The sequence below is a fragment of the Streptomyces sp. DH37 genome (assembly GCF_029813835.1).
Classification (GTDB): domain Bacteria; phylum Actinomycetota; class Actinomycetes; order Streptomycetales; family Streptomycetaceae; genus Streptomyces.
The window spans coordinates 55,484-109,866 of the sequence record NZ_JARVKV010000007.1 but is presented as its reverse complement, the minus strand read 5'-3'; the positions used below and the strand labels follow the sequence as shown (position 1 = coordinate 109,866).

The following is a 54,383-nucleotide window of genomic DNA, read 5'->3' as shown; positions in this document are numbered from 1 at the left end:
CGCGCCGCCCGTGCGGCGGCGGGACGGCCGCGGCGCGGAATAGGGGGCGGGCGGGGCGGGGTTGGCCGGTCATGGACACCAGGGGCACGGGGGCCGCAACCCCGGACGTACTGCGCTACACCGCCTTCTCATCCGACCCGGACGGCGGCAACCCGGCCGGAGTCGTCCTCGACGCGAGCGGCCTCGACGAGGCGCGGATGCTCGCGGTCGCCGCCGAGGTCGGCTACTCGGAGACGGCCTTCCTCACTCCCCCGCCCCCGGGTCTGGACGCCGCGCCGGGCCGCGGCTTCACCGTCCGCTACTTCAGCCCGGAGGCCGAGGTGCCCTTCTGCGGCCACGCCACGGTGGCCGCGGCGGTCGCGCTCGCCGAGCGGGACGGGCCGGGGGAGCTGGTGTTCGCCACCCCGGCCGGGACCGTCCCCGTCACGGTCGCCGGGAGCGCCGGCGCGCTGCGCGCCACGCTGACCGGCGTCGAGCCGTACGTGGCGGAGATCGGCGGCGAGGACCTGGCCGAGGCGCTGGCCGCGCTCGGCTGGCACGCCGGCGAACTGGACCCGGAACTGCCCGCCCGCATCGCCTTCGCCGGCGCCCGGCACCTGGTGCTCGCCGCCGCGACCCGCGAGCGGCTGGCCGCGCTGGACTACGACTTCGGGCGGCTGAAGGCGCTCATGCTCCGGCTGGACCTGACCACCCTCCAACTGGTGTGGCGGGAGCCGCAGTCGCGGGCCGCGCCGGGGACCGTGCCGGGGACGGTCTTCCACGTCCGCGACCCGTTCCCGGTCGGGGGCGTGGTGGAGGATCCCGCCACGGGGGCGGCCGCGGCGGCGTTCGGCGGGTATCTTCGCGCCCTGGGCCTGATCACCGCGCCGGCGGTCCTCACCCTCCACCAAGGGCACGACATGGGCCGGCCCGGACTGCTGGAGGTCGAGCTGCGCCCGGACGACCCGCGCGTGCGGGTGTCGGGGGCGGCGGCCCGCATCGGGTGAGCCGCGGGAAGGGACGGGACATGAGCGGAACGGGCGGACCGGGTGGACCGGCCGGCATACCGGGGGCGCAGGGGGCGCAGGGCGCGAACTTCGGCGCGTACCAGAGCGAGATCTACCTGAACGGCCTGGGCGGGCAGCTCCCTCCGTTCACCACCGACCTCACCGCCCTGGAGGCCTCGGCCCGCGAGCGGCTGGCGGACGGCCCGTTCCACTACGTGGCCGGGGCGGCCGGGTCCGGCGCGACGGACCGCGCCAACCGGGAGGCGTTCGGCCGGTGGCGGATCGTCCCGCGCATGCTGCGCGACGCGACCGTGCGCGACCTGCGCACCACCGTGCTGGGCACCGCGATGCCCGCCCCCGTCCTGCTCGCGCCCGTGGGCGTGCAGTCGATCGTCCACCCGGAGGGCGAGCTGGCCACCGCGCGGGCCGCGTCCGCCCTGGGCGTGCCCATGGTGCTGTCCACCGCCTCCTCCCACACCCTCGAGGAGGTGGCGGAGGCGAGCGGCGACGGACCGCGCTGGTACCAGCTGTACTGGCCGAACGAGGACGACGTCTGCGTCAGCATCCTGGAGCGGGCCAGGGCGGCGGGCTTCACCACGCTGGTGGTCACCCTCGACACCTGGACCCTGGCCTGGCGCCCGCACGACCTGGACCTGTCCTACCTGCCGTTCATCCGGGGCGTCGGCACGGCGATCCCCTTCTCCGACCCGGCCTTCCGCGCGGGGCTGGAGAAGTCCCCGGAGGAGGACCCGATCTCGGCGGTGCTGCGCTGGGTGCCGATGTTCACCGGCACCGACAGGTCCTGGGACCGGCTGCCGTTCCTGCGCGAGCACTGGGACGGCCCCGTGGTCCTCAAGGGCATCCAGCACCCGGACGACGCCCGGCGCGCGGTGGCGGCGGGCATGGACGGCATCGTGGTGTCCAACCACGGCGGTCGCCAGGTGGACGGCGCGGTGGCCTCCCTGGACATGCTGCCGGAGATCGCCGAGGCGGTGGGCGACGAGATCGAGGTGCTGTTCGACTCGGGGGTGCGCACCGGCGCGGACGTGGTCAAGGCGCTGGCGCTGGGCGCGCGGGCGGTGCTGGTCGGCCGCCCGTTCGCGTACGGCCTGGCGCACGGCGGCGAGGAGGGCGTGCGGCACGTGCTGCGGAGCCTGCTCGCCGACCTGGACCTGACGCTGGGGCTGTCGGGGCACCGCTCCCCGGCGGAGCTGTCGCCGGAGGTGCTGCGGCGGCAGCCCTGAACGCCGCTTCGGACGCCCCCTGAACGCAACCCTGAACGCAGCTCCGGACGCCGCTTCGGACGCCGCTTCGGACGGGCCGCCCGCCCCCGCGCCTCACCCGGCGAGGGCGGCGGGCAGTTCCTCCAGGGAGCGGATGACGCGGACCCCGTCGGCGGGAGCCCCCTCCCGCGTGCCTCCCCAGCCGGTGTCCCCGCGGTCCAGCCAGTACGCGCGCAGGCCCGCGTCGCGGGCGCCCACCGCGTCGACGGCGTGGTCGTTGCCGACGTAGGCCACCTCGTGCGGCTCGAGGCCCAGCAGGGCGCAGCCCGCCAGGAAGATGCCCGGCGCGGGCTTGGCCTCCCCGTGCTCCTCCGAGCAGACCAGCGCGTCCCCGAAGTACGCCAGCAGGCCGAGGGCCGCCAGCTTCTCGCGCTGGTGCGGCAGGGAGGAGTTGGAGACGACGCCGAGGCGGTAGCGGGGCGCGAACCCGGCCAGGACGGCCGAGGCGCCGTCCACGGCCCTGCGGGCGGCGTCCCGGTGGGCCGTGTACCCGGCGAACCAGGCGCCGGCCTCCTCGTCGGACATGCCGTCCGCCCCCGGCCGCCCGACGCGGGCCAGGAACCGGCGCACCCGGGCGCGGCGGTGTTCGGCGAAGGTGATCTCGCCCGCGGTGTAGCGGGCGTACTCGGCCCGGGTGATCTCCCGCCAGAGCGCGACCGCGGCGGAGGGCTCTGCGAAGCGCTCCAGCAGACCCCCGGCGGCGAGGTGGGCCAGCAGTCCGGCCTCGTCCGAGCCCGAGTAGTCGAACAGCGTGTCGTCGACGTCGAACAGCACCCCGCGAACGGCCACCATGCCGCGCCTCCCCGCCCTCGCGCCCGGACGCCCCGGCGACCGCCCGACCTCGCTGTGCCGCGAGCATGACACGCACCGTCACACCGGCCAAGGGCGTCCTTCGGTCACTCCCCCGCGTACTCGCCGGGCCCCTCGGACCGCTCCGCCTCCTCCGCGGCGTCCGATTCGGCCCTGGTGCGGTGCACGGTGCCGTGGGCGTGCTCGGGCGGGGCGTAGAGGGAGTACAGCTTCAGCGGCTCGTCGCCGGTGTTGACCACGTTGTGCCAGGTCCCGGCCGGGACGAGGACGACCCAGTCGTCGACGACCTCGCGGTCGAAGGACATCCGGTCCTCCTCCGGCCCCATCAGCACCCGCGCCCGCCCGGCCTCCACCCGCAGGAACTGGTCGCGGTCGATGTGCATCTCCAGCCCGATCTCGCCGCCCGGCTCGACGCTCATCACCGTCAGCTGGAGGTTGGTACCGGTCCACAAGGTGGTGCGGAAGCGGTCGTTGGTCAGGGTCGCCTGCTCGATGTCCAGTGCGTGGGGGCGCGGCCCGTGGTCCCTGAACGCCTCGGAGCTCATGGCGGTATTCCTTCCGTCGCGTACCGGCATTATCCGCGGCGATCCGCTTCCGGGCGGGGACGCCGGTCCGGTGCGCGTACGGCGGCGGCACGTGCCGCGCGGCCGGTCAGGCCATCGGTTCCTTCGGCCCACCGGCCTCCGGGACGATCCCCCGCCGGACCGGGTGGAGGCGACCTCGACGACCATCGGCACGCCGCTCGGGTCCGACCACTCGCCGCGCCCGGCGAAGTACCGCTTCGGGGCCGGCACCCCGTCGGGGCGGGCCCGGCCGCTGCCGCACTCCCCGACGACGAGCCCCGGCTCGGGATGGAGATGCGCAGTTCGGGGCGCTGTGCCGTACAGCGCTCCGGCAGCCACATGACGATCTCTCCGTGGTCCCCGTCCGGCACCGGCTTGACCCTCGGCCCTCCACGGTAGGGGCGCCGTCCGCCCCGTGCGCACGGTGGCGGCGCTCCCGCCGGGGAAGGCCGGGGAGGCCCGGCGCTCACCCGAAAGGGTCATCGGGCCGGTGGACGGGCGGCGGCGGGCGCGGTTCACGCCCTCTTCGCCAGTTCCCCGACGAGGGCCAGGGAGTCGGCCGGGGAGAGGGCCTGGGCGCGCAGGGCGGTGTAGCGCTGCTCCAGCGCCCGGACGGCGGCGGAGCCGGTGACGAGGCGGCCGTCGGCCCGGACCACCGCCGTCCGGCCGTCCTCCGGTTCCAGCAGGGCGAACGGGCCCTCCGTCCCGGCGTGGTCCTCCAGCGCGGTGGGCATCACCTGCACCTCCACCTGCCGGCGCTGCCCCACCTCCCACAGATGGGCGAGCTGCCCCCGCAGCACCTCCCAGCCCCCGTACGGCCGGTGCAGCACGCTCTCCTCCAGCACGCAGCTCAGCAGCGGCACCGGCGGCCGGGCCGCGTGCGCGGCCAGCCTCTCCTCGATCGTCTCCTCCGGCAGCAGAGGGCGCGCCATCCGCAGCACGGCGCGGGCGTACCCGGCCGTCCGCAGCGGCTCGGGCACGGTCATCGTCGCGTAGCCGTGCCAGGCCGCCACCGTCTCCGGCACCACCCGCCCGGCACCTCCCAGCCGGACGTGGGCCATCAGGTCCACGGCCGCGCCCAGCACGCCTCCGGCCTTCAGCACGCTGTCGGCGGCGGTCAGGAACTCCGGCTGCGGCACCCGTCTCCCCTGCTCCAGCGCGGCCACCGTCGCCGGGCTGTAGCCGACGCTCCTGCCCAGCTCCGGCCGCTCCAGCCGCGCCCGCGTCCGCAGCAGCCGGATCTGCCGCCCCACGCACCGCAGCACCTCCGCGCCGCTGACCTCCCCGGTCACCGCCACCGTCCTGCCTTCCGTCATCGCCTCTCCTCCCTCCCGTCCGCCGTGTGCGGCAGCCGGCCGGGTACGGAGCCGGGTCCGGGCGCGGGCCGGGCGTCGTCCAGGACACCGGTGGGCGGCGCGTCGGAGGCGGCCGGGACGGCCCACGTCGCGCAGGCCACGGCCCCGAGGCCCAGCACGTTCGCGGCGGCGAGGACGGCCCCGGCCGCGAGACCGTCCGGCTCCGGCAGGCGGAGGGACCGGACGGCCCGGACGGCCCGGAGCACACGGCGGCGGACGTTCACCCGGCCACCTCCCGGAGCGCGTCCGGCGCGGTGGTCCACTCCACGCCGCCCCCGACCGGAGCCAGCCACGCCACCGGCGGGCCGCTCCCCGGCCGGAGCGCCGGCCCCGTCCACGCCCGGCAGCCGTCCGGCTCGGGGCAGACCGCCCGCAGGATCCCGGTGCGGCCGGTGGCGGTGTCCAGCACGGTCCGCCCCAGCAGCGGGTGCTCCCGGTGCCCCAGCCCGGTCTCCCGCCCGGCCGCCCTCACGGCGCGCTCCTCAGGTCGCCGACCTCGGCCCACCGGCGCGGCTCACGCCCGCCCTCGCGTCGCGGCAGGGCCCGCGCCGGGCGGCCCGTGCCGACGTCCAGGACACGTACGCCGGTCGCCGGCCGGGGGAACGCGCCGGAGGGCGCGGGGTCGTCCGTGGTCATGGTCATCGTCGCTGTCATCGCCTCGTTCCGGGTCGTGGGGCCGGTCGTCGTCGAGGGCGGTCGGCTCCTCGCCGTCCGGCGCTTCCGTCCCAGTCAACGGCCGGCCGTCACCGTGGGTAAGGAAAAGCCGGAGCCCTGCGGATCACCCCCAACCGGAAATTTCGCTCACTCGGTCCTACCGAACGAGTTCGAGTGGCTACGGTGAGCGAGTGCAGAGGAACCAGAGCCTCAGAAGTCGCATGCTCGAAGCGGGCCTCACCCAGGCCGAGTTGGCCGAGGCCGTGAACACCTGCCTGCGCTCCCGCGGCCACGAGGGGACCGTCAGCGACCGGACGGTGCGCAACTGGCTGACCGGAAAGACGGTTTGGCCCCACCCCCGGCAGAGGCAGGCTCTAGAAGCGGTGTTCGGTTGCGCCGTCGAGGAGTTGGGCTTCACGGCTCCGGCGGGCAGGCACGGCGCCGCGCCCCCACCGGAGCAGGAGGAGCCCGTGCGACGCCGTCACTTCCTCACCGCCACCACCGGAACGACCGCGGGGGCCGTCCCCCTGGTCGCCGCCGCCAGGCCGTCGTCCGTCGGCACCTCCGACGTGATCCGGCTCCGCGAAGGGCTGGAGGCCCTCACCGCTCTGGACCACACCCGAGGCGGGCACGAGAGCCTGGAACGCGCGGCACTGTCCGGCGCCGGTCGGGCACTGGACTTGCAGAAGCGCGCGGCCTCCCAGCGCATCCGGCAGCGCCTGTTCGGTGTGGCGGCCGACTACACGGTCACCGCCGCCTGGTCCATGATCGATTCCCAGCGTTCCGGCCACGCGCACCAACACTTGGACAGGGCCCTGTATATGGCCCGGATGGCACAGGACTCCGCCACGGAGCTGTGCGTGTGGAATGCCTACGCGATGCTGGCCCGTGAGCGCCGGGACTACACACAGGCAGTCGATGCCGCGCAGGCCGCGCAAGCCACCAACGCCGCACGCCGTGACCCGCTGTTCGCCTCGCTCGCCCACGCCCGTGCCGCGATCGGCCATTCCTGCCTCGGCGACCGCCAGGCAGCCCTGCGCTCCCTCGGCTACGCCTGGGAAGTTCTCGGCAAGGCGTCTTCGGTGGAATCCCGGCCGAGCTGGGTCGCCTTCTACGGCCCCGCGGAACTGAACTCACTCACCTCAATCGTCCACAACCGCTTGGGCGACCCGGCAAAGGCCGAGGCCGCCTCGCACCGGGCCCTGTCCGTCTTTCCCGGCCGACTCCGCCGCAACCGAGCCATGGCCACGCTGCGGCTCGCCATGGCCCAGCTCCACCAGCGCGACATCGAGCAGGCCTGCGCGACCACCGAGACCGCGTTCCAGTTGATGGAAGGCACTCCCCTCCCCGGCAGGATGCGCTCCCGCCTCGGCGACTTCCACCGCGACCTGATCACCATCGCCCCCGACTCCGCCGTCGCGCGGGAGTGGGGCGACCGTCACCGCAGCGAATGGACCCTCGCATGACGATCGCCACCGGCCTGGACCTGCGCCACTACGCCCATGAGGACCTGCCGGACATCCGGCAGACCCTCCTGGACGTACACGCCGACGCCTACGCGGACCGGCTGGACGACCCGTTCGTCCAGCGCTTCCCCTGGTTCGTGGACCACTGGGGCGGGAACCCCGGTTTCTCCTGCGTGATCGGCTTCGACGGCGACGAGCCGGTGGGCTTCGCCTACGGCGCGCCGGCCACCCCCGGCCGCGAGTGGTGGCGGGAGTACCTGGCCCAGGCCCCCGAGGCGTCCCGCACCTTCGCCGTCTCGGAGCTGATGGTGCGCCCGCGCTGGCGCAAGACCGGCGCCTCCCGACTCCTGCACCACGGGCTGCTGGCGAAGCACGACGAGGACCTGGCCGTCCTGCTGGTGGACGTCGCACACCCCAAGGTGCAGGCGCTGTACGAGTCCTGGGGCTACCGGAAGGTCGGCGAGCGGCAGCCCTTCGCCGACTCCCCGCTCTTCGCGGTGATGCTCGCCGAGCTGCCGCTGCCCGACTGATCACCACGTGCAGCGCAGACCCGGGCGGCGGATCCGTCGCCCGGTGTGCCGGGGCCGGACACGACACCGCCCACGGCGGGACGTTCCGCGCTGCGGAGCCGCACCGCACACCGTGAGACCCGGCCGGACACCGCGTCCGGCACACACCGGAGACGAGGCAGGCCATATGGACAATCCCCCACCCACGAGGGTCGCCGTGGTCGGCGGCACGCGCGGCATCGGCGCTGCGATCACTTCCACGTTCGTGACCGCCGGGGCGGACGTCCTCCTGATCGGGCGCAGCGTTCCGGAGCACGTGCTGGAGACCTTCCGGGGAGCCGGGCGCCGTGCCGGACAGACCGTGGAGGGGCTGGCTCTCGACGTCACCGAGCGCGACTTCGCGCATCGGCTGGCCGAGTCCGCCCGGACATCGCTCGGCGGCCTGGACGTGTTGTGCCTCAACGCCGGCGTCTTCCCCAACAGGCCGCTGGCGGACATGACGCACGCCGACGTACGCGAGGTCTTCGCCACCAACGTGGAGAGCCAGATACTCGCCGTCGCGGCGTGCGTGCCGCTGCTGCGGGAGTCGAGACGCGGCCGGATCGTGCTGACGTCCTCGATCACGGGCCCGCTCACGGGTTTTCCGGGCTGGAGCCACTACGGCGCGAGCAAAGCCGCGCAGCTGGGCTTCATGCGTACGGCCGCGCTGGAACTCGCCCCGTACGGCATCACCGTGAACGCGGTGGCTCCCGGCAACGTGATGACCGAGGGGCTTGAGGAGCTGGGGGAGACCTACCTCGCCCAGATGGCCGCGACCGTCCCCCTGGGCCGCCTCGCCCGGCCGCAGGAGATCGCCGACGTGGTGGAGTTCTTCGCCGACGAACGGGCGTCGTTCATCACGGGACAGGTCGTCACCGTCGACGGCGGCCAGACCCTGCCCGAGTCACCGGAAGCGGTGCTGCCGGCCGGTACGGACGCCCCGTCCTGACCCGCGGCACCGCGGCTCGGCCGCCCCGCCGAACGGCGGCAGACGAGCCGCGCTGTACGCCGGGTTCTGTCTCCGGCGGGCCTCGCGGCCCGCCGGGAGGCGGCCATCCATCTGGGACCGGTGTCACCACCGGCCTCGTGCGGTCTACCCGCGGACTCGGGCGGGCCGCCCTCGATCGTCCGCGCAGGGCCGCCGTCACCGTTCGGCGGCGACCCCTCTTGACCTTGCTCCGGGTGGGGTTTACCGAGCCGCCCAGGTCACCCTGGGCGCTGGTGGTCTCTTACACCACCGTTTCACCCTTACCGGGGGCGGTGAGGCCCCCGGCGGTCTGTTTTCTGTGGCACTTTCCCGCGGGTCACCCCGGGTGGGCGTTACCCACCACCCTGCCCTGTGGAGCCCGGACGTTCCTCGACGTTCACCCCGGAGGGATCCCGCCGCGACCGCCCGCACGACTCGTCTGCCGTACCGGCCATGCTATCCCGCCGCCGTGTGCGGTGCGGACGCGCGGGCCGCGCTTGACCCTGCCGCGACGTCAACGTGTTGACTTCGGGGCATGAGGATCGGCGAGCTGGCCGCGCTGGCGGGCGTCACCACCCGCACCGTGCGGCACTACCACCATCTGGGGCTGCTGCCCGAGCCCGCGCGGCGGGCGAACGGCTACCGGGAGTACGGGCTGCGCGACGCGGTCGCGCTGGCGCGGGTGCGGCGGCTGACCGGGCTGGGGCTGGGCCTGGAGGAGGTGCGCGACGTCCTGACCGCCGGTGAGCCGGACGCCGGGCGCGAGCTGCGCGAGGTGCTGGAGGAGCTGGACGCCGACCTGGCCCGGCAGGAGGAGGCGCTGCGCGAGCGGCGGGCCCGGGTGCGCGGGCTGCTGGAGCTGGCCGGGCGCGGCGAGCTGCCCGCCGAGGGGCCGGTCTCCCCCGAACTGGCCGCGCTCTTCGGCGAGATGGCCCGCGCCACCTCCCGGCTGCCGGGCCCGGAGCCGGCGACGGCGGTGAGGGAGCGGGAGCTGCTGGCCCTGATGGACGCGGCGCCGGACGGGGGCGGCCGGGAGGTGGTCGCGGCGCTCGGCTCCCTGGGCGGCGATCCGGCGGCGATGGACCGGATGTACGAGGTGTACGCCCTGTTCGACGAGCTGGCGGAGGCGGACGTGGACGACCCGAGGGTGGCGCGGGCGGCCCGTGCGGTGGCGGACGGCGTACCGGAGGAGGCGGCGGAGATGCTCCGGGAGCAGGCGGGCGCCTCGTCCGGCGGGGCCGGGGGCTTCGAGGAGGCTCTCGGGAGGGGGTTCGAGGGGGACGGCGGTCTCGCCGGCGCGCTCTTCGCCGATCTCGCCCCGGCGCAGGCGGAGGCGCTGCGGCAGGCGATGCGGCTGTTGGTGGTGCGGGCGGAGGACGCCCGGTGAGGCGGGCGGCGCGGTGGGGGGCCGCGGTGGTGCTCCCGGCCGAGGCGGCGCTGGTGGTGTGCCTGGTGGCGGGGGTGCGGATTCCGTGGCCGGTGCTCGCGGCGGCGGAGGCGGCGGTCGGGTGCGTGCTCGCGGCCGAGGCGGCGGTGCTGGTGCGCGCCTGGCGGAGGGCCCGGCGCGGAGGGCTGAGCGGCCGGGACGCGGCGGGCGAGGCCGTACGGGCGGCCGTGCCCGTGCCGGTGCGGCGGCTGCTGGCGCACGAGGCCCGGGTGATGGCGAGCCTGGTGCGGTGGGCGGCGCGGCGCCCCCACGGGGTGGGCGCCGGCGGCACGGCGGTGCCGTACGCGGGCGGGCAGGCGGCGATGGCGTACGGGCTGCTGTTCGTGGCCGTGGTGGAGACGGCGGTGATGGCGGTGCTGCTGGCCGACTGGCCGGTGGCGCACGCGGCGGCGCTGGTGCTGGACGTGTGGGGCGTGCTGCTGGTGCTGGGGTTCCACGCCTCCTGCGTGGTGCGTCCGCACGTGGTGGGCGCGGACGGCTCGCTGCGGGTGCGCTACGGCGCGCTGGTGGACGTGGCGGTGCCCGCGGGGTCGGTGACGGCCGTCCGCGTCGAGCACCGCTTCCCCCGGGGGAGGCCGGTGGAGGTCGCCGGCGGCGTGCTGGACCTGGCCGTCGGCGGCCGGACCACGGTGACGGTGGAGCTGGACGCGCCGGTGGAGGTCGTCCGCCCGCTCGGCGGCCGGGAGCGGGCCCGGGTGCTGCGTCTGTACGCCGACGATCCGCGGGCGGCGGTGGCCGCGCTGCGGGAGGGGCTGGGGAGCCGGGGCGCGGCCTGCTGACGCACCGGGCCCGGGCCGGTTCCGCGGGGCCCGGACCCGGCGTCCGTCAGGACCCGCGTCAGGACTTCCCCCCGTCGCCGAACGTCTCCTCGCGGGTGGACTTCCCGGTGCTGCGGTCCTCCACCTCGCCGCCGGACTCGGCGGGGTCGGCCCCGATGGCCTCGCGGGCGGCCTCGCCGCCGGTGCTGCGGTCACCAAGGTCCGCGCCGGAGCGCGGCATGTTCCCGGTGCCCTGGACGTTCCCCTTCCCCTTCCTCGGGGCGTCCGTCCCCCGGGAGGTCTCCTCGCCGGCCCGTCCCCCGGCGGCGGCCGGGTCGACGCGGCCCTTCGCGGTCTCCCCCGACAGGTGGCGGTTGCGCTCCCGGGCGATCTCCGCCAGGTCCTGGTCGTGGTGCTTGTCCTGCTCGGCCATGGTGTTCCCGCTTCCCCGGCCGTCCGGGGCCGCCCGGACGGCCGTATGAGCCGGTCCCTGCCACCTGGAGTCCGCATACGGGCTTTTCGCCCGTAACGGGCAGGGCTTTCCGCGGGCGGGTGCCCGCCCCGCGGACCCGTATGCCTCCTCGTCCGCTCCCCGTGCGGCGCCCACCGGGCGGCGCGGCCTGCGCGGCTTGCGCGACCTGCGTGGCCGCTACATCGACCGCGTCTCGCCGCTGCGGTCGGCGTACGCCTCGACCGTACGGCCGTCCAGGGCCGCCAGGACGCGCCGGTGCAGGTCGTGGACCCGCTCGGCGTCCGCCGGGCCGACGGAGGAATCCATGGTGTCCCGGACCAGGTCCGCCGCCTGCCGCACCTCCGCCGCGTTCCGGTCGTCGCCGTGCACGGCCGTCGCCAGGTCCCGCAGCAGGCGCAGCAGGGCCGCCAGCACGGTGGGCTCCCCAGCGGAGAAGCGCCGCAGCTGCCCGCAGGCCAGGTCGAGGTAGTACCGCAGGTCCCGGTCGGGGACGACCGCCCGCCCGACGCCGTCCCCGTCCTCGTGGAGGGTCGGCCCCAGACGGCGCCCGGCGAGCCTCACCAGCAGGTCGGCCATGTGGCCCACGGCGGTGGACGCGGTCACGGGGTCGTTGATCCCCGGGGACATCGCCTTGACCGCGATGTCCTCCAGTTGTCGGAAGCCGAAGGCCACGTCCTGCTCGAGGGTCCGCTCGTAGCCGAGCCGCACGGCGTCGTCGACCGCGGCGGCCGTGCCGTCGGCGTACGGGTCGGGCGGGTCCGCGGAGGGGTCGCGCGCCCACACGGTGGCGATCGGGTTCCCGGCGACGAGCAGGTCGCCGGGGCGGATGCTCAGCCGGACGACGGTGTCGCTCCGGCGCGCGCACGCCACCAGCGCCCCGACGTCGACCAGCCGCACGAACCCGCTGCTGCGCCCGTACACCGTCGCGCCGCGCGCCTCGTCCAGGTCCAGCTCGTCCGGGGAGCGCGGACGCGGGTCGTCGCGGGCGGGGTAGAACATCCTGATCGCGTCGCCGGTCTCGTCGTGGACGTCGAGCATCATGGAGTCCACCCGCAGTTTGCGGACGATGTGGCTGAGGAAGCCCAGCACGGCCGCCAGGGACGCGACGCCGAGCGCCGACGCCAGGAGCAGCGCGACGACGGGCAGCGCCTCGTCGGAGTTCATGAAGGCCAGGGTCGTCAGCGCGAACACCAGGGTCGTGAGCAGCACCGTCAGGACGGCCTTGAGCACCCGGTCGTGGGCGTAGCGCCGCAGCAGCCGCGGGGAGAACTGCTGGGAGGCCAGTTGCAGCGTCACCACGGTGACGCTGAAGGCCAGGGTCGCCACCGTGACCGACGAGGTGGCCACCACCTGGAGCATCGTGGAGGCCGAGGAGTGGTCGCCCGGCCACAGGGCGGCCGGCCCGGTCCCGGAGCGGGGCCGGACGCGCTCCAGGAGCATCGCGGCGACGAGGGCGATCCCGCCCCCCGCGGTGGGCCACGTCCACAGCGGCGAGCGGGAGGTCTCCGCCCGGGGGCTCCGGTTGCGCTGGAGGAGCTTCACGCCCGGCCGGGTACCGCGCCCGCGGCGGCCGATGCCTCACGCGGCGGCCGGAAGGGGCCGGCCCGGCGGGACGGCATACCCTGCTGGTGCGCCGGGCGGAAGCGCACGCTCCGCCGGGTCGCGGGATCCGCAAGCGAGGAGGACCACCGTGCTCGTACTGCTGCCACCGTCCGAGGGCAAGGCCGCCGGGGCGTCCGGCCCCGCGCTGGACCCGGGGGCGCTGTCGCTGCCGGGGCTGGCGGCGGCGCGGGAGGCGGTGCTGGCGGAGCTGGTGGAACTCTGCTCGGCCGACGAGGACAAGGCGCGCGAGGTGCTCGGGCTGAGCGAGGGGCTGCGCGGCGAGGTGGCGAGGAACGCCGCGCTGCGGGAGGCCCCGACGCGTCCGGCGGGCGAGGTCTACACCGGAGTGCTCTACGACGCGCTGGACCTGGCCACCCTGGACGCGGCGGCGCGGGAGCGGGCCGAGCGGTGGCTGCTGGTGTTCTCGGGGCTGTGGGGCGCGGTGCGGATCGGCGACCGCATCCCCTCCTACCGCTGCTCGGGCGGGGTGAGGCTGCCGGGGCTGGGCCCCCTGGGCCGGTACTGGCGGGAGCCGCTGGGGTCGGTGCTGCCCGAGGCGGCCGGCGACGGGCTGGTGCTGGACCTGCGGTCGGCGGCGTACGGGGCGATGTGGAAGCCGGGCGGAGAGCTCGCCGGGCGGACGGCGACGGTGCGGGTGCTGCAGTCGAAGGTCGTCGGCGGCGTGGAGAAGCGGTCGGTGGTCAGCCACTTCAACAAGGCCACCAAGGGCCGGATCGTCCGCGCGCTGCTGCGGGAGGGCACGGAACCGGACGGTCCGGCGGAGCTGGCGGAGGTGCTGCGCGGCCTGGGGTACGCGGTGGAGGTGGAGCCCCCGGCGAAGGGCGGGACGCCGTGGCGGCTGGACGTGGTGGTCACCGAGCTGTGAGCCGGGCCGGGCCGATCCGGGCCGATCCCGGCCGCTTCGCGCCACTCCGGGCCGCCCCGGTCCGCGAGCCCGGCGGATTGCACGGTGCGCAACGGCCGTTGCGGCAGGTGAGCGGGGTGGGCAGGATGGCCGCCATGACAGCCGCGCCCGTACCGCCCGTACCGCCCGCACCGCCCGCACCCGTGCCGTCCGTGCTCGCCCTGGGCCCGGTACTGCCGGTCGTCGTCCTCGACGACGACCGGGACCACGGCCCCGGGGCCGCCGTGCCCCTGGCGCGGGCGCTGGTGGCGGGCGGGCTGTCCGCGGTCGAGATCACCCTGCGGACGGAGGGCGCGGTGGAGGCCGTCCGCCGGATCACGGCGGAGGTGCCCGGGGCCGTGGTCGGCGCGGGCACGGTGCTCACCCCGGAGCAGGCGGCGGCGGCACGGGACGCCGGCGCCCGCTTCCTGGTCAGCCCGGGGTGCACGGACCGGCTGCTGGCGGCGGCGCGGGAGGTGGGCGTGCCCCTCCTGCCGGGGGTCTCGACCGCCTCGGAGGCCATGGCGCTGCTGGAGCGCGGCGTGACGGAGATGAAGTTCTTCCCGGCCCGCGCGGCGGGCGGCCCGGCGTACCTGGAGGCGCTGGCCTCGCCGCTGCCCCGGGCCCGCTTCTGCCCGACGGGCGGCATCGGCCCGGACTCGGCGGCGGACTACCTCGCGCTGCCCAACGTCGCCTGCGTGGGCGGCAGTTGGATGCTGCCGCCGGACGCGGTGCGGGCGCGGGACTGGGACCGGATCGAGCGCCTGGCCCGCGAGGCCGCCCGGCTGGGCGCCGCGGCGGTCGCGGGCACGGACGCGGGTGTCAGCGCAGGTGGGCCGTGTCGTTGAGCAGGCGCAGCGAGGCGTTGCCGTCCGCGTAGTACGCCACGGCCGACAGGGAGGCGGCCGACAGCTCCATGCGGAACAGCGCCTCGGGCGGTGCGCCCAGCGCCGTGCACGCCAGCACCTTGACCGGTGTGACGTGGGTGACCAGCAGCACGGTCCGGCCGGCGTACCGGGCCAGGATCCGGTCGCGGGCGGCCTCGACGCGGCGGATGACGGAGGCGAAGGACTCGCCGCCGGTGGGCGCGGCCTCGGACGAGGCGAGCCAGGCGTCCAGGTCGTCCGGGTGGCGCTCGCGCACCTCGGCGAAGGTCAGCCCCTCCCAGGCGCCGAAGTCGGCCTCGCGCAGGTCCTCGTCGATCTCGAACCCCAGGCCGAGCCGGTCGGCCACCACCCGTGCGGTCTGGCGGCAGCGCGTGAGCGGCGAGCTGACCACGTCCTGGACGGTGCCGCGCGCCGCGAGCGCGGCGGCCGCCGCCTCGGCCTGGCGCAGTCCGGCGGCCGACAGCTCCGGGTCGGTGCCGCCGCTGCCGGAGAACCGCTTGGACGGGGTGAGCGGGGTCTCGCCGTGGCGCAGCAGGACGAGGGTGGTGGGGGTGCCCATGTCGGCGGCGCCCCAGCCCATGGGGGGCGTGCCCAGGGCGGTGCCCAGGGCGCTGCCCGGAGCCGTGGGATCCGTCGTGCCCTCGAGCCGGGCCCGGTCCGCCTCGCGGGACCCGTAGGCGCCGCCGCGCCGCGACTGGCGCACGGCGGCCCGGGCCGCCGCCCTGGCGTCCACCGCGTGGGCGGTCCGGGCCGGGGATTCGCCGGGCGCCCCGGGGGCGGCCCCGGCCTCGTCCCGGGCGGCGAGTTCCGCGGTCGAGTCGGACGGCCGCCACGCCTCGCCGCGGCGGCCCGCGTCCATGGCCTCGTTCGCCAGCCGGTCGGCGTGCCGGTTCTCCTCGCGCGGGATCCACTGGTAGGTGACCGCGTCCGGCGGGAAGACGGACCCGGCCTCCAGCGCCAGGGGCCGCATGTCGGGATGCTTGATCTTCCAGCGGCCCGACATCTGCTCGACGACGAGCTTGGAGTCCATCCGGACGCGCACCGCGGCCTCCGGGTCGAGCGCGCGGGCCGCGCGCAGCCCGGCGATCAGGCCCCGGTACTCGGCGACGTTGTTGGTGGCGGTGCCGATGTACTCGGCCGCCTCCGACAGCGTCTGCCCGGTCTCGGCGTCGCGGACCACCGCGCCGTAGCCGGCCGGGCCCGGGTTGCCGCGGGAACCGCCGTCGGCCTCCACGACGAAGGTCCTGCGGGCCCCCGGCCGGTGCTGCGTCACAGTCCCGACTCGGGGGTGCGGACCAGGATCCGGCGGCAGTTCTCGCAGCGCACCACCGCGTCGGCCGGGGCCTGGCGGATCTCGTTCAGCTCGGTGATGTTCAGCTCCAGGCGGCAGCCCTCGCAGCGCCGCTGGAAGAGGCGGGCCGCGCCGACGCCGCCCTGCTGCTCGCGCAGCTTGTCGTAGAGCTTGATCAGGTCGGCCGGGATCGAGGAGGCCACGATCTGGCGCTCCTTGGTGACCGCGGCGGCCTCGGCGTCGATCTCCGCCAGCACCGCGTCGCGCCGCGCCACCGCGTCGTCGATCCTGGCCTGGACGGAGTCGGTCCGCTGGGCCAGCTCGGCCGAGCGCTCCTGGGCGGACTCGCGGCGCTCCATGATCTCCAGCACGATGTCCTCCAGGTCGCTCTGGCGCCGGGAGAGGGAGGCGATCTCCCGCTGGAGGTTCTCCAGGTCCTTCGGCGAGGTGACCGCGCCGGAGTCCAGGCGCTGCTGGTCGCGCGCGGCGCGCTTGCGCACCTGGTCGACGTCCTGCTCCGCCTTGGTCTGCTCGCGGGCGGTGTCGCTCTCCTCGGTCCGGGCGGCGACCAGCAGGTCGCGCACCTGGGAGAGGTCGGCGTTCAGTCCCTCGATCTCGGCGTGCTCCGGCAGGTTCCTGCGCCGGTGGGCGAGCTGGGTGAGCCGGACGTCGAGGGCCTGGAGGTCGAGGAGGCGGATCTGGTCGGCGGGCTCGGCGTTCAGTTGGGGGCTCCTGTGATGGTGGTGGGGGCGCCCTCCGCGGGGGCGGACGCCGCGTGGACGGTCCAGGGGTCGGTGACCGTGCGGGAGACGTGGACGCGCAGTCCCCAGCCGTGCCGCTCGGACACCGCGTCGAGCTGGGCGGCGGCCTGCTCGCACCAGGGCCACTCGGTGGCCCAGTGCGCGGCGTCCACCAGCGCCGGTCCCCCGTCGAGGGCTCCGCGCTGCACGGCCTCGGAGGCCGGGTGGTGGCGCAGGTCGGCGGTGACGTACGCGTCGGCGCCGGCCGCCCGCACCCGGTCGAGGAGGCTGTCGCCGGAGCCGCCGCAGACCGCGACGGTGCGGACCGGGCGGTCGGGGTCGCCCGCCGCCCGTACGCCCTGCGCGGTGGCGGGCAGCCGCGCGGCCACCCGCTCGGCGAAGCGGGCCAGCGGCTCGGGGGCGTCCAGCTCGCAGATCCGGCCCAGGCCGCGGCGGCCGGACGGATCGGCGGGGTCGGGCGCCAGCGGGCCGGTGATCCGCAGGCCGAGGGCCTCGGCGAGGGCGTCGGAGACGCCGGGGTCGGCGCGGTCGGCGTTGGTGTGCGCGACGTGCAGGGCGACGCCGGCCCGGATCAGGTCGTGCACGACGCGGCCCTTGAAGGTGCCGGCCGAGACCGTGGTGGTGCCGCGCAGGTAGAGGGGGTGGTGGGTCAGCAGCAGCCCGGCGCCGAGCCGCACCGCCTCCTCGGCGGTCTCCCGCACCGGGTCGACGGCGATCAGCACCCGGCTCACCTCGGCGCCGGGGTCTCCGCAGACCGTTCCGACGGCGTCCCACTGCTCGGCCCGCTCGGGGGGCCACAGTTCGTCGAGCGCGGCGATGACATCGGAGAGTGCGGGCACGGGTGAGAGGTTACCTGCCGTGCGGCCCCGCGCGCCGGGCCGCTCGGCCGGCCGTCCGCCGCCCGGCCGGGCGACCCGCCCTCCGCCCGGACACAGCACATCGGGCGCCGCTTCCCCGGGCGAACCCGCCTCCCGTCCCCCGTACGTGTGAAGGCACCCAACTCGGGCCGCCCGGAGGGGAGTACGAAAACTAGCGTCGTCACCGGAGGTGATGGCTCGATGACAGTCAGTGCCGTCGACGCCGCCCGGGGTGAGGGCGGAGGAACGGTGTACTCCGGCTCCGGCTTCACGATCGCCGCGGACGGCTCCTACGCGGCCCGGCTCGCGCCGGCCGGGGGAGGACGGGGCTGGACCCCGGAGCGCTGGACGCTGGACGGCCCGGAGCCGTACGCGGTCCCGCTGCCGGGGCCCCGGCCGGAGGGTCCGGGCACCGAGGTGCTGCCGCTGCCCGACGGCCGGGTGCTGATCTGCCGCGAGGCCGCCGGCCGCCACCACCTCGCGCTGCTCTACCCCACCGGCCCGTGCACCGGCGAGCTCCCGCTGGGCTCGGTGGGGGGCGGGCGCCTGCGGCTGCTGCCGCCCGCCCCGCGCGGCCCGCTGGTCCACGCGCTCGCGCCGGGCGAGCACAGCACGACGGTGTGGCTGGTGCACGGCGGCTCCTACGGCCCGGAGCCGGTCGCCGAGGTGCCCGGCCGCTGCTCGGGGGGCGCCTGGCTGGACCGCGAGGGGCGGCTGCTGGCGCTGGACCGCACCGACGCGGCGGGCGGCACCAAGACCGTCGCCGTCGACCTGGAGCGCGGCGGCGAGGTCTCCCCGCTGCTGCAGATCACCGACGACAGCGACGACCGGCTGCTGCTGGCCGATCCCGACAGCGGGCTGCTGCTCCTGCGCTCCGACGCGCCGGGCGAGACGCGGCTGGGCTGGGGCGTGCTCGGCAGCCACCGGCCCGTGCGCTTCCCCGACGCGCTGTGCCCGCCGGGCGTCGCGCTGACCCCGTTCGCCATCCAGCCCGGCCAGGCCCTCACCCCGGAGGGCTGCGCGGTGGCGCTGCGCGCGGACGGGCCGAACGGCACATGGGTGGCGGTGTGGCGGCCCGCCCAGCGGCGGCTGCGGCATCTGCCCGCCCCGGTGGGGTGGGTGCGCGGCGCGGGCCTGTGGACGGCGGACGGCGAGCTGAGGCTGCCGTACACCGGCGGCCAGACGCCGTGCGGGCTGGCCCGGATCACCCCCTCGCCCGCGGAGCCCGAGCCGCTGCCCCGGCAGCGCGCGGAGCGCGCCGCGGCGGAGGCCGGGGCTCCGCGGGCGGGCGGCGGGGCGGGGGCCGGCGGTCCGCTCGCGGTCCGGGCGGCGGCGTTCACCCCGGTGCCGCTCCAGCAGGCGCCGCTGGCCCGGACCGGGACGGAGCGAAGATCGTAGAACTACTACGATCTGGTCGGGTACGGAGGAAGACACCTCGATCCACGGAGTATTTCCGCGATGTCCCACACCCAGACCGAGACGAGCAGCGAGACGAGCGCCGAGACCGGCGAGCACCACGGCCGGCACCGCGGCCCGGCCGCCGTCGGCGAGGAGGCCCGCGTGCCCGCGCAGGGCCGCCACCGCCGCCCCGCACAGGGGGAGCGGCGGGAGGGCTGAGGCCCGCCCCGCTCCGGCCGCCCCTCCGGCCCCGGACGCCGTGACCTCCCACGGCGGCCGGGGCCTCTCCGCGCCCGGGCCGTACGCGGCTGCGTGCTCGGGGCCTCCGGGGGCTTCGGGGCTTCGGGGGCTCCGGGCTTCGGGCGGCATGCGGGCCGTGCGCGCCCGCGCCGGCGGTCCCACCCGCCTCACCGGCCCGGCGGCGCGTACGGCAGCATGGTGCGGCGACACCACAGGTCAGGCCAGGTGAGGACAGGACAGGCCAGGTCAGGTCAGAACAGGGAGGCCCACCGATGGATTCCGCAGCGGAGCCCGCGCCCGAGGTCCTCGCCGCGTTCGGCGCGGCGAAGGGCTTCATGCCCGCCGACGAGGGGCTGGCGCTGTACGCCGCCGCCGTCGACGCGGCGCGGCTGGGGCTGCCGCTGCTGGAGATCGGCACGTACTGCGGCCGCTCCACCATCCTGCTGGCCGACGCCGCCCGCCGGGCGGACGGCGACGTGACCGTCCTGACCCTCGACCACCACCGGGGCAGCGAGGAGCAGCAGCCGGGCTGGGAGTACCACGACCCCGAACTGGTCGATCCCGAGGTCGGGCTGATGGACACCCTCCCCTCCTTCCGCCGCACCCTGCACGCCGCCGGGCTGGAGGAGCACGTCGTCGCGCTCGTCGGCCGCTCGCCGCGGGTCGCGTCGGTGTGGGGCGGGCGGCTCGGGATGGTCTTCGTCGACGGCGGGCACACCGACGAGCACGCCCGGGCCGACTACGAGGGCTGGGCGCCGCATCTGGCCGAGGGCGGGCTGCTCGTCATCCACGACGTGTTCCCGGACCCGGCCGACGGCGGCCGGGCGCCGTACCGGATCTACCGCCGCGCGTTGGACTCCGGCGCCTTCGCCGAGGAACGGGCGGTCCGCTCGCTGCGCGTTCTGCGGCGTACGGGTCCGGGCCTCTGAGGCGCGGGGCTACGATCCCGGTCATGTCCCCCGGCCGACGGCTCTCCACCGTTCTCGTGGCCCTCGCGATCGTGCTCCCCGTCTGCCTGGCGGGCTGGTCGGCATGGCAGTCGGCGCGGCGGACGGACACCGGCCGCGCTCCCGGGGCGTCCTCCCCGACCGCCCCTCCCACCGGGTCCGCGGAGTCCGGGGGTCCCGGGTCGCCGGAGGGGAGCGGGGCTCCGGGCGGGGACGACGAGCCGCTGCGCGGCACGGTGGTGGTGCTCGATCCCGGACACAATCCGGGCAACCACCGGCACACCCGCGAGATCGCGCGCCGGGTCGACGTCGGCACGCACCGCAAGGAGTGCGACACCACCGGCACGGCCACGGACTCCGGCTACGCGGAGGCGTCCTTCACCCTGGACGTCGCGCGCCGCGCCCGCGCCATCCTCGAACGGCGGGGCGCCGAGGTGGAGTTCACCCACGACGGCGACCGCCCGTACGGGCCGTGCATCGACGAGCGCGCGCGGGCCGGGAACGAGGCGGGGGCCGACGCGGTGGTCTCCGTGCACGCCGACGGATCGGGCGAGGGCCACCGGGGCTTCCACGTCATCCTCCCGGCGCGGGTGAGGGAGGGCGCCGCCGACACCCGGCGGATCACCGGCCCCTCGCGCCGGCTGGGCGAGCACATCGCCGACGCCTTCGCCGGGGCCACCGGATCGGAGCCCGCCGGCTACCTGGGCCGCGCCGCGGCCGAGACCGGCCTGGTCACCCGCGGCGACCTGGGCGGGCTGAACCTCTCGCGGGTGCCCAAGGTCTTCCTGGAGTGCGGCAACATGCGTGATCCGCGCGAGGCCCGGCGCCTGACCGACCCGGCCTGGCGGGAGCGCGCGGCCCGCGGCATCGCCGACGGCCTCACGGCCTACCTGCGCGGTGAGCGGGACGGCGGGCGGGACGGTGAAGAGGCCGTGACGGACAGGGAGAACCCGCCGGACTCCGCGGGGCGTCCTTCCGTACGATAGGGCCCGCCCCCGTCTGACCAGACCATGACGAAACCGATTAAGGATATTACGTGAACATCCGCTCGCTCACCCGAAGCGATGGCGCGGTTATCGGAGCAGCGGTGCTGCTGTTCATCGCCTCGTTCCTCGCCTTCTTCAAGGCCGACGACTGCACGGAGAACTGCACGGTCAACAGCTGGGACTCCTCGCTCTTCCCCCTGCTGCCGACCGTGACGCTCGCCGCTCTGATCGCGGCCGCCCTGATCGCCGTCGGACGGATGATGCCCGGGGAGCGCAAGGTGGCCGGCCTCGGCCTCGACCAGTGGGGCACCGCGCTGGCGGTCTTCGTCGGCTGGGCGGCGCTGTGGTCGATGTTCGCCGACATCCTGCCGGACCCGGAGGACCAGGACCTCAACCGCGCTCTCGAACTGGGTGCGGGCGCCTGGCTGACCCTCATCGGCGGACTGCTCATGGCGGCCTTCGCCGTCCTGGGCAACACCGTGTCCGCGCTCAAGGCCCCGCTGCTGCCGGCCCCCTCCCCGCAGGCCCCGAACCCCTACGGTCCGGGCCCGCAGGGCGGCTACGGCTACCCCGGCGCCCAGCCGGGCCAGCCCGGCCAGCCCGGTCAGCCGCAGGGCGGCTACGGCTACCCGGGCGGCCCGCAGCCGGGTCAGCCCGGCCAGCCGGGGCAGCCGCACCAGCCGCACCAGCCGCACCAGCCCTACGGCGGCGGCCAGCCCGCGCCGCAGCAGCAGACGGCTCCGGCGGGCGGCGCTCCGGCCGACCCGGGCTTCCAGCCGTTCTGGTTCGCCGTGCCGGTCGCGCGGCCGCTGTTCGGCGAGGACGGCTCCCCCACCCCGGTCGCCGAACTGGCTCCGGGCACCTGGTACCTGGCGGTGGAGCAGCGCGGTCAGGCGCTGGTGGCGCAGACGCAGGACGGCCGCCGCGGCGTCCTGCAGGACACCTCGGGCATCCAGCGCGGCTGATCCCGCGCGACCGTGCCCGGCGGCACGGACACACCGCGAAGGCCCCCGTCCGGCACCGGGCGGGGGCCTTCGCCGCGGACGGGCCGCCTCATCCGGGGCGTGCCGCACCACTGGCCCCAAGTCTTCCGACTCGAACGTGAGTTGGGTTTGTGCGCTTGAGAACAGGCAATCCGGTCCCCATGGTGACCACCACGAGACGACGTCACGGAGGCAGCCACGCCGCCCTGGTGATCCGCGCGGTCGCGGACGTCATGGCGGCGATCATCGGCCTCTGGATCCTGCTGTACGTACTGGGCGCCAACCGCGGCAACGACCTGGTCGTCTTCGTCCACGACTCCGCCCGCTGGCTGGCGGGCTGGTCGTACGACCTCTTCGACCTCGAACCCGACTGGTTCCAGGTCCTGGTCAACTACGGGATCGCCGCCGTGACCTACCTGCTGGTGGGCCATCTGCTGGCCTCGCGCGTCCACCGCCACTGACCGGCGGCCCCGGGGGCGAGGCGGCCCGGCACGGGACGGCTCAGCAGCAGTCCGGTTCCAGTCCGGCCGGCAGCCGCTCGCCGCCGAAGACCGCCACCGTGGGCTCGTCGCCGCCGAGGGCCGCCACGGCCAGCAGCAGCGAGCCCGCGGTCCAGGAGGTCAGCTCCTCCGGCCAGAAGGCGTCGTCCTCGAAGACGTAGCCGGTCCAGTACATGCCGTCCTCGGCGCGCAGGTGCTGCATCCAGCGCAGGATCTCCAGCGCCCGGTCGGACTCCCCCATCACCCACAGGGCCAGGGCGAGTTCGGCGCTCTCCCCGCCGGTCACCCACGGATTGGGCAGCACGCAGCGCACGCCCAGGCCGGGGACGACGAAGCGGTCCCAGCCCTCCTCGATGCGCTCCTTGGCCGCGGGCCCGGTCACCGCGCCGCCCAGGACGGGGTAGTACCAGTCCATCGAGTAGCGGCCCTTGTCCAGGAAGCGCTCGGGGTGGCGGCGCACCGCGTGGCCCAGCCAGCCCAGCGCCAGCTCCCAGTCCGGCTGCGGCTCGCCGCGGTGCTCGGCCAGGGCGAGCGCGCAGCGCAGCGCCTGGTGGATGGAGGAGGAGCCGGTCAGCAGGGCGTCGGTGACGGGGGTGCCGTCGGCCTCCCGCTTCCAGCCGATCTGCCCGCCGGGCTGCTGGAGTCCCAGGACGAACTCGACGGCCGCCACGACCACCGGCCACATGCGGTCCACGAAGGTGTCGTCGCCGGTGGCGAGGTAGTGGTGCCACACCCCGACGGCGACGTAGGCGCAGAAGTTGGTCTCCTTGCCCAGGTCGGTGGGCCGGGCCGCGTCCCCGTCGGCGTAGGCGGCGTACCAGGAGCCGTCGGCGTTCTGGTGCTCGGCCAGCCAGCGGTAGGCGGCCCCGGCCCGCTCGTGCTCCCCGGCCGCGTCCAGCGCCATGGCGGCCTCGACGTGGTCCCAGGGGTCGAGGTGGTGGCCGCGGAACCACGGGATCGCGCCGTCCTCCCGCTGGAGGGCGGCGATGCCCGCCACGGTCCGCTCGGCCTGTTCGGCGGTCAGGACGCCGGGCAGGACGAGCCGTTCGGTGCGGCCCGGGCTCGTCACGCCGTCCCCTGACCGGAGACCGCGCCGGCGGGCAGGTGCGGCTTGGTGGCGTAGGCCACGAAGCTCTTGCCCATCACCGGGTTGAGGAGGTTCTCCGCGAGACGGGTGGCCAGCGGCTTCTTCATGATGTCCCAGACCAGCAGCTTGTGGTACGCGCGCACCGGCAGCGCGGCCTCGTCGCCGTCCCGGTCCACCCCGAAGGCGCACTTGAGCCACCAGTACGGGGAGTGCAGGGCGTGGGCGTGGTGGGTGCCGTACGGCTTCAGGCCCGCCCCGCGCATCTTCGCCAGCAGTTCGTGGGCCCGGTAGATGCGGATGTGGCCGCCCTCGACCTCGTGGTACGCGTCGGACAGCGTCCAGCAGACCTTCTCGGGGCCGTAGCGCGGCACGGTCACCGCGATCCGGCCGCCGGGGCGCAGCACCCGGACCATCTCGGCCAGGACGCCCTTGTCGTCGGGGATGTGTTCCATCACCTCGGAGACGATCACGGCGTCGAAGCTGTCGTCGGGGAAGGGCAGGGCCAGGGCGTCGCCCTCCATCGCGGTGGCCTCGGCGCCCGCCGGGGCCTCCCCGGCCTCCGCCATGGCGGCGAACCACTTGGCGACCTCGCGGATCTCCTCGCCGTTGCGGTCCAGCGCGACGACGCGGGCGCCGCGCCGGTAGCACTCGAAGGCATGGCGTCCGGCGCCGCACCCCAGGTCCAGGACCCGGTCCCCGGGGGCGAGCGGGAAGCGGGAGAAGTCCACGGTCAGCACTGGTGTCTGCCTTCCTCGGTGCGGTGCGGTGACGGGCCTGAAGCGGCGGGGCGGGGTCAGCGGACGGCGGTCGCGATCGCGGCGCGGTAGTGCTCCACCGTGCCGCGGGCGGCCTGTTCCCAGGTGAAGCGGCGCAGCACCCTCTCCCGTCCGGCCGCGCCCAGGCGTGCCCGCAGCCCCGCGTCGCCGAGCAGCCTGCCCAGCGCCGCGGCGAGCGCGCCCGCGTCGCCCGGCGGAACCGCCAGGCAGGTCTCGCCGTCGGGGCCCGCCACCTCGGGGATCGCGCCTCCGGTGGTGGCGACCAGCGGTGTGCCGGTGGCCATGGCCTCGGCCGCCGGCAGGGAGAAGCCCTCGTAGAGGGAGGGCACGCAGGCGATCCGGGCGCCGCGCACCAGGTCCGCCAGCTCCCGGTCGCTGATGCCCTTGACGAACTCCACCGCGCCGCCGAGCCCGTAGCGCTCCACGGCCTCGGCCACCGGGCCCTTCTCCGGGCGCTTGCCGACGACCACCAGGTGCGCGTCCTCGTGCTCGGTGCGGACCTTGGCCAGGGCCTCGACGAGGTGGACCAGCCCCTTGAGGGGGACGTCGGCGCTGGAGGTGGTGACGATGCGGCCGGGGACCTCGGGGACGGCGGGGTCGGGCGAGAACAGCCGGGTGTCGGCGCCGATGGGCACGACGTGGACGCGGTCGGGGCGCACCCCGAGGTCCTCGGTGATCTCCCGCCGGGAGGAGCCGGAGACGGTCAGCACGGTGGGCAGCCGCCGGGCGACGCGCTTCTGCATGCGGGTGAAACCGTACCAGCGGCGCACCGAGATCCGCCGCCGCCAGCCCTCGGCGGCCGCCAGGTCCAGCCGGCGGTCCACGGTGATGGGGTGGTGGACGGTGGTGACCAGGGGGAAGCCGATCCGCTCCAGGCCCAGGAGGCCGTAGCCGAGGGTCTGGTTGTCGTGGACGACGTCGAACTCGCCGCGCCGGGCGGCCAGGTGGCGGCGGGCGCGCAGCGAGAAGGTCAGCGGCTCGGGGAAGCCGCCGGTCCACATGGTGGCGACCTCCAGCGCGTCGATCCAGTCGCGGTACTCGTCGCGCCCCGGGGTGCGGAAGGGGTCGGGCTGCCGGTAGAGGTCGAGGCTGGGGAGCCGGGTGAGGGTGACCTCCCCCGCCAGTCCGTCCTCCTCGTCCAGGACCGGGTAGGGCTGGGCGCCGATCACCTCGACGCGGTGGCCGAGGCGGGCCAGCTCGCGCGACAGGTGGCGCACGTAGACGCCCTGGCCGCCGCAGAACGGGTTCCCCTTGTAGGTGAGCAGCGCGATCCGCAGCGGTCTGCCGCCGTCGGCGGCCTCGCCCGTCAGGGGTCCGGGCGCGGCGTCCCAGGTGGCCTCTGCCGTCACTCACGGCCCCCTTCTCGAAGTCCTCGCGGAGAGCTTCCGCCGGAGCGTAACCGCTCGCGTTAATCTAGAACAAGTTTCAAGGACGGCCCGGCCGCGTTCGGCTCGCGCCCCGGACGTGCCCGGTCCCGAGGGGCCGCACGGCCCCGGCCCGCAAGATTACCGGCCGGTAGAAGTCCCGGGCCGAACCGGTCCGGGTGATTCACGCCACGGCCCCCTCCTGCGAGGATGCGGTCCCCGGGCCGCCGCGGACGAGCCCGGCCCGTGCGGGGCCGCCGCGGCGGGGCCCGCACAGGCACGACGGGACAGACGGCAGGAGAGATGACGGCACACCCCAGCTCCCCCTCCGCCCCGCCGCTCACCGAGCGCCAGGAGGCACGCCGCCGCCGCATCCTGGACGCCAGCGCCGAACTGGCCCGGCGCGGGGGCTTCGGCGCGGTGCAGATGCGCGAGGTCGCCGAGTCCTCGAACGTCGCGCTCGGCACGCTCTACCGCTACTTCCCCTCCAAGGTCCACCTGCTGGTCGCCACCATGCACGACCAGTTGGAGCGGCTGCACGAGACCCTGCACCGGCGGCCGCCCGAGGAGCCGGAGCCCGCGGCACGGGTCGCCGTGACGCTGATGCGCGCCTTCCGCGCGCTCCAGCGGGACCCGAACCTGGCGGAGGCCATGGTGCGGGCGTTCACCTTCGCCGACCGCTCGGCCGGCGCGGAGGTCGACGCGGTCTCCCGGCTCACCACCGCGATCATCCTGGACGCCATGGGCACGGAGGGGGCGCCGACGCCGGAGCGGCTCTCGGTGGCCCGCGTCATCGCGCACACCTGGCACTCGACGCTGATCGGCTGGCTCTCCGGGCGGGCGTCGATCGAACAGGTCCGGGAGGACATCGAGACGGCGTGCGGACTGGTCACCTCGGCGGTGACCGGTGGGGGCGCGCCAGCCCTTCGCCCGGGCGGGCCGCACGCCCCCTGACCGCTTCCGGCCGCGGGTGCCCGGCGCCGGATGTCCGGCGCCGCGCGCCGTCGGGGACGGCGCCGCGGGCGCGGAACGGCACCGGTCCGCACCGCCGGGCGGCGGTGCGGACCGGTGCGGCGCAGTGCGGCGCGGTGGGTCCGGCGGTTGTTCCCGGGTCTGCCGGGTGTCTACCGGCCGGCCTGGAGCGCGCCCCAGGTGCCGCTGCCGGCGATGCCGTCCACGGCCAGGCCGCGGCTGCTCTGGTAGTCGCGCACGGCGGTCTCGGTGTTCGGACCGAAGGCGCCGTCGATGCCCACGGTGCGGCCGAGCGCGGCGGTCAGGGAGCGCTGGAGCCGCTCCACGTCGGCGCCCGAACTCCCCTGCCGCAGAACGGGCCTGGTGCCCGCCGACAGCAGGGCGGTCCAGGTGCGGGCGCCCACGACGCCGTCGGCGGTCAGCCCGCGGTTGCCCTGGAAGGCCCGCACGGCGCTCTCGGTGCCGGGGCCGAAGACGCCGTCCACCGTGCCGGCGTCGAAGCCGTTCTGGTTCAGCAGGTGCTGGGCGGCCTTCACCTGGGCGCCGGTCGAGCCGCTGCGCAGGGTGCCGTACGAGGTGAAGTTCAGCTGGACGGGGGCGGTGGCGTCGCCGTCGCGGACCAACTGCATGTAGTAGGTCCAGTTCCAGTTGGGGCCGGGGTCGGTGTGGTCGTTGCCCGGCACCTCGACGTGGCCGACGATGTGGGACCGGTCCTTGGGGATGCCGTAGCGGTCGCACAGGTGCCGGGTCAGCGCGGCCGAGGAGCGGTACATGGCGTCGGTGAACCAGGAGGGGTTGTCGACGTAGCCCTCGTGCTCGAGGCCGATGGAGTACGGGTTGCCGGACCTGGCGTGCCAGGCGGTGTCGCGGTCGCGGACGGTCTGCGTGACCTCCCCGTCGGAGGAGCGGATCACGTAGTGGGCGCTGACGTTGGAGCTGGGGTTCTGGAACCAGCTGATCGAGCCGGCGTACGAGCCCTGGGTGACGTGGACGACCACGTGGGTGATCGGCGCCGAGCGGCCCGGGGTGTAGTTGCTGGAGTGGGCCGGCACCCACCGCGCGGGCGGGTAGTCGGTGCTCAGCGCGCCGGTCCCGGAGGACGCCGGGGAGCCCGCCGGGCGGACCTCCGCGTAGCGGCCGAGCTCCGGCTCGGTGTCCCGGGGCCGTACGGTGACCCGCTCGCCGGCCGGGGTCAGGGCGCTGAAGCCGTCCTCCAGGAAGTCGTAGACGGCGTCGGCGTACAGCCGCGCCGTACCGGCGTCGTCCGCGCCGCCGTAGCGGGCCACCGCCGGGTACCAGGCGCCGGGGTCGCGGCGGTCGGCGGCGTCCAGCCCCAGCTCGTCGGCGTAGGAGCGCAGGACGGCGGCGCCGCCGAGGATGTTGGCGGCGGTGTCCTTCCTGAGGTCGGCGGCCGGTTCGCCGGTCAGTTCGGCGGCCTTCTCCAGCGTGCGGTGCGAGGGGTTGCTGACCAGGTGCATCACGCCGTAGCCGTTCGCGTGGCTGGGCGCGCCGCCGTGGCCGTCGAGGTGGGTCTCCCCGTAGCCCACCGCGACGAGCAGGTCGCGCGGCACCTGGAACTCCTCGGCCGCCTGGGCGAAGGCGCGGTTCATCGGGGCGCGCGGCGCCGGGTCGGCGGGGGCGGCACTGGCGGGCTGGCCCGTGGCGAGCAGCGCCGCGGCGGCCAGACCGCCGAGCACGGACGTGCCCGCCCGTCTCCAGGCCGTGGAACGTCGGAACATTCTTCCTCCCGGTCAGCATGTGCGTGGGGGGTGAGCATCCGCTGCTCGCTCACGCCGGTGGTCGGAAGGAATTCCTACCCTTGAAGTCATGGGCACGTCAAGAATTTTCCGGATGTTTCCGGCGCTTCCCTCTGCTGTTCGGGGGAAATTCCGCGCACGGCCCGGTAAAACCGCGAAAAGGGCGCCGATCCGCCCGGACAGCCGCCTCCGCCTGCGCGGACGACCCCCGGCGCGACCGTCCTCGCGCCGAGGGATTCCGCCCCCGGAGAGGGTGGCGGCTCCGCGCTACGCGCGTCAACGAAATACGCCGAGAAGGACGGGAATTCTTTGGTGTGAACCACTGGAAAAGACCGCGGGACAAACGGGGAACCGCGCCGGGCCGTACGGCCGCGCGGGCGGGGGCGGCGGCCCGGCCGCGCGGCGGGACGGCCCGGCGGCGCGGCGGACCGGTGGTGTGATCCCGCTCCCACCGGCGGCCGGGCGGAAGTCCGCGCCCGTTAGAGTGAGCCGGAGAACGTCCTGTGCCCGAACGGGGGAAGCCGGTGCGAATCCGGCGCTGACCCGCAACCGTGAGCAGGCGGACGCACCCGCGCCCGCCGTACAGCCGGAGCACCCGCCCGGGCACGAGAGGCTCCCGGAGCCGACGCGTCCGCCGCACGGCGGAGGCCCGGCCCCGGTCCGGCACCGTCGAGGAATGCGGAGCCGAGCCCGGTGTGCCCCGTGCGGTGAGCGCGGCCGGCCGGCCGCGCACGGCTGCGCCACGAGAAAGGCACCCGCCCATGTCCCTGCGCCGCACCGCCGCGGCCCTGGCCGCCTCCACCGTGCTCTGCGCGGTCGCGGCCCCCGTCGCCGCCGCCGACGAGTCGCCGTCCGCGCAGGCCCCGGCGCAGCAGGACCTGCCGTCCGGGCTGTACGGGAAGGACGACCCGCAGTACGACGGCGTGTGGCGCCAGTCGACGGCCCTGCTGGCCCAGGACGCGGCCGGGGTGGAGCCCGCGGGGAAGGCCGTGGACTGGCTGGCCGGGCAGCAGTGCGAGGACGGCTCCTTCGCCTCCTACCGCCCCGACCCCTCCGAGCCGTGCACCGCCGAGACCGTGGCCGACGTGAACGCCACGGCCGCCGCCGTCCAGGCGCTGGCCGCCCTCGGCGGCCACGGCGAGCGGGTGGAGCGGGCCGTGGAGTGGCTGAGGCTGGTCCAGAACGACGACGGCGGCTGGGGCTTCAACCCCGGCAGCCCCAGCGACGCCAACTCCGTCTCCGTCGTGATCGGCGCCCTGGCCGCGGCGGGCGAGGACCCGGCGGAGACGCTCTCGGCGAAGGAGGGGAAGTCGCCGTACGACTCCCTGCTCGGCTTCCAGCTCGGCTGCGACGCCGAGGAGGGCGAGCGCGGCGCCTTCGCGTACCAGCCCGACGAGAAGGGCCGCCTCGCCGCGAACGACGACGCCACGGCCGCGGCCGTGCTGGCCGCGCGGGGCGAGGGCCTGGCCGTCGAGCCCGGTGACGGGAGGGGCGGCGGGGCCGCGAAGGCCCTGGACTGCGGGGAGGACGGCGGGAAGAACGACGGCGAGCGCACCCCGGCCGAGGCGGCCGAGGCCGGCGCCGCCTATCTGACGGAGGTGCTGGAGGCGGGCGGCGGGCACCTGCGGTCCGCCATGCCCGGCGCCGAGGAGCAGCCGGACCACGGCAACACCGCCGACGCCGTGATCGCCCTGGCCGCGGGCGGCCACCGCGACGCCGCGGAGAGGTCCCTGGCCTGGCTGGAGAAGAACCTCGGGACGTGGGACAAGGCCACGACCAGCCCGGCCGCCCTGGGCCAGCTCGTCCTGGCCACCCGCGCCACCGGCGGCGACCCGGCCGACTTCGGCGGCGTGAACCTGGTCGAGCGGCTGAACGCCACCGGGCCGACCCCGGCCTCCGTCCCCGCCGGGGACGGGGACCGGAAGGGCGCGGCGGAGAAGGACGCCGGGAAGGACACCGGGAAGGACGGGAACGGCGCGCTGGTGACGTGGTCCCTCGTCGGCGCGGGCCTGGCCGCCGGCGCGGGCATCGGCTTCCTGGTCAGCAGCCGCAGGAGGCGGGCGAAGTGACCGCGCCGCGCGCCGCGTACGCCCTGCGCACCGCCCTGCTCACCACAGCGCTCACCGCCGTGCTCACCGCAGCGCTCGCCGCCGTCCTGCCGGTGGTGGCCGCGGCGCCCGCGCACGCCGCGGGCTACCGCTACTGGTCCTTCTGGGAGCGCGACGGCGACCGGTGGTCGTACGCCACGCAGGGCCCGGGCACGCTGCGGCCCGAGGACGGCGCCGTGCTGGGCTTCCGGTTCGCGGTGAGCGAGAACTCCGCCGAGGCCGACACCCCGCGCGGGGCGGGCGACTTCGCGGAGATCTGCGGCGGCACCGGGCCCGAGGCGGGGACCAAGCGGATCGCGCTGAGCGTGGACTTCGGCACCCGGGCCGACGCGCCCGAGGGCGAGGTCCCGCCCGCGCGCCGCGCGGCCTGCGCGCGCGTCCCCGAGGACGGGACCGCCGCCGAGGCGCTGGCCGCCGTGCTGAAGCCGCTGCGGTACGACTCCGGTTCGCTGCTGTGCGCCATCGCGGGCTATCCGCGCACCGGCTGCGGCGAGCAGGTCTCCGACCGCTCCGCCCCCGGGACGCCGACGCCGGCCGGCGCCTCCGGAGACCCCGGTGAGCGCGGCGCCCCCGAGTCCGGCGGCCCCTCCGCGGGCCTGGTCGGCGGCGTCGCCGCCGTCGCCGCGCTCGGCGCCGCGGCCGTCTGGCAGGCCCGCCGGCGCCGGTCATGACCCTCCGCCGGGCCCTCGCCGCCCTGCGCGCCCCGCGTGCGACGCGCTCCAACGCGCTGCACGCGGGCGCGTGGTGGCTGTGGGCGCTGGGGCTGGCCACGGCCGCGTCGCGCACCACCAACCCGCTGCTGCTGGCGCTGATCGTCGCCGTCACGGGATACGTCGTCGCGGCCCGCCGCACCGACGCGCCCTGGGCGCGCGGCTACGGCGCCTTCCTGCGGATCGCCCTGGTGGTGCTGGCGATCCGGCTGGTCTTCGCCGTCGTCCTCGGCTCCCCGATCCCCGGCACCACCGTGCTGTTCACCCTCCCCGAGGTACCGCTGCCCGACTGGGCGCGGGGGGTGCGGATCGGCGGCCGGGTCACGGCCGAGGGGCTGGCGTTCGCGCTGCGCGACGGGCTGAAGCTGGCCACCATGCTGGTGTGCGTCGGCGCGGCCAACGCCCTGGCCAACCCCGCCCGGCTGCTCAAGTCCCTGCCCGCCGCGCTGTACGAGGCGGGGATGGCGGTGGTCGTGGCGATGACGTTCGCGCCGCACCTGATCGCCGACGTCCGGCGGCTGCGGGCCGCCCGCCGGCTGCGCGGCCGCGACGACAGGGGCGTCGGGGCGGTGCTGCGGATCGGGCTGCCGGTCCTGGAGGGCGCCCTGGAGCGCTCGGTGGCGCTGGCCGCCTCCATGGACGCGCGCGGCTACGGCCGTACCGCCCGGGTGCCGCCCGCCGTGCGCCGCACCACCACCGCCCTCACCCTGGGCGGGCTGCTGGGCGTGTGCGCCGGGACGTACGGGCTGCTGGCCGCCCGGGGCGCGGTCTACGGCCTGCCGGTGCTCCTGCTCGGGCTGGCCGCCGCGCTCGGCGGACTGCGGCTGGGCGGACGCCGCGCGGTGCGCAGCCGCTACCGGCCCGACCGCTGGGGGGCGCGCGCCTGGCTGGTGTCGGCGTCCGGCGCGGCGGTCGGCGCGGCCGTGGTCTGGGCCGCCTCCCGCTTCCCGGCGGCCCTCGACCCGCCCCCGGTGCCGCTGACCGCGCCCGAACTGCCGCTGTGGCCCGCGGCGGCCGTGCTGGCCGGGCTGCTGCCGGCCTTCGTCGCCCCCGTACCCGCCCCCCGAACCGACACCGACGCCGGGTCCGTCTCCCGCACCGGGCAGAACCCGCCGGCGAAGGAGACGACCCGCGCATGATCCGCTTCGACCAGGTCTCCGTCACCTACGGGGACGCCTCCGCCCCCGTCGTGCACGGGGTGGACCTCACCGTGCCCGAGGGCGAGCTGGTGCTCCTCGTCGGCCCGTCCGGCGTGGGCAAGTCCACGCTGCTGGGCACCGTCTCCGGGCTGGTGCCGCACTTCACCGGCGGCACCCTGCACGGCCGGGTGACCGTGGACGGCCGCGACACCCGCGACCACAGGCCGCGCGAACTGGCCGACGTGGTCGGCACCGTGGGCCAGGACCCGCTCGCGCACTTCGTCACCGACACCGTCGAGGACGAACTCGCCTACGGCATGGAGTCCCTGGGCCTGCCGCCCGCCACCATGCGCCGCCGCGTCGAGGAGACCCTGGACCTGCTGGGCCTGGCCGACCTGCGCGAACGCCCCGTCGCCACCCTCTCGGGCGGGCAGATGCAGCGCGTCGCCATCGGCTCGGTGCTGACCACCCATCCGAAGGTGCTGGTGCTGGACGAGCCGACCTCCGCGCTCGACCCGGCCGCCGCCGAGGAGGTGCTGGCCGTCCTCCAGCGGCTGGTCCACGACCTGGGCACCACCGTGCTGATGGCCGAGCACCGCCTGGAGCGCGTGGTGCAGTACGCGGACCGGGTGCTGCTGCTGCCCGCGCCCGGCGCCGCGCCCGTCCTGGGCGACCCGGCCGAGGTGATGGCGCTCTCGCCGGTCCACCCGCCCGTCGTCGCCCTGGGGCGGCTGGCCGGCTGGTCCCCGCTGCCGCTGTCGGTGCGGGACGCGCGCCGCCGGGCGGCGGGCCTGCGGAAGCGGCTGGAACCGCTGGAGCCGCTGGAACCGTCCGCCGCCCGCACCGGGCCCGCGGGCGGCGGGCCGCTGGCCGAGGTCTCCGCGCTCTCCGTCCACCGCGGCCGGACCGCCGCCCTGCGGGCGGTGGACCTGGTGGTGCGGCCGGGCGAGACGGTCGCGCTGATGGGCCGCAACGGCGCGGGCAAGTCCACCCTGCTGAACACCCTGATGGGGATGCACGAGCCCGCGCGCGGCACGGTGCGCCTGGGCGGCGGCCCCGGCGGCCCCGGCGGTCCCGTCGTGCCGCACCGCACCCGGCCCGCCGAACTGCTGCGCCACGTCGGCCTGGTGCCGCAGGACCCGCGCGACCTGCTGTACGCGGACACCGTCGCGGCCGAGTGCGCCGGCGCGGACCGGGACGCGGGCGCCGAGCCCGGCACCTGCCGCGCCCTGGTGTCCTCCCTGCTGCCGGACGTCTCCGACGGCACCCATCCGCGCGATCTGTCGGAGGGCCAGCGCCTGGCCCTGGCGCTGGCCGTCGTCCTCACCGCCGCCCCTCCCCTGCTGCTCCTGGACGAGCCGACGCGCGGCCTGGACTACGCGGCGAAGGAGCGGCTGACCGGGGTGCTGCGCGCGCTGGCGGACGACGGCCACGCGATCGTCCTGGCCACCCACGACGTCGAACTCGCCGCCGAACTCGCCCGCCGCGTGGTGGTCCTGGCCGAGGGCGAGGTCGTCGCGGACGGCCCGAGCGCCGAGGTCGTCACCTCCTCCCCCGCCTTCGCCCCGCAGACCGCGAAGATCCTCGCCCCGCAGCGCTGGCTGACGGCCGGCCAGGTGCGGGCGGCCCTGGAGAAGACGGGAGCGGGCACGTGACCCCCGCGAGCCGCCCCGCCGGCCCCGGCCGCCCCGGCCGCCAGGTGCGGGCCGTACGGCTCGGGCCGCGCTCCGCCGCGGCGCTCGGCATCGTCTCGGCCATCGGCGTGGCCGCCTTCGGCTGGCCGCTGCTGGCCGACTCCGCCTCCGGACTGGCCCACTCCCGGGACGCGCCCTGGCTGTTCGCGGCGCTGCTGCCGCTGCTGCTGGCGGTGGCGGTGGCGGCCGTCGCGGACACCGGGCTGGACGCCAAGGCCGTCGCGATGCTCGGCGTGCTGGCCGCCGTGGGCGCCGCGCTGCGCCCGCTGGGGGCGGGCACGGCGGGGCTGGAGCCGATGTTCTTCCTGATGGTGCTCTCCGGCCGGGTCCTGGGGCCGGGCTTCGGGTTCGTCCTGGGCGCGGTGTCGATGTTCGCCTCGGCGCTGCTGACCGGCGGGGTCGGGCCGTGGCTGCCGTTCCAGATGCTGTCGATGGGCTGGGTGGCGATGGGCGCGGGCCTGCTGCCCGGGCCCCACCGGCTGCGCGGGCGGCCGGAGCTGGCGCTGCTCGCCGCGTACGGGGCCGTCGCCTCGGTGCTGTACGGCGTGGTGATGAACCTCCAGGGCTGGCCGTACATCGGCGGCTTGGCCACCGGGATCTCCCATGTCCCGGAGGACGCGCTGGAGGTGAAGCTGGCCAAGTTCGCCGCCTACGTCCTGGCCACCTCCCTCGGCTGGGACCTGCCGCGCGCCCTGCTGACCGTGGTGCTCACCCTCGTTCTGGGCGGCACGGTGCTGCGGGCGCTGCGCCGCGCCACGCGGCGGGCGGCGTTCGACGCGCCGGTGGCGTTCACCAGCGCTCCGTTTGCGGGGAGCGAGGGCGGCAACGCGGAGAGTTGACAGCCCGAGCAAGGGGACACTCGTGGAAGGCGAGCCATGTCCACAGGTTTGATCATCACACTGATCGTGGCGGCGGTCGTCGTCCTCGCACTCGCCCTGTTCCTCGTCAGGAGCGGCAAGGGCCCGCACTCCGTGAAGCGGCGGTTCGGACCCGAGTACGAGCGGACCGTGGCCCAGCACGGCGGGGACCGCAAGGCCGCCGAACGGGAGCTGCGGGAGCGGCTCCAGCGCCACGGCGAGCTGCGGACGAAGCCGCTGACCCCGGACGAGCGCGAGGAGTACGCGGCCCAGTGGGCCGCCGTGCAGGAGCGGTTCGTCGACGCGCCGGTGGAGGCGGTCGTCGCGGCCGACCGGCTGCTGAGCAGGCTGGCCGAGGCGCGCGGCTTCCCGGGCGACGGGTACGACGAGCAGGTCTCCGCGCTCTCCGTGCACCACCCGCGGCGCGTCCAGGGCTACCGCGAGGTGCACGCCGTGGCCGTGCTGGCCCGTGAGGGCCAGGCCGACACCGAGCGGCTGCGCGAGGCGCTGGTCCACGCCCGCGCCCTGTACGAGGACCTGATGGCGGAGACCGCGCACGACTCCCGCGGCGGCGGGGGCCGCCGCGGGCACGACCACGACCGCGACCACGCACACACCGGCGGCGGCGCCGGATCGCGGGACCACGGCCGGCTCTCCGAGCGGCTGCACGTCCCCGGGGCGCTGCGCCGCCACGACACCTCCGGGGGCAGGGCATGACGACCGGCCGACAGACCCACCAGACCCGGCAGACCCCTCTGGCGGACCGCGCCGGTCGGCCCGAGTGGACGGACGAGGCGCCTCCGGCGGACCGGGTGGACCGGGCCGACCGGACGGGCCGGATTGACCGGACCGACGGCCACGGCCCGTCGTCCCCCACCGCCGACCGGTCGCTCCGGAAGGAGACGGGCGGCGCGGGGACGCACCAGGACCACGGCCCCGAGAGCCCGAGGAGCCCGGGAAGCCCGGGGAGCCAGGGGTTCCTGACGCCCGAGGAGCGCGAGCGGTTCGGCCGGCGGCTGCACGACGCGGTGACGGGCTTCGTCGACGATCCGCGGCGCTCGGTGACGGAGGCGGACGCCGTGTTCGAGGAGGTCTCCCACCGCATCACCGAACTCCTGGCCGAACGCCACCGCGGGCTCCGCGAGCCCTGGCAGGGCGAGGACGCGGCGGAGCGGACGGAGGACCTGCGCAAGGCGCTGCGGCGGTACCGCGACGCGGCCGACCAGCTCCTGCGGTTGTGACCCGGACGCGGTCGCCGCCGTGTACCGCCGCCGTGTACCGCGCCGCCGTATACCGGGGACACAAAGGGACGCATGAGGACACAGCGCCGCGAACGCACCGGCCGGCCGTGCCGCGGCCGCACCCGGGAGCGGGACGGGGCACGATGGGGCCATGAGCATCGTGAAGATCAACGCCCTGACCGTCCCCTCCGAGCAGCGGGAGGAACTCGAGAAGCGGTTCGCCTCCCGGGCGGGGGTGGTGGAGTCCTCGGACGGTTTCGAATGGTTCGAGCTGCTGCGTCCGCTGGAGGGGACCGACCGGTACCTCGTGTACACCCGCTGGCGTGACGAGGCCGCCTTCCAGGCGTGGATGTCGGGCCCGATGAAGTCCGCGCACCAGGGCGGCGGCAGCGGCGGGGGCCGTCCGGGCGGCGGCGCGGGCCGGGGCCCGGCGGCGTCGGACTCCACCGTGTGGACCTTCGAGGTCGTCCAGCAGTCCGGTCCGAAGCCCGGGACGGACGCGGCGGAGGCCTGAGCCCGGGCGTCCGGTCCCGCCCGGGGCCGGGCGCCCGGCTCCCCGGGGGCGGGTCCCCGCCGTCCCGTGGAGGGCGCCGGGATCCGCCGCCGAACCGGTCAGGGCCGGTCAGGCCCGGCCCGCGGCCCGGCGGGCGGCCCCGCCCCCGTCGCTCCCGCGCGGGCACTCGGCCTCCGAGCCGCCCGTCTCCGCGCTGAGCTCGTGGACGAGTTCGGTCAGGTCGGCGGGGCGGTCGGGCGTCCACCAGTCGCCCAGCAACTCGGCCAGGCACTCCTCGCGGGCGTCCGCCAGCCGCTCGGCCACCGGCCGCCCCCGCCCGGTGAGGACCAGCGGCAGCCCCTCGCGCACGGCCAGGCCGCGCTCCTCGAGCTGGCGGGCCGCCTCCGTGATCACCTCCAGCGGCACGGAGTGGCGGTCGGACAGCAGGGCGGGCTCGACGGAGCCGTGGCGCCGGATGCGCAGCAGCATCCAGCAGGACGCGGGCCTGAGGTCCACCCCGGCCCGCTCGGCGACGCGCCGGTACAGGTCGCGCTGCCCCTGGCGGGTGGTCAGCAGCGACATCGTGCGGGCGACCTCCTCGCGGGAGGAGCGCTCCACGGGGTTGGGCGGGATGACCTCGCTGCCGTCCGGGGTCCGGACGCTGTCGCGCAGGGGCTCCTCGCGCAGGAACCAGGAGAGGACGAAGGCCGCCAGCACCACGGGCACCGCCCACAGGAAGACGCCCGTGACGGAGTCGGCGTACGCGCCCAGGACGTCGGCCCGGACGTCCGCGGGGAGCCGGTCGACGGCCCGCGGGTCGGCCTCCAGGCCCTCCGGGTCGACGCCGGGCGGCAGCGGCGTGCCGCGCAGGGCGTCGGCCAGCCGGTCGCCGAGGGTGGCCGCGAAGACCGCGCCGAAGACGGAGACGCCGACCGAGGCCCCGATGGAGCGGAAGAAGGTGGCCCCGGAGGTGGCGACGCCCAGGTTCCGGTACGGCACGGCGTTCTGCACGGCGAGGATCAGCACCTGCATCACCAGGCCCAGGCCCAGGCCGAAGACCAGGAAGGCGCCGGACATCCGCCAGGTGGAGCTGGTCTCGTCGAGGCCGTGGAGCAGCAGCAGGCCGATCGCGGTGACGGCCGTGCCGGTGACGGGGAAGACCTTCCAGCGGCCGGTGCGGCTGACGATCTGCCCGGAGCCGGTGGAGGAGACCAGCACGCCGAGCACCATCGGCAGCATGTGCACGCCGGACATGGTCGGCGAGATCCCGTGGACGACCTGGAGGAAGGTCGGCAGGTAGGTCATCGATCCGAACAGCGCGAAGCCGACAATGAAGCCGATGACCGAGCAGATGGCGAAGGTGCGGTTGCGGAACAGTTCCGGCGGCAGCACGGGTTCGGCGGCCCGCCGCTCGACGGCGGTGAAGGCGTACAGCAGCACCGCGCCGAGCACGGTCAGACCGACGACCGGGCCCGACCCCCACTCCCAGGTGGTGCCGCCCAGCGAGGTGACCAGCACGACGCAGGTGGCGACGGAGGCGATCAGCAGGGTGCCGAGGTAGTCGATGCGGTGCTTCTCGCGGTGGGCCGGGATGTGCAGGGCGGCCGCGACGACGGCGAGGGCGACCGCCCCGACGGGCAGGTTGACGTAGAAGACCCAGCGCCAGCTCAGGTGCTGGGTGAACAACCCGCCGATGAGGGGTCCCAGCACGCTGGCGGCGCCGAAGACCGCGCCGAACACCCCCTGGTAGCGGCCCCGGTCGCGGGGCGGGACGATGTCGCCGACGATCGCCATCGACAGCACCATCAGTCCGCCGCCGCCCAGCCCCTGCACGGCGCGGAAGGCGATCAGCTGGCCCATGTCCTGCGCGAGGCCGCACAGCGCCGAGCCGAGCAGGAAGACGGCGATGGCGCCCTGGTAGAGGCGCTTGCGTCCGTACTGGTCGCCGAGCTTGCCCCACAGCGGGGTCGCGGCGGTGGAGGCCAGGAGGTAGGCGGTGACCACCCAGGAGAGGTGGTCCAGGCCGCCCAGCTCGCTGACGATCGTCGGAAGGGCGGTGGCGACGATCGTCTGGTCCAGCGCGGCGAGCAGCATGCCCAGCAGCAGGGCGCCGATCGCCAGCAGGACGGTGCGCCGCGGCCGTTCGGCGTCCGGCTCGGCGGGCGGGGCGCCGGCGGCCGGTGCGGGCTGCGCCATGGTCACCTCCTCTGCCGCGCACGGGCCCGCCGTCGCGGCCCGTGGTGGGTTCCGTCGGGGGCGGGTGCCCAGCCGGGGGCGCGTCAAGCGGGCGCGCCGGGGACCGTGCGGCCCCGGACGGTGTGACCGGTGGGTACGGAGTGAGGTGGGGGCATCCAGTAACCTCTGTGGCATTTCTGAGGGAGGGGAGCTCACCGTGGCGGAAACGCCCATCTGCCCCATATGCCAGAGGCCCGCGGACGACTCCGGCCGGGCGAGCTGCCGGTGCGCCGAGGTGGAGGTGCTGCCGCGGCCGGTGACGCAGCCGGACCAGGGGCCGGACCCGGCCGATCTGGCGATGTTCCCCGACGGGTTCCGCCGGGCGGACGGCGACACGGCTCCCCTGCCGCCCGTGACCGGCCACCGGGCCCCGCGCCGCCGCGTCGGACGCGGCATGGCGCTGGCCGTGGGCGGCACCGCGGTGGCCGTGGTGGGCTCCGGCGTGCTCGTGGCCGGGCTGTTCACGCAGGGGAACGACCCCTTCGACGAGGCCCGCTTCGGCGACCGGGGCGGCGCCCCGACCGCCGTCGTGCCCACCGACGACCCGGGCGGCGAGTCGGCGGACGCCGAACCCAGCGGCTCCGCGTCGCCCTCGTCCTCCCCCTCTCCCTCGTCCTCCCCCTCCGCGTCCGCGAGCCCGTCGCGCAGCAGCGCCCCGTCCCCCTCCGCTACCCCCGCCGGCACCGCCGGGGCGCCCACGAGCGCCGCACCGCCCCCGCCCCCCTCCCCCACCGCCCCGAGCGGGGGCGACCAGGGCGGCGACGGCCGGGACGGCGACGACGGCGAGGGCTGGGACGGCGACCGGGACGGCGACGGCGATCGGGACGGCGACGGCCAGCCGCGCACCCTGCGCGAGGGCGACTCGGGCCCGGAGGTCGTCGAGCTGCAGTACCGGCTGGCCGCGGTGGGCACCTACGACGCCCGGAAGCACGGCGTGGACGGCGTGTACGACGGCGAGGTCACCAGCGGGGTGGCCACGTTCCAGGTCTGGTACGGGGTGCGGGGCGACCCGGAGGGCGTGTACGGCCCGCACACCCGCCGCGCGCTGGAACGGGCCACTCAGAGACGTTGACCCCCGGTGGGGGTGGCGCGAAGGCGGAGCTCTTTGTATCGTAGAGGAACAAAGTGGCTCCGCCCGTTCCCCGTGCCTGACGACGGGGGCCCCTGACCCGGCGGGCGGGCCACTCTGTCCCGCCCTCCCTCACCCCTGGAGCCGCCGCCATGCCGTCGGACACCCCGGACGCCCCGGACACCTCCGCCGCCTCGCTGACGGCCCGCGCGCTGCTGCTGGACATGGACGGCACCCTGGTCAACTCCGACGCCGCCGTCGAGCGCGTCTGGCGCGGCTGGGCCGCCGAGCACGGCCTGGACGGGGACGAGGTCATGAAGGTGGTGCACGGCCGGCAGGGCTACGCCACGATGGCCGAGCTGCTGCCCGACCGCCCGATGGAGGTCAACCACGCCGAGAACCGGCGCCTGCTCGCCCAGGAGACCGCCGACACCGAGGGCGTCGTGCCGGTGCCGGGCGCCGCGGCCTTCCTCGCGGCGATCGAGGACCTTCCCCACGCGCTGGTGACCTCCGCGAGCGTCCCCCTGGCCACCGCCCGGATGACCGCGGCGGGCCTGCGGATGCCGCGGGTGCGGATCACCGCCGAGTCGGTCGGCGCCAGCAAGCCGCACCCGGAGGGCTTCCTGAAAGCCGCGGCCGAACTGGGCTTCGCGCCGGAGGACTGCGTGGTCTTCGAGGACTCCGAGGCCGGTGTCGCGGCGGGCCGCGCGGCCGGCATGCGGGTGGTCGGCGTCGGCCCCCGCGCGGCGGCCCTCGGCCCCACCGTCCACGTGCCGACGCTGGAACGGATACGCGTCGAGCCCGCCCCCGGCGGCGCCCTGCACCTGCGCGTGGCGCCCGGGGCCGACTGAGCCGCGCCGCCCCTCCCAAGACGCACGCCCCCCGTCCGGAACCTCCTCCCCGCCGGTTCCGGACGGGGGGCGTGGCCGCTTCCGGGGGCGCCCCGGAAGCGGCCGGCGGGCGGAGCGGCCGGGGCGCCGGTCAGCCGGTGATCGCCTCGTAGAAGCTGAGGGCGGAGAGCACCAGCATCACGCACGCGGCGATCCGGGAGATCAGGCGCAGGGGGACGCGGCGCATCAGCGCGCGCCCGCCCAGGATGCCGATGGCCGCGACCGACCACAGGGCGAGCACCGCGCCGAGGGCGACCGAGAGCGGGTTGTCGTAGCGGGCGGCGAGGTTGGCCGTCATGATCTGGGTGAGGTCGCCGAACTCGGCGACCAGGATCAGCATGAAGCCGCTGCCCGCCACCTTCCAGAAGGACTGGTCGGAGGGCCTGCGGACCTCCTCGTCCCCGTCGTCCTTCCGCAGCAGCAGCATCAGCGCGCCCGCCAGGAACAGCGCGCCGGTGATCCCCTGCACCAGTTGCTGCGGCAGCAGGGTCAGCACGCTGCCGGCCGCGACGGCCAGCGCGACGTGCAGGGTGAAGGCGGCGGCGACGCCGGCGAAGACGTACGAGGCGCGGTAGCGGGTGCCGAGGACCAGCCCGGCGAGCGCCGTCTTGTCGGGCAGTTCGGCGAGGAAGACGACGCCGAAGGTCACGGCGGCGGCGGTGATGCTGAACACGTGGAAGGATCCCTCGTCGGTCGGGCCGCCCTGCCGGGAGCCCGCGGGAGCGAGCACGCTTCGGCACGGCAGCGTCGTGGGCGGCTTCCGTGAAGCCCGGGACACTGCGGCCGAAGGTCTCGCTGGCACGGTGCGCGAGCACCGGCTCCGGGCGCCGGGCCTGCCGTACGGGTACGGCGCGGCCAGTATGTCGACGGTCCGGCGAAGAGCTACTCCCCTTCAGACGCCGACCAGCCTACGCGATCCCCCGCACGTCCCCGCTCCCGCCGCCGCGGTGCGGCAGCCCGCCGCGGCAGGCCCCGGCACCGCCGTGACCAGCGCGAAGACCGGTACGGCGACCGCTCCCGCCCGGCGGTGCGCCCCACCGGCGGTGTGACCGGCGCCACGATCGGCACCACGGCCGGCGCCACGACCGGCGCCACGATCGGCACCGCGGCCGGGCCCGCTCCGGGCCGAAACCGGGGCCGGGGCCGGAGCCCGGGCCGGCGGGCCGGCGCGGCTGCCGGCCGCTCCCGCACGGCGGCTCCGGCGCGGGGCGGCGGAGCCGCACGCGGGCCCGGCGCCTCGAACGCGGCGATCAGTCGGGGCGGCGGTCTTGATCTGACGTGCTCATGTCGCCATCCTGTCACCTGGCGCCAACCGGGAGGAAACCTTTCGGCGCCACTCTGACGGCGTTCCTTCCACCCGCTTTCCGTCCGCCTCCTCACCCGGCTTCCCCCCCATCACCAGGGAGTTCGTATGCACGGCATGCGCCTGCCCGCTCCGCGGCGCGGCTTCTACGCGCGTCGATCCACCACTCTCGGCGCGCTCCTCGCCCTCTGCGCCGGTCTGCTGTTCCTCAGCGCCCCCACCGCCCAGGCCGCTCCCCCCACCCCGCCGAGCGCCTCCACCGCCCGCTCCTACCTCGCCTCCCTGACGGTGCGCGGCGAGGGCTCCTCCGACGGCTACAGCCGCGACAAGTTCCCGCACTGGATCACCCAGAGCGGCACCTGCAACACCCGCGAGGTCGTCCTCAAGCGCGACGGCAGCGGTGTGGTGCAGGACGGCAGCTGCGCGGCCACCAGCGGCAGCTGGTACTCCCCCTACGACGGCGCCACCTGGTACGCCGCCTCCGACGTGGACATCGACCACGTCGTTCCGCTGGCCGAGGCGTGGCGCTCGGGCGCGAGCTCCTGGACCACCTCCAAGCGCCAGTCGTTCGCCAACGACCTGGGCATCGCCCAGCTGATCGCCGTCACCGACAACGTCAACCAGGCCAAGGGCGACAAGGACCCCGCGGAGTGGATGCCGCCGCGCTCCGCCTACCACTGCACCTACGCCCGGATGTGGGTCTGGGTGAAGCACAGCTACGGCCTGTCCGTGGACTCCGCCGAGAAGAGCAGGCTGAGCAGCGTGCTGAACGGCTGCTGAGCGGACGCGCTCCGGGTCCGGAAACTCCCGGCCCTCCCCCGTCGTTCCCGTGTGGACAGACCGACCGGAACCGACGGAGGGAGGGCCGTTCCATGACCGCGCTGCGCCTGGGTCCCCTGCTGCGGTACGCCGACGCCGACTCGGCGACCGTCTGGGTCGAGACCGACCGCCCCTGCGAGGCCGAGGTGCGCTGCGGCGGCGGCCCGGACGGCGGGCCGGAGGAGATCCGCGCCGCCGCCCGCACCTGGCGGGTCGCCGGGCACCACTACGCCCTGGTGCCCGTCACCGGGCTGCGCCCCGGCACCGAGACGCCCTACCGCGTCCTGCTGGACGGCGAGCAGGTCTGGCCGCTGCCCGACTCGCCCTTCCCGCCCAGCACCATCCGCACCCTGCCGCCGGAGGGCGCCCCCGGCGGCACCGCCGGGGACACCCGTGACATCGGAGACACCCGGGACACCGGGGACACCTGGCAGAGCAGCCCGCTGCGCGTCGCCTTCGGCTCCTGCCGCTGGGCCGCGCGCCCCTCCGCCTCCGCGCACGGCGCGATCGGCCCCGACGCCCTCGACGCCCTGGCCCGCCAGGTCCTGGCGGGCGCGGCCGAGCGCCCCGACGTCCTGCTCCTGCTGGGCGACCAGGTGTACGCGGACGAGACCTCCGAGGCGATCCGCCGCAGGATCGCCGCCCGCCGCGACCTCGCGGAGCCGCCCCGGGGGCAGGTGGCGGACTACGAGGAGTACACCTGGCTGTACGAGGAGTCCTGGCTGGACCCCCGCGTGCGCTGGCTGCTGTCCACCGTCCCCAGCTGCATGATCTTCGACGACCACGACCTGATCGACGACTGGAACACCAGCGAGGCCTGGCAGCGCGAGATCCGCGCCACCTCCTGGTGGCGCGAGCGCGTCCTGGGCGGGCTCACCTCGTACTGGGTCCACCAGCACCTGGGCAACCTCTCCCCCGCCGAGCTGGCCGCCGACGGGCTGTACGCGGCCGTGCGGGAGACGGACGGCGACGCCGCCGGGCTGCTGCGCGCGTTCGCCGAGCGCGCCGACGCCGACCCGGCCGCCGCCCGCTGGAGCTACCGCCGCGACCTGGGCCGCACCCGGCTGCTGATGGTGGACACCCGCGCCGCCCGCGTCCTGCCCGAGCGGGAGCGGGCGATGCTCGACGAGGGCGAGACGCGCTGGCTGCGCGAGCAGATCATGGACGGGCGCGGTTCGTACGACCACCTCCTCGTCGGCTCCTCCCTGCCCTGGCTGCTGCCGCCCGCCGTGCACGAGGCGGAGGCGTGGAGCAGCGCGCTGTGCCGCGGCGAGCGCGGGCCGCGCTGGGCGCGGCTGGGGGAGAGAGTGCGGCAGGCGGCCGACCTGGAGCACTGGGCGGCCTTCCCGGAGTCGTTCGGCGAGCTGGCCGGGCTGCTGGCCGAGGCGGGCCGGGGCGAGGAGGCCCCGGCGACGGTGCTGGTGCTCTCCGGCGACGTGCACCACGCGTACACCGCCGAGCCCCGCTTCGCACCGCCGACCCGGGCGCATGTGGCGCAGCTGACCTGCTCGCCGATGCACAACAGCGTCCCGGCCGCCCTGCGCTGGGGCTTCCGCTTCGGCTGGAGCCGCACCGGGCGGCTGCTGGGCCGGGCACTGGCGCGGCACGGGCGGACGGGGCGACCGCCCGTGGAGTGGCGCAGGACGGGCGGCCCGTGGTTCGGCAACCAGCTGATGACGCTCACCCTGCGCGGGCGCCGCGCCCGGTTGCGGCTGGACCGGGCGCGGGCCCTCGACGGCCGCGGCGACGCGGACGGCGGAGCGGCCCTGGAGAAGGTCCTCGACAGGGAGCTCGGCCGGTCGCCGCGGCCGGATCCGACCGGCCCCGCCGCCTAGGGGGCCACCGGGTCGAACGGCACGGTCACGCAGGCCACCCGCCTGCCCGCGTCCCCGGTGTGCCCGGGATCGTGCCGCGTGCGGTGCTCGTGGATCACCACGGACCGCGCCTCTCCGGCGCGGAAGCGCCACATGTGGCCGGACAGCGCCCTGCCCTTGCCGTGCTCGTCGGTCGTGAAGTCCAGCCACACCTCGTTCTCGGGGTTGGCGTGGCGGGGGTCGGCCGACGGGCTCCGGGGATCGCGGACGTTCTGGTAGTGCGCGCCGGAGTCCCCGGGGCGGACGCCGCACGGCCCGGTGTGGACGTGCGCCCCGTAGCCGCGCTTCTCCGGCAGTCCGCGCACGTCGAGCGTGATCGTCATGCCCCGCCGGCTGTTGACCTGGGACACCGAGACCGGGGCTCCGACGGGGACGAGGGCCCGGTCGTACGTCACGGCGGGCGGCACGGCGGACTTCCCGGGCGGGGCGAACTCGGCGCCGACCCGCGCCACACGGCGCCTCCCCCCGGTCCCGAAGCCGCCGGCGCCGTCGCCGCCGACCGGCTCGACGGCCTCGGCGGCCCCGGCGGCCCCGGTGGGGCCGGCGGGTTCGGCCGCCCCCGCGGTGCCCGCCGGTCCCGCCGCGGTCAGCAGCGCCACCGCCGTCGTCAGCACCGCCGCCATCACCGTGCTCCCCGGCTTCCTGCCTCCCGGCATGTCAGCCCCTCCTGCTCGGTTCGTCGTGCTCGTTCCCGTTCGGGCGCCCATGCTCCGTCAGATTCCTCCGCGGCGGGGCGGGACGGCGGGCCGCGGCACCCCAACTGATCCTCACGGGCGACGCGGGCGTACGCTGATCGGCGGTAGGCGCCCCGCGGACGGGGCCGCACCGGGGGAGTGAACGTGCAGGAAACACTGGGGGAGTTGATCTACGCCCCCTGGATCTACGTGCTCATAGCGCTGTCCGTGCTGCTCGACGTCTTCCTCCCCTTCCTGCCCAGCGGCGTCATCGTGATCGCCGCGGCGACCGCCGCCGCGGGCACGACGGCCGCGAGCACGGCCGCCGGCGCGGCCGCGATCACCGCGCCGGCCGCCGGCGCCCCCCTTCCCGAGATCTGCACGCTGGTGCTCTGCGCGGCCGTGGCGTCGGTCCTGGGCGATCTCGCGGTGTACCGGCTGGCCCGGCACGGCAGCGCCCGTTTCACCCGGGCCGTCGCCCGCTCGCGGCGGCTGTCCGGGGCCCAGAAACGGCTCGGGCGGGCGCTGGCGCGCGGCGGAGGCCCCCTGGTCGTCCTGGCCCGGTTCGCCCCGGGCGGGCGCTCGGTGATGAGCCTGGCGGCGGGCGCGGCGCAGCGGCGCACCAGGGAGTTCCTGCCGTGGTCGGCCCTGGCGGGCCTGGCCTGGGCGGTGTACAGCGCCGGCATCGGCTACGTCGGCGGGCAGTGGCTCGGGGCGACGTGGCTGGGGGCGGCGGTTCCGGTGCTCGCCCTCTTCGGCGCGGGCGCCCTGGCGGCCTGTCTGGTGCGGCGCGGGCCCGCCTCCCGGGCGCGGGCGTCCTGACCGCGCTCCCCGTGTCGGCGGGCAGGGCACCACCTGCCCCCTCCTGGCCCGGAGTTCGCAGGCACCGCCTGCCATCGGGCCCCCGCGCGCGGGACGGGGTGGACCCGGTGCCCGCTGCGCTCGCCGCCGGGCCGGAAGCGGCGGATCGTCGGCTACGCACCCGGGGCCGCTCCCGTCACGCCCCCGCCCCGCCGCGCCGCCCCGCCGGAACGTGTCCGGCGGTGCGCGGGCGGGGCGGGAGCCGGGCGGGGCTCAGGGCTTGCGGGCGACGCCCGCGTAGAGGGACACCTCGGCGTCGGAGGCGTCCGCCAGGGGCTGGTCCGGCTCCGGCCTCCAGCGGTGCGGCACGGTGAGGCCGGGGTCGACGAACTCCAGTCCGTCGAAGAACCGCAGGATCTCCTCGCGTGTCCGGGCCTTGGCCGAGGCGGCGGAGCCGGACATGGAGAGGCTGCTCAGGCGCTCCCAGGTCTCGGGGTCGAGATCGGGGGTGCAGTGGGTGAGGGTGAGGTAGCTGCCCGACGGCAGCGCGTCGACCAGGCGCGCGACGATCTCGTGCGGCCCGCTGTCGTCGCCGATGTAGTGGAGCAGCGCGTTGAGGGAGAGCCCGACCGGCCGGCTCATGTCCAGGGCCTCGCGCAGCTCGGGGTGGTTCAGGAGCGACTCGGGGTCGGTCGCGTCCGCGTGCAGGTACACGGTGCGGCCCTCGGGCGTGCTGCGCAGCAGCGCCTGCGCGTAGCGCAGCACGATGGGGTCGTTGTCGGCGTAGACGACCCGCGCCTCGGGTGCGATGGCCTGGACGACCTGGTGCAGGTTGGGCTCGGTGGGTATGCCCGTGCCGATGTCCAGGAACTGCCGGATGCCCGCCTCGCGCACCAGCCACCGGGACGCCCGGTGCATGAAGGCGCGGTTGACACGGGCGCCGGTGCGCACGCCGGGCCAGAAGGAGATGACCGCCTCCGCGCCCTGGATGTCGGCCTCGTAGTTGGTCTTGCCTCCGAGGAAGTAGTCGTACATGCGCGCCGAGTGCGGTCTGCTGGTGTCGATGTCGTCGGCGGAGAAGCCCTGGGCGGTCATCTGGTCTCCCGTGGGGGGTGGTCGCGGTCGAGGAGGGGCTGGTTCAGGCGAGCAGGAAGTCGGCTTCCCCGAGCTTGGCGCCCCGGATGAAGGACTCGATCTCCTGGTAGGTGTAGATCAGGGCAGGACCGTCGGGGTCGCTGGACTGCCGCAGGGCCACCCGGCCGTCGCCGAGCTTCATCGCTTCCACGCAGTTGCCGCCGTTGGTGCCGCTCCACGGCTTGTGCCAGCCCTCGGTCCCGAGCTCCCTGGCCGGCATCCCGTTGTAAATGTGACCCATCGGTCAGAACTCCTTGCGAATGTCACCGAGGAACTCCTCGGTGTGTCGTACTGATACGGCCTGCGCACCCATGCGGTCCAACACCTCCAGGTAGGCGGCCGTGTCGGGGCGCTCGTCCAGATAGACGGCGCCGGTGAGGCTCTCGGTGTAGACGATGTCCGGCAGTTCCGGTATGTCGAACCGGAACAACTGGAAGGGCCCGAACATGCCCGGGTGCGGGCCCGCGTCGAACGTCAGGACCTGGAGGGTGACGTTCGGCAGCTCGATCGCCTCCAGGAGCCTGTCGATCTGCGCCCGCATGACCTCCGGACCCCCGACGGGCCTGCGCAGGACCGTTTCGTCCATCACGACCCACAGGTGCGGGGCGCCGGTCCCGGCGAGGAGCGGCTGCCGGCCCATGCGCAGCGCGACCCGGCGCTCGAGTTCCTCGTCGGGCGCGCAGGGGAAGCCGGTGCGCAGCAGGGCGCGGGCGTAGTCCTCGGTCTGGAGCAGGCCGGGGACGCAGTGGGGTTCGTAGCCGCGGATGACGCTCGCGGAGCCCTCCAGACTGACGTACAGGCCGAACCAGTCGGGCAGTACGTCACGGAACCGGTGCCACCATCCCGGTTTGCGGGACTCCTCCACCAGCGCCAGGAAGGAGTCGATCTCCGGCCGTTCGACCCCGTAGGTCTCCAGCAGCTTCTCCACGAACAGCGGTTTCAGGCCGACTTCGGCCTTCTCCATCCGCCGTACCGTCGCGGCGTTGACGCTGAGCGCGGCGGCGGCCTCCTCGAGGGAGCATCCGGCGCGTTCCCGCAGGTCGCGGAGGCGCAGCCCCAGCACGATCCGCCCGACGGTCGCCACGTTCCCTCCCTCTGAACCCCTGGTCGGAAAGAGAGTCTGACACACCGTCGATGACGTACGCAGCCTGCCTCGAATATTCTGCAATTTGCAAGACGCCTCTTGCCTTCTGCCTACCGCAGCGAGGATAGTGAGGGGCCCCGCAGGCAGACGGACGGAAAGGTGGACGGCCGTGGCGTTCCCGCTAGGCACGATGACGCTCCCGAGCGCGGTCGGCGTGTGCCCTGACCTGCGCCAGGAGACCTTCGAACTCCCGGCCCAGTCCGTCTCCGTGGCCGACGCCCGCAACCGGGCCTTCGAGCGCCTGCGCCAGTGGGGCCTCGCTCCGGAGGCCTGCCACACGGCACGGCTGGTGGTCTCCGAACTGTTCACCAACGCCGTACTGCACACGGACAGCGACCGGATCGGCTGCCTGCTGTACGTCGCCGACGACCAGATACGCATCGAGGTGCGCGACCAGGGCAGCTACGCCAGCACCCCGGTCCTGTGCTTCCCCGGGGCCGACGAGGAGCGCGGCCGCGGACTCCAGCTGATCGAATCGCTCACACAGGCCTGGGGGGTGGAGTCCGCAGGACTCGGACTGGGCCACATCGTGTGGGCCGTCATCCGGCCCTGAGCCGTCCGGTGCCGGATGACCGCAACGGCCCGGGTTCCGTCCCGGCGAGGGGATGGAACCCGGGCCGAAGAACAGGGACCGGGTCCGAGCCGCGTGGGGGCGGCTCGGGCCCTCCCGTTCACCCGGCGTCGCGCACGGCGCCGGCGCACCTTCCCGGAATTCGTGCCGGAGCCCGTGCCGGAACTCGTGCCGGAGAGGGGACCCTCAGGCCGCGGTACGGGCTGGACGGGAACCACCGGGTGAACACGTCCCGCCACGGGTGCCGGAGCGCCGCCGTCTCCCGGTCGGCGCTCCGCCCGGACCCGACGATCGCCGGGTCCGGGCCCTCGTGCACCGGGGGGACGCGCGCCCTGCGCCCGACCACGCCGAACTCCCCCTCCTCCACCACCCGGTACCGCATGCCGACGCCCCCTTGAACGGCGAGCCGGAAGGACATCGGCGGCTGGGGGTGCGGGGCCGCGCCCGTCCGCCCGGCCTCACCGGGCCCGACGCCGCGCGCGGCGCGGAACGCGCGGGCGAACGCCTCACCCGGGCCGTGGTCGTAATCGCAGCCGTAGCCGCAGCCGCAGCGCACCGCGACGTCGAGCGGCGTCCGCTCCCCCGACAGCCCCATGCCGGCCGGCGCGGGGGCCAGCCGCCGGAGGCGGTGCTCCGGCCTGAGGGCGATCCGCGCCAGTCCGGCCGTGTCGGTCGGCTGGTCGGGGTTCCGCCCGATGTGCTCCGCGGCCCGGTCGAGCCGCTCCAGCACTCCCGGGCCCCTTCCTCCCCTTCCCCTGCCGTCCGCGCCGGAGGGAGGACCCGTCCCCGGCCCCGGCCTCCCGTGTCCGGCGTCATCGGTCCGCCCGGCCCCGGCGGCGGTCCGGCCGCCCGGTCAGTCCCGCCCGCCCGGCCGGCCCCGCTCCACCGCCTCCCGCGCGGCGTCCAGCGCCAGGTGCCACGGGTACTCCTCCGGCCGGCCCTGCCCCGGCGGGTTCGGCACGAAGCCGCCGGGGCCGTACAGCACCCGCACGCCCTCCCCGCGCAGGGTCTCCACCGAGCGCTCGAACTGCGGGTGCCGGGCGTAGGTGGAGTTCAGGCACGGCATCACCACCAGCGGGATGCGCTTGCCCATCGCCTCCGCCGCGAAGCCCACGACGAACGTCGAAGTGATCCCCAGCGCACAGGAGTTGACCGTGTGCAGGGTCGCCGGCGCCACCACCACGACGTCCGTCCTGGGCCACGTCTCCGGCTGGCCGTAGGACCGGTAGGCGCTGCGCACCGGGTGACCGGTCAGCTCCTCCAGCTCCGGCAGCCGGTCCTCCAGCCACTCCCGCGCGCTCGGCGTCAACCCCAGGCACACGTCCCACCCCCGCGCCTGCGCGTCGCGGATCGCGCGGTCGACGTATACGACGGGCGGGGAGGCGCAACCGAAGAGGTACATGACTCGGTTCCTCATGCTTCGCAGTTCACCACACCCGATCAGTGCGAACTCGCTGGGACGGACGGCGGGTCGCGGGTACCGTTCAGATGCCGCGAGGAACGGAGGGACCCGGTATGCCCGCACCCGACGACGAGCACATCGGTAACCGGATCGCCGCTCAGCGGAAGCGCGCCGGTCTCACGCAGCAGGGGCTCGCCCAGCGCATCCCCTACTCCTACAGCCTCCTGCGCCATGTCGAGAGCGGCCACAAGAGCGCCTCCCCGCAGTTCGTGGCCGCCGTCGCCAGGGCCCTGCGCACCGACGTCGCCACCCTGACCGGGCAGCCCGCGCACTCGCCCCGGCCCGACCGCGTCGGCGGCCTGGTCCGGCCCATCCGCGAGGCGCTCGACCTGTACGACCTGCCGACCGACCCCCACGTCCCCACCGCCCCGGTGCCCGAACTGGTCACGGCGGCCGACGCGCTGTGCCGCGACGTGCGGGGGGCGCGGCTGTACCAGGCGGCCGCGGAACTGCCGGGCCTCCTGACGGACCTGACCGTCTCCTGCCGCGAGCGCCCGGGCACCGAGGTGTGGCGGGCCCTGGCGTCGGCGTACCGCAGCGCGCACGACGTGACGACGAAGCTGGGCCGCTACGACCTGGCCGTCGTGGCGCTCGACCGGATGGGCTGGGCCGCCGAGCACGCCGGCGACCCGGTGCTCGGCGCGATCCGCCAGTACAAGCGGGCCCTGTCCTACCGCAGCCGGGACGCCGAGCACCGCATCGGCCTGCGCATGGTGGCCGCCGGGCACGAACTGCTGCGCCAGGCCGGGGAGAGCACGGAGAGCCTCGCGGTGGCCGGGCAGCTCCACCTGGGCGCGGCGGTGATCGCGGCCCGCGCGGGCGACGGGGCGGCGGTGGAGTCCCACCTCGCGCGGGCCGGGGAGATCGCCCGGCGCACGGGCGAGGTGGGGACGGTGCACTGGCTGTCCTTCGGCCCCGCGAACGTCGGGGCGCACGAGGTGTTCGCCCGGCTGGAACTGCGCCAGTACGACGAGGCGCTGAGCGCGGCGCGCGCCGTCCGCCCGCCGCGCGGCTGGGCGGCGTCGCGGCGGGCCGCCCTGCTGGTGGACCGGGCCCGCGCGGAGATGGAGACCGGCCGGATCGAGGCGGCGCTCGCCTCGCTGGCGAAGGCCCGCGAACTGGCGCCCCAGCAGACCCGCTTCCACCCCCGGGTGCGGGAGACGGTGCGGGGTCTGTTGAACCTGCGGCGCAGGTCGCCGGACACGCTGACGCGGATGGCCGCGTGGATCGGGGTGTGAGGGCCCGGGAAGGGGGGCGGCGAGGGGGTGGGGCGCGTATGCCGGGTGAGGTGTCACCCGGCACCTGTCATGTGTCACCTGTCACCGAAGAGTGACAGTTGAGGGGTGGTCCCGGGGCCACGCTGTGTCCGTAAGCGACCATGACGAAGCCCGGGGGCTCTCGTGCAGACGACACCCGACGCCACACCACCCGCAGCCCCGCCCGTGACCGGTGACCCGCTCGGCGCGGCCGGCCTGGAGGAGACCGACCCGACGATCGGCCCGGCGGACGCGGCCGGGCTGGTGGACGCGGCCGCCGTCCAGCACGCCATCGCCCTGGCCCTGGCCCACGGCAGCGCGCCGCCGAGCCGCGAGGAACTGGTCGAGCTGGACGCCCTGTTGCGCGGCCACATCCGGTTACTGCTGCCGATCGCGCGGGCACGCGCCGCCGTCCTGCGCCCGAGCACCGCCGAGTGGCTGCGCTACCGCGCCCGGCTGGACTGGATCACCAACCAGGTCGGACGGGGGCTGGGGGACGGGCTGCCGTCCGCCCGGCAGCAGGTCAGGTCCCTCGCGCACGACTGCCGTTGGCTGCTGCGGCAGACCCCCGAGTGGAACAGGAAGGCGACACCGTGACCATCACCCCCCACTCCGCCCCGGACGGCCGTACGGCCTCCGCGCCGCCGGCCGTCGACGGCCGCCCGCCGACCGGCTGGCTGGACGCCACCGGCCGCGTGCCCGCCGTGCTGGCCGCCTGGGACCACGGCGCGCTGGGCGAGGTCCCCGCCGGGATCGCCTGGGACGTCGTCCGCATCCCGCTGCCCCTCGCCCGGGAGACGGTCCGCGGGCTGCGGGCGGCGCGGGCCCCGCTCGGCCCCGTGCTCTCCACCCCCCTCGGCGCGGACTTCGTCGTCGCCCCCGGCTCGGCGGACGGCTGGGAGGTCACCGGCATGTCCGTGCTGGGGCGCGGCACGCTGGTGCTGCTGCCGCACCCGGACGCCGTCGAGCCGCACCGGGTCGGCAACCGCGGCTGGATCGTCGCCCCGACGGACCGGGCGCTGACGTGGGGGCCGGACCTGCGGGACGCCTACGCCGGGGCCCGTGCCGCCGCGGCCGCCCGTGCCGCCGCCGAAGCCGCCGGAACAGCCGCCCACCCCGCCGAAGCCGCCGAAGCCGCCGGAACCGAGGCCGCGAAAACCCCGAGGTGAGCGGGATCCTGGCCCGTACGCCCCGCTGAACCGGCTCCCCGGCCGCGCCGATGACGCATGGGAGCCGGTGACCCGGATAGGCGTACGGAGTGAGCGATTACCAGGAGAGAGGCGTTCCGGCCGAGGCCGACGCGACCCGGCCCGCGCCGCCACGCGCACCCGTGGCGCCGCGGGCGCGGACGCTGACACCCCAGCCGCTGGAGCCGCGGCGGGACAGCGAGGGCAGCCTCGCCCACGTGGTGGAGACCCTCCTCGACAAGGGGCTGGTGCTCAACGCGGACATCATGGTGTCCGTTGCCGGTGTCGAACTCCTCGGCATCCGGCTGCGGGCGGCACTGGCCTCCTTCGAGACCGCCGCGCGGTACGGGCTGGAGTTCCCCTCCGGCACCGACGTGGAGACGGCCGCCTGGCGCGAGGCCCGCGAGGAGAGGGATTCCTGCCCGGAGTGCGGAAAGCGTTCGCCGGTGCACCAGTTGCTGGAGGACATGTGCCCCTGGTGCGGGTGGCGCAGCGCCCGGGCACGGCTGGCGGAGAGCGGCGCCGCCCCGCGCGCCCTGCCGGAGTCCGGCGGCGCCGGGGACGGTTCCGCGCGGCGGTCCGAGTCGGCGGACGCCCGCGAGCGCCCGCGCGAGCACGAGCCCGCCGGCGCCGGGGGAACCGGGCGCGCCGAGGAGGACGACGGCCGTGACGGCTGAGCGTCCGCCCATGAGGCCCACCAGGGACCCGCGGGTGACGCTGGACGACCTGGTCGAGGTGCTGCTGAACAAGGGCGCCGTCCTGCACCTGGACCTGATCGTCTCGGTGGCCGACATCCCGCTGGTCGGCGTCAGTCTGCGCGCCGCGATCGCGGGCATGGAGACCATGCTGAAGTACGGCATGATGCGCCAGTGGGACGAGGACACCCGCGCCTGGGTCGAGCGCTCCACCGCGCGGCGCGACCTGGAACTGCGCGCCGGGGAGCGGCACGTGGCCCACATGCACGGCGGCCATCTGCTGGAGGACGGCTTCCAGACCACCTGGCGCCCGGGCACCGTCCACCTCACCGACCGGCGGCTCGTCGTACAGCGCCGTGAGCCGCGCGAGGTGCTGTGGGAGACGGAGCTGGCCGCGGTGCGCGCG

Annotated in this window: 58 protein-coding genes, 1 other RNA gene and 1 riboswitch (1 of these 60 cut by a window edge); of the genes, 35 read left to right on the top strand and 24 right to left on the bottom strand. The window is 75.9% G+C overall.

Annotated features, from left to right (window positions below):
• The first annotated feature begins 71 nt into the window (after positions 1-71).
• The gene (locus QC029_RS06420; RefSeq protein ID WP_279554441.1) at positions 72-986 is read left to right on the top strand and encodes a PhzF family phenazine biosynthesis protein; all 915 of its coding nucleotides are present in this window, start codon (positions 72-74) and stop codon (positions 984-986) included.
• A gap of 20 nt (positions 987-1,006) precedes the next feature.
• Complete coding sequence (locus QC029_RS06415) at positions 1,007-2,230, top strand: lactate 2-monooxygenase (RefSeq protein ID WP_279554439.1); 1,224 nt, start codon at positions 1,007-1,009, stop codon at positions 2,228-2,230.
• Between the two features lie 93 nt (positions 2,231-2,323).
• Here QC029_RS06415 and QC029_RS06410 read toward each other — a convergent pair whose 3' ends face one another.
• From QC029_RS06410 to QC029_RS06385, 6 genes are all read right to left on the bottom strand, one after another.
• Positions 2,324-3,061, bottom strand: a complete 738-nt coding sequence (locus QC029_RS06410) for an HAD family hydrolase (protein ID WP_279554438.1) — start codon at positions 3,059-3,061, stop codon at positions 2,324-2,326.
• 104 nt (positions 3,062-3,165) lie between these two features.
• Entirely contained in the window at positions 3,166-3,624 is a 459-nt protein-coding gene (locus QC029_RS06405; RefSeq protein ID WP_279554436.1) for a cupin domain-containing protein, read from the bottom strand.
• 533 nt (positions 3,625-4,157) lie between these two features.
• Positions 4,158-4,958: a helix-turn-helix transcriptional regulator gene (locus QC029_RS06400; protein WP_279554435.1), complete on the bottom strand. Its 801-nt coding sequence runs from the start codon at positions 4,956-4,958 to the stop codon at positions 4,158-4,160.
• Positions 4,955-5,221: a hypothetical protein gene (locus QC029_RS06395; RefSeq protein ID WP_279554434.1), complete on the bottom strand. Its 267-nt coding sequence runs from the start codon at positions 5,219-5,221 to the stop codon at positions 4,955-4,957. Before QC029_RS06395 ends, QC029_RS06400 begins: the two co-directional genes overlap by 4 nt.
• Entirely contained in the window at positions 5,218-5,469 is a 252-nt protein-coding gene (locus tag QC029_RS06390; protein ID WP_279554433.1) for a hypothetical protein, read from the bottom strand. Before QC029_RS06390 ends, QC029_RS06395 begins: the two co-directional genes overlap by 4 nt.
• Positions 5,466-5,639 (bottom strand): hypothetical protein, encoded by a 174-nt coding sequence (locus QC029_RS06385; protein WP_279554431.1) that lies wholly within the window; start codon positions 5,637-5,639, stop codon positions 5,466-5,468. The genes QC029_RS06390 and QC029_RS06385 overlap by 4 nt, the downstream gene beginning before the upstream one ends.
• Before the next feature lie 203 nt (positions 5,640-5,842).
• Between QC029_RS06385 and QC029_RS06380 the strand changes: the two genes are divergently transcribed.
• The 3 genes from QC029_RS06380 to QC029_RS06370 all read left to right on the top strand — a co-directional run bounded on the left by QC029_RS06380 (position 5,843) and on the right by QC029_RS06370 (position 8,614).
• Positions 5,843-7,117, top strand: coding sequence for a helix-turn-helix transcriptional regulator (locus QC029_RS06380; RefSeq protein WP_279554430.1), 1,275 nt, complete (start codon positions 5,843-5,845; stop codon positions 7,115-7,117).
• Positions 7,114-7,647, top strand: coding sequence for an N-acetyltransferase (locus QC029_RS06375; protein WP_279554428.1), 534 nt, complete (start codon positions 7,114-7,116; stop codon positions 7,645-7,647). Before QC029_RS06380 ends, QC029_RS06375 begins: the two co-directional genes overlap by 4 nt.
• Before the next feature lie 166 nt (positions 7,648-7,813).
• Positions 7,814-8,614 (top strand): SDR family NAD(P)-dependent oxidoreductase, encoded by an 801-nt coding sequence (locus QC029_RS06370; protein WP_279554427.1) that lies wholly within the window; start codon positions 7,814-7,816, stop codon positions 8,612-8,614.
• A gap of 39 nt (positions 8,615-8,653) precedes the next feature.
• Here QC029_RS06370 and rnpB read toward each other — a convergent pair.
• An RNA gene (gene rnpB, locus QC029_RS06365) (RNase P RNA component class A) lies at positions 8,654-9,070 on the bottom strand.
• Positions 9,071-9,167: 97 nt separating this feature from the next.
• On the opposite strand from rnpB, the gene QC029_RS06360 reads away from it, so the two are divergent.
• On the top strand, positions 9,168-10,019 hold the full coding sequence (locus QC029_RS06360) for a MerR family transcriptional regulator (protein ID WP_279554426.1): 852 nt from the start codon (positions 9,168-9,170) through the stop codon (positions 10,017-10,019).
• Positions 10,016-10,858: a hypothetical protein gene (locus tag QC029_RS06355; protein WP_279554424.1), complete on the top strand. Its 843-nt coding sequence runs from the start codon at positions 10,016-10,018 to the stop codon at positions 10,856-10,858. Before QC029_RS06360 ends, QC029_RS06355 begins: the two co-directional genes overlap by 4 nt.
• Before the next feature lie 58 nt (positions 10,859-10,916).
• Here the strand turns inward: QC029_RS06355 and QC029_RS06350 are convergent, their stop codons facing one another.
• Both QC029_RS06350 and QC029_RS06345 read right to left on the bottom strand, forming a co-directional pair.
• Positions 10,917-11,270: a hypothetical protein gene (locus QC029_RS06350; protein WP_279554422.1), complete on the bottom strand. Its 354-nt coding sequence runs from the start codon at positions 11,268-11,270 to the stop codon at positions 10,917-10,919.
• A 216-nt stretch (positions 11,271-11,486) separates the two neighbouring features.
• Positions 11,487-12,851, bottom strand: a complete 1,365-nt coding sequence (locus QC029_RS06345) for a DUF2254 domain-containing protein (RefSeq protein WP_279554421.1) — start codon at positions 12,849-12,851, stop codon at positions 11,487-11,489.
• A gap of 148 nt (positions 12,852-12,999) precedes the next feature.
• On the opposite strand from QC029_RS06345, the gene yaaA reads away from it, so the two are divergent.
• Both yaaA and eda read left to right on the top strand, forming a co-directional pair.
• Positions 13,000-13,797: a peroxide stress protein YaaA gene (gene yaaA / locus QC029_RS06340; RefSeq protein ID WP_279554419.1), complete on the top strand. Its 798-nt coding sequence runs from the start codon at positions 13,000-13,002 to the stop codon at positions 13,795-13,797.
• 134 nt (positions 13,798-13,931) lie between these two features.
• On the top strand, positions 13,932-14,663 hold the full coding sequence (eda, locus tag QC029_RS06335) for a bifunctional 4-hydroxy-2-oxoglutarate aldolase/2-dehydro-3-deoxy-phosphogluconate aldolase (RefSeq protein WP_279554418.1): 732 nt from the start codon (positions 13,932-13,934) through the stop codon (positions 14,661-14,663).
• Here the strand turns inward: eda and QC029_RS06330 are convergent.
• From QC029_RS06330 to QC029_RS06320, 3 genes are read right to left on the bottom strand one after another with little or no spacing between them, the layout of a single operon-like run.
• Positions 14,638-15,975: a bifunctional RNase H/acid phosphatase gene (locus tag QC029_RS06330; RefSeq protein ID WP_279554416.1), complete on the bottom strand. Its 1,338-nt coding sequence runs from the start codon at positions 15,973-15,975 to the stop codon at positions 14,638-14,640. The genes eda and QC029_RS06330 overlap by 26 nt on opposite strands.
• Positions 15,972-16,715 carry a C4-type zinc ribbon domain-containing protein gene (locus tag QC029_RS06325; protein ID WP_279554491.1) on the bottom strand — a complete coding sequence of 248 codons (744 nt, stop codon included), beginning with the start codon at positions 16,713-16,715 and terminating at the stop codon, positions 15,972-15,974. The genes QC029_RS06330 and QC029_RS06325 overlap by 4 nt, the downstream gene beginning before the upstream one ends.
• Positions 16,712-17,593 (bottom strand): Nif3-like dinuclear metal center hexameric protein, encoded by an 882-nt coding sequence (locus QC029_RS06320; RefSeq protein ID WP_279554414.1) that lies wholly within the window; start codon positions 17,591-17,593, stop codon positions 16,712-16,714. The genes QC029_RS06325 and QC029_RS06320 overlap by 4 nt, the downstream gene beginning before the upstream one ends.
• A gap of 219 nt (positions 17,594-17,812) precedes the next feature.
• Here QC029_RS06320 and QC029_RS06315 point away from each other — a divergent pair, with 219 nt between their 5' ends.
• The 6 genes from QC029_RS06315 to QC029_RS06290 all read left to right on the top strand — a co-directional run bounded on the left by QC029_RS06315 (position 17,813) and on the right by QC029_RS06290 (position 22,626).
• A complete protein-coding gene (locus QC029_RS06315; RefSeq protein ID WP_279554413.1) occupies positions 17,813-19,009 on the top strand; it encodes a hypothetical protein in 1,197 nt (398 codons plus the stop codon).
• 60 nt (positions 19,010-19,069) lie between these two features.
• The gene (locus tag QC029_RS06310) at positions 19,070-19,228 is read left to right on the top strand and encodes a hypothetical protein (RefSeq protein WP_279554411.1); all 159 of its coding nucleotides are present in this window, start codon (positions 19,070-19,072) and stop codon (positions 19,226-19,228) included.
• A 293-nt stretch (positions 19,229-19,521) separates the two neighbouring features.
• Positions 19,522-20,178 (top strand): class I SAM-dependent methyltransferase, encoded by a 657-nt coding sequence (locus QC029_RS06305; RefSeq protein ID WP_279554409.1) that lies wholly within the window; start codon positions 19,522-19,524, stop codon positions 20,176-20,178.
• A 23-nt stretch (positions 20,179-20,201) separates the two neighbouring features.
• Positions 20,202-21,182: an N-acetylmuramoyl-L-alanine amidase gene (locus QC029_RS06300; protein WP_279554408.1), complete on the top strand. Its 981-nt coding sequence runs from the start codon at positions 20,202-20,204 to the stop codon at positions 21,180-21,182.
• Between the two features lie 50 nt (positions 21,183-21,232).
• A complete protein-coding gene (locus QC029_RS06295) occupies positions 21,233-22,147 on the top strand; it encodes a DUF5336 domain-containing protein (RefSeq protein WP_279554407.1) in 915 nt (304 codons plus the stop codon).
• 179 nt (positions 22,148-22,326) lie between these two features.
• On the top strand, positions 22,327-22,626 hold the full coding sequence (locus QC029_RS06290) for a hypothetical protein (RefSeq protein WP_279554405.1): 300 nt from the start codon (positions 22,327-22,329) through the stop codon (positions 22,624-22,626).
• A gap of 40 nt (positions 22,627-22,666) precedes the next feature.
• On the opposite strand, the gene QC029_RS06285 is transcribed toward QC029_RS06290, so the two are convergent.
• The 3 genes from QC029_RS06285 to QC029_RS06275 are packed head-to-tail and all read right to left on the bottom strand — an operon-like array spanning position 22,667 to position 25,877.
• Positions 22,667-23,734: a prenyltransferase gene (locus QC029_RS06285; RefSeq protein WP_279554403.1), complete on the bottom strand. Its 1,068-nt coding sequence runs from the start codon at positions 23,732-23,734 to the stop codon at positions 22,667-22,669.
• Entirely contained in the window at positions 23,731-24,489 is a 759-nt protein-coding gene (locus tag QC029_RS06280; protein ID WP_279554402.1) for a class I SAM-dependent methyltransferase, read from the bottom strand. The genes QC029_RS06285 and QC029_RS06280 overlap by 4 nt, the downstream gene beginning before the upstream one ends.
• Before the next feature lie 56 nt (positions 24,490-24,545).
• Complete coding sequence (locus QC029_RS06275; protein ID WP_279554401.1) at positions 24,546-25,877, bottom strand: glycosyltransferase family 4 protein; 1,332 nt, start codon at positions 25,875-25,877, stop codon at positions 24,546-24,548.
• A gap of 318 nt (positions 25,878-26,195) precedes the next feature.
• Between QC029_RS06275 and QC029_RS06270 the strand changes: the two genes are divergently transcribed.
• Complete coding sequence (locus QC029_RS06270) at positions 26,196-26,846, top strand: TetR family transcriptional regulator (RefSeq protein ID WP_279554400.1); 651 nt, start codon at positions 26,196-26,198, stop codon at positions 26,844-26,846.
• A gap of 170 nt (positions 26,847-27,016) precedes the next feature.
• Here the strand turns inward: QC029_RS06270 and QC029_RS06265 are convergent, their stop codons facing one another.
• Complete coding sequence (locus QC029_RS06265; RefSeq protein ID WP_279554399.1) at positions 27,017-28,603, bottom strand: peptidoglycan-binding protein; 1,587 nt, start codon at positions 28,601-28,603, stop codon at positions 27,017-27,019.
• Between the two features lie 497 nt (positions 28,604-29,100).
• Positions 29,101-29,213, top strand: a riboswitch (cobalamin riboswitch).
• Between the two features lie 169 nt (positions 29,214-29,382).
• Here QC029_RS06265 and QC029_RS06260 point away from each other — a divergent pair.
• The 8 genes from QC029_RS06260 to QC029_RS06225 all read left to right on the top strand — a co-directional run bounded on the left by QC029_RS06260 (position 29,383) and on the right by QC029_RS06225 (position 36,884).
• Entirely contained in the window at positions 29,383-30,690 is a 1,308-nt protein-coding gene (locus tag QC029_RS06260) for a prenyltransferase/squalene oxidase repeat-containing protein (protein ID WP_279554398.1), read from the top strand.
• A gap of 59 nt (positions 30,691-30,749) precedes the next feature.
• Positions 30,750-31,400: an SCO2322 family protein gene (locus QC029_RS06255; RefSeq protein WP_279554490.1), complete on the top strand. Its 651-nt coding sequence runs from the start codon at positions 30,750-30,752 to the stop codon at positions 31,398-31,400.
• Positions 31,397-32,578 (top strand): energy-coupling factor transporter transmembrane component T, encoded by a 1,182-nt coding sequence (locus QC029_RS06250; protein WP_279554396.1) that lies wholly within the window; start codon positions 31,397-31,399, stop codon positions 32,576-32,578. Before QC029_RS06255 ends, QC029_RS06250 begins: the two co-directional genes overlap by 4 nt.
• Entirely contained in the window at positions 32,575-34,233 is a 1,659-nt protein-coding gene (locus tag QC029_RS06245) for an ABC transporter ATP-binding protein (RefSeq protein ID WP_279554395.1), read from the top strand. The genes QC029_RS06250 and QC029_RS06245 overlap by 4 nt, the downstream gene beginning before the upstream one ends.
• Positions 34,230-35,111: an ECF transporter S component gene (locus tag QC029_RS06240; protein ID WP_279554394.1), complete on the top strand. Its 882-nt coding sequence runs from the start codon at positions 34,230-34,232 to the stop codon at positions 35,109-35,111. The genes QC029_RS06245 and QC029_RS06240 overlap by 4 nt, the downstream gene beginning before the upstream one ends.
• A 36-nt stretch (positions 35,112-35,147) precedes the next feature.
• Positions 35,148-35,846: a hypothetical protein gene (locus tag QC029_RS06235; protein ID WP_279554393.1), complete on the top strand. Its 699-nt coding sequence runs from the start codon at positions 35,148-35,150 to the stop codon at positions 35,844-35,846.
• A complete protein-coding gene (locus QC029_RS06230; protein ID WP_279554392.1) occupies positions 35,843-36,370 on the top strand; it encodes a hypothetical protein in 528 nt (175 codons plus the stop codon). Before QC029_RS06235 ends, QC029_RS06230 begins: the two co-directional genes overlap by 4 nt.
• Positions 36,371-36,521: 151 nt before the next feature.
• Entirely contained in the window at positions 36,522-36,884 is a 363-nt protein-coding gene (locus tag QC029_RS06225; RefSeq protein WP_279554391.1) for an antibiotic biosynthesis monooxygenase, read from the top strand.
• Between the two features lie 108 nt (positions 36,885-36,992).
• On the opposite strand, the gene QC029_RS06220 is transcribed toward QC029_RS06225, so the two are convergent.
• Positions 36,993-39,059, bottom strand: coding sequence for an MDR family MFS transporter (locus tag QC029_RS06220; protein WP_279554390.1), 2,067 nt, complete (start codon positions 39,057-39,059; stop codon positions 36,993-36,995).
• A 196-nt stretch (positions 39,060-39,255) separates the two neighbouring features.
• Here QC029_RS06220 and QC029_RS06215 point away from each other — a divergent pair, with 196 nt between their 5' ends.
• Positions 39,256-40,170 carry a peptidoglycan-binding protein gene (locus QC029_RS06215; RefSeq protein ID WP_279554389.1) on the top strand — a complete coding sequence of 305 codons (915 nt, stop codon included), beginning with the start codon at positions 39,256-39,258 and terminating at the stop codon, positions 40,168-40,170.
• A gap of 149 nt (positions 40,171-40,319) precedes the next feature.
• Complete coding sequence (locus tag QC029_RS06210) at positions 40,320-41,018, top strand: HAD-IA family hydrolase (protein ID WP_279554388.1); 699 nt, start codon at positions 40,320-40,322, stop codon at positions 41,016-41,018.
• Positions 41,019-41,148: 130 nt separating this feature from the next.
• Here the strand turns inward: QC029_RS06210 and QC029_RS06205 are convergent, their stop codons facing one another.
• Positions 41,149-41,730, bottom strand: coding sequence for a TMEM165/GDT1 family protein (locus QC029_RS06205; protein ID WP_279554387.1), 582 nt, complete (start codon positions 41,728-41,730; stop codon positions 41,149-41,151).
• 747 nt (positions 41,731-42,477) lie between these two features.
• Here QC029_RS06205 and QC029_RS06200 point away from each other — a divergent pair.
• Together QC029_RS06200 and QC029_RS06195 are read left to right on the top strand one after the other, a co-directional pair.
• A complete protein-coding gene (locus QC029_RS06200) occupies positions 42,478-43,140 on the top strand; it encodes an HNH endonuclease family protein (protein ID WP_279554489.1) in 663 nt (220 codons plus the stop codon).
• A 92-nt stretch (positions 43,141-43,232) separates the two neighbouring features.
• Positions 43,233-45,014, top strand: coding sequence for an alkaline phosphatase D family protein (locus tag QC029_RS06195; RefSeq protein WP_279554386.1), 1,782 nt, complete (start codon positions 43,233-43,235; stop codon positions 45,012-45,014).
• On the opposite strand, the gene QC029_RS06190 is transcribed toward QC029_RS06195, so the two are convergent.
• Complete coding sequence (locus tag QC029_RS06190) at positions 45,011-45,709, bottom strand: superoxide dismutase family protein (RefSeq protein ID WP_279554385.1); 699 nt, start codon at positions 45,707-45,709, stop codon at positions 45,011-45,013. The genes QC029_RS06195 and QC029_RS06190 overlap by 4 nt on opposite strands.
• Positions 45,710-45,892: 183 nt before the next feature.
• Between QC029_RS06190 and QC029_RS06185 the strand changes: the two genes are divergently transcribed.
• Complete coding sequence (locus QC029_RS06185) at positions 45,893-46,549, top strand: DedA family protein (protein ID WP_279554384.1); 657 nt, start codon at positions 45,893-45,895, stop codon at positions 46,547-46,549.
• Between the two features lie 252 nt (positions 46,550-46,801).
• On the opposite strand, the gene QC029_RS06180 is transcribed toward QC029_RS06185, so the two are convergent.
• Genes QC029_RS06180 through QC029_RS06170 form a run of 3 tightly spaced genes read right to left on the bottom strand, consistent with a single transcriptional unit; the run spans position 46,802 to position 48,746 of the window.
• Positions 46,802-47,623, bottom strand: a complete 822-nt coding sequence (locus QC029_RS06180; RefSeq protein WP_279554383.1) for an SAM-dependent methyltransferase — start codon at positions 47,621-47,623, stop codon at positions 46,802-46,804.
• A 43-nt stretch (positions 47,624-47,666) separates the two neighbouring features.
• Positions 47,667-47,903, bottom strand: a complete 237-nt coding sequence (locus tag QC029_RS06175) for a DUF397 domain-containing protein (RefSeq protein ID WP_279554382.1) — start codon at positions 47,901-47,903, stop codon at positions 47,667-47,669.
• A 3-nt stretch (positions 47,904-47,906) separates the two neighbouring features.
• The gene (locus QC029_RS06170; RefSeq protein WP_279554381.1) at positions 47,907-48,746 is read right to left on the bottom strand and encodes a helix-turn-helix transcriptional regulator; all 840 of its coding nucleotides are present in this window, start codon (positions 48,744-48,746) and stop codon (positions 47,907-47,909) included.
• Positions 48,747-48,915: 169 nt separating this feature from the next.
• Between QC029_RS06170 and QC029_RS06165 the strand changes: the two genes are divergently transcribed.
• Positions 48,916-49,359 (top strand): anti-sigma regulatory factor, encoded by a 444-nt coding sequence (locus QC029_RS06165; protein WP_279554380.1) that lies wholly within the window; start codon positions 48,916-48,918, stop codon positions 49,357-49,359.
• A 118-nt stretch (positions 49,360-49,477) separates the two neighbouring features.
• On the opposite strand, the gene QC029_RS06160 is transcribed toward QC029_RS06165, so the two are convergent.
• Together QC029_RS06160 and QC029_RS06155 are read right to left on the bottom strand one after the other, a co-directional pair.
• Positions 49,478-50,107 (bottom strand): hypothetical protein, encoded by a 630-nt coding sequence (locus QC029_RS06160; RefSeq protein ID WP_279554379.1) that lies wholly within the window; start codon positions 50,105-50,107, stop codon positions 49,478-49,480.
• Between the two features lie 123 nt (positions 50,108-50,230).
• Positions 50,231-50,794: a flavoprotein gene (locus tag QC029_RS06155; RefSeq protein ID WP_279554378.1), complete on the bottom strand. Its 564-nt coding sequence runs from the start codon at positions 50,792-50,794 to the stop codon at positions 50,231-50,233.
• Positions 50,795-50,892: 98 nt separating this feature from the next.
• Here QC029_RS06155 and QC029_RS06150 point away from each other — a divergent pair, with 98 nt between their 5' ends.
• The 5 genes from QC029_RS06150 to QC029_RS06130 form a co-directional block, all read left to right on the top strand.
• Positions 50,893-52,077, top strand: coding sequence for a helix-turn-helix transcriptional regulator (locus tag QC029_RS06150; protein ID WP_279554377.1), 1,185 nt, complete (start codon positions 50,893-50,895; stop codon positions 52,075-52,077).
• A gap of 204 nt (positions 52,078-52,281) precedes the next feature.
• Positions 52,282-52,692: a DUF6415 family natural product biosynthesis protein gene (locus QC029_RS06145; protein ID WP_279554376.1), complete on the top strand. Its 411-nt coding sequence runs from the start codon at positions 52,282-52,284 to the stop codon at positions 52,690-52,692.
• Positions 52,689-53,264: a hypothetical protein gene (locus QC029_RS06140; protein ID WP_279554375.1), complete on the top strand. Its 576-nt coding sequence runs from the start codon at positions 52,689-52,691 to the stop codon at positions 53,262-53,264. Before QC029_RS06145 ends, QC029_RS06140 begins: the two co-directional genes overlap by 4 nt.
• An 89-nt stretch (positions 53,265-53,353) precedes the next feature.
• Complete coding sequence (locus tag QC029_RS06135) at positions 53,354-53,959, top strand: gas vesicle protein (RefSeq protein ID WP_279554374.1); 606 nt, start codon at positions 53,354-53,356, stop codon at positions 53,957-53,959.
• Positions 53,960-53,969: 10 nt separating this feature from the next.
• Positions 53,970-54,383 carry the 5' portion of a gas vesicle protein gene (locus tag QC029_RS06130; protein ID WP_279554373.1) on the top strand. Its footprint extends 510 nt past the window's final position, so 414 of the gene's 924 nt are visible here — the first part of the coding sequence; it begins with the start codon at positions 53,970-53,972; its stop codon lies beyond the right edge, outside the window.

Excerpts from the sequence above, each read along its gene's own strand:
- QC029_RS06250 (WP_279554396.1), top strand. The coding sequence starts at position 31,397 with ATGACCCTCCGCCGGGCCCTCGCCGCCCTGCGCGCCCCGCGTGCGACG.
- QC029_RS06195 (WP_279554386.1), top strand. The coding sequence starts at position 43,233 with ATGACCGCGCTGCGCCTGGGTCCCCTGCTGCGGTACGCCGACGCCGAC.
- QC029_RS06420 (WP_279554441.1), top strand. The coding sequence starts at position 72 with ATGGACACCAGGGGCACGGGGGCCGCAACCCCGGACGTACTGCGCTAC.
- QC029_RS06220 (WP_279554390.1), bottom strand. The coding sequence starts at position 39,059 with ATGGCGCAGCCCGCACCGGCCGCCGGCGCCCCGCCCGCCGAGCCGGAC.
- QC029_RS06385 (WP_279554431.1), bottom strand. The coding sequence starts at position 5,639 with ATGACCATGACCACGGACGACCCCGCGCCCTCCGGCGCGTTCCCCCGG.
- QC029_RS06150 (WP_279554377.1), top strand. The coding sequence starts at position 50,893 with ATGCCCGCACCCGACGACGAGCACATCGGTAACCGGATCGCCGCTCAG.
- QC029_RS06290 (WP_279554405.1), top strand. The coding sequence starts at position 22,327 with ATGGTGACCACCACGAGACGACGTCACGGAGGCAGCCACGCCGCCCTG.
- QC029_RS06180 (WP_279554383.1), bottom strand. The coding sequence starts at position 47,623 with ATGACCGCCCAGGGCTTCTCCGCCGACGACATCGACACCAGCAGACCG.
- QC029_RS06265 (WP_279554399.1), bottom strand. The coding sequence starts at position 28,603 with ATGTTCCGACGTTCCACGGCCTGGAGACGGGCGGGCACGTCCGTGCTC.
- QC029_RS06305 (WP_279554409.1), top strand. The coding sequence starts at position 19,522 with ATGGATTCCGCAGCGGAGCCCGCGCCCGAGGTCCTCGCCGCGTTCGGC.
- QC029_RS06310 (WP_279554411.1), top strand. The coding sequence starts at position 19,070 with ATGTCCCACACCCAGACCGAGACGAGCAGCGAGACGAGCGCCGAGACC.
- QC029_RS06245 (WP_279554395.1), top strand. The coding sequence starts at position 32,575 with ATGATCCGCTTCGACCAGGTCTCCGTCACCTACGGGGACGCCTCCGCC.
- QC029_RS06235 (WP_279554393.1), top strand. The coding sequence starts at position 35,148 with ATGTCCACAGGTTTGATCATCACACTGATCGTGGCGGCGGTCGTCGTC.
- QC029_RS06375 (WP_279554428.1), top strand. The coding sequence starts at position 7,114 with ATGACGATCGCCACCGGCCTGGACCTGCGCCACTACGCCCATGAGGAC.
- QC029_RS06270 (WP_279554400.1), top strand. The coding sequence starts at position 26,196 with ATGACGGCACACCCCAGCTCCCCCTCCGCCCCGCCGCTCACCGAGCGC.
- QC029_RS06190 (WP_279554385.1), bottom strand. The coding sequence starts at position 45,709 with ATGCCGGGAGGCAGGAAGCCGGGGAGCACGGTGATGGCGGCGGTGCTG.
- QC029_RS06360 (WP_279554426.1), top strand. The coding sequence starts at position 9,168 with ATGAGGATCGGCGAGCTGGCCGCGCTGGCGGGCGTCACCACCCGCACC.
- QC029_RS06350 (WP_279554422.1), bottom strand. The coding sequence starts at position 11,270 with ATGGCCGAGCAGGACAAGCACCACGACCAGGACCTGGCGGAGATCGCC.
- QC029_RS06155 (WP_279554378.1), bottom strand. The coding sequence starts at position 50,794 with ATGAGGAACCGAGTCATGTACCTCTTCGGTTGCGCCTCCCCGCCCGTC.
- QC029_RS06260 (WP_279554398.1), top strand. The coding sequence starts at position 29,383 with ATGTCCCTGCGCCGCACCGCCGCGGCCCTGGCCGCCTCCACCGTGCTC.
- QC029_RS06405 (WP_279554436.1), bottom strand. The coding sequence starts at position 3,624 with ATGAGCTCCGAGGCGTTCAGGGACCACGGGCCGCGCCCCCACGCACTG.
- eda (WP_279554418.1), top strand. The coding sequence starts at position 13,932 with ATGACAGCCGCGCCCGTACCGCCCGTACCGCCCGCACCGCCCGCACCC.
- QC029_RS06300 (WP_279554408.1), top strand. The coding sequence starts at position 20,202 with ATGTCCCCCGGCCGACGGCTCTCCACCGTTCTCGTGGCCCTCGCGATC.
- QC029_RS06400 (WP_279554435.1), bottom strand. The coding sequence starts at position 4,958 with ATGACGGAAGGCAGGACGGTGGCGGTGACCGGGGAGGTCAGCGGCGCG.
- QC029_RS06225 (WP_279554391.1), top strand. The coding sequence starts at position 36,522 with ATGAGCATCGTGAAGATCAACGCCCTGACCGTCCCCTCCGAGCAGCGG.
- QC029_RS06370 (WP_279554427.1), top strand. The coding sequence starts at position 7,814 with ATGGACAATCCCCCACCCACGAGGGTCGCCGTGGTCGGCGGCACGCGC.
- QC029_RS06410 (WP_279554438.1), bottom strand. The coding sequence starts at position 3,061 with ATGGTGGCCGTTCGCGGGGTGCTGTTCGACGTCGACGACACGCTGTTC.
- QC029_RS06415 (WP_279554439.1), top strand. The coding sequence starts at position 1,007 with ATGAGCGGAACGGGCGGACCGGGTGGACCGGCCGGCATACCGGGGGCG.
- QC029_RS06175 (WP_279554382.1), bottom strand. The coding sequence starts at position 47,903 with ATGGGTCACATTTACAACGGGATGCCGGCCAGGGAGCTCGGGACCGAG.
- QC029_RS06210 (WP_279554388.1), top strand. The coding sequence starts at position 40,320 with ATGCCGTCGGACACCCCGGACGCCCCGGACACCTCCGCCGCCTCGCTG.
- QC029_RS06315 (WP_279554413.1), top strand. The coding sequence starts at position 17,813 with ATGACAGTCAGTGCCGTCGACGCCGCCCGGGGTGAGGGCGGAGGAACG.
- QC029_RS06230 (WP_279554392.1), top strand. The coding sequence starts at position 35,843 with ATGACGACCGGCCGACAGACCCACCAGACCCGGCAGACCCCTCTGGCG.
- QC029_RS06200 (WP_279554489.1), top strand. The coding sequence starts at position 42,478 with ATGCGCCTGCCCGCTCCGCGGCGCGGCTTCTACGCGCGTCGATCCACC.